General features: G+C 36.4%; 40 protein-coding genes, 3 tRNA genes and 1 pseudogene. 24 read left to right on the forward strand and 20 right to left on the reverse strand.

What is annotated here, in order from left to right:
• Positions 1 to 56 precede the first annotated feature (56 nt).
• A protein-coding gene (locus AC4ME5_RS09410) for an IS3 family transposase (RefSeq protein WP_491800577.1) occupies positions 57 to 1,408 on the forward strand; the annotation gives its coding sequence in 2 pieces (ribosomal slippage) (positions 57 to 498 and positions 498 to 1,408; 1,353 coding nt in all).
• A gap of 122 nt (positions 1,409 to 1,530) precedes the next feature.
• Here the strand turns inward: AC4ME5_RS09410 and ftsH are convergent.
• From ftsH to htrA, 15 genes are all read right to left on the reverse strand, one after another.
• Positions 1,531 to 3,489, reverse strand: coding sequence for an ATP-dependent zinc metalloprotease FtsH (gene ftsH, locus AC4ME5_RS09415; RefSeq protein WP_007520986.1), 1,959 nt, complete (start codon positions 3,487 to 3,489; stop codon positions 1,531 to 1,533).
• 15 nt (positions 3,490 to 3,504) lie between these two features.
• Positions 3,505 to 4,047 carry a hypoxanthine phosphoribosyltransferase gene (hpt, locus tag AC4ME5_RS09420; RefSeq protein ID WP_070534697.1) on the reverse strand — a complete coding sequence of 181 codons (543 nt, stop codon included), beginning with the start codon at positions 4,045 to 4,047 and terminating at the stop codon, positions 3,505 to 3,507.
• Positions 4,048 to 4,051: 4 nt separating this feature from the next.
• Positions 4,052 to 5,329, reverse strand: coding sequence for a tRNA lysidine(34) synthetase TilS (gene tilS / locus AC4ME5_RS09425; RefSeq protein WP_096422964.1), 1,278 nt, complete (start codon positions 5,327 to 5,329; stop codon positions 4,052 to 4,054).
• Entirely contained in the window at positions 5,326 to 6,594 is a 1,269-nt protein-coding gene (locus AC4ME5_RS09430) for a serine hydrolase (RefSeq protein WP_021164605.1), read from the reverse strand. The genes tilS and AC4ME5_RS09430 overlap by 4 nt, the downstream gene beginning before the upstream one ends.
• Positions 6,587 to 6,709: an SP_0009 family protein gene (locus tag AC4ME5_RS09435; RefSeq protein WP_007520981.1), complete on the reverse strand. Its 123-nt coding sequence runs from the start codon at positions 6,707 to 6,709 to the stop codon at positions 6,587 to 6,589. Before AC4ME5_RS09435 ends, AC4ME5_RS09430 begins: the two co-directional genes overlap by 8 nt.
• Before the next feature lie 4 nt (positions 6,710 to 6,713).
• Positions 6,714 to 7,082, reverse strand: coding sequence for a septum formation initiator family protein (locus AC4ME5_RS09440; protein ID WP_000041922.1), 369 nt, complete (start codon positions 7,080 to 7,082; stop codon positions 6,714 to 6,716).
• Positions 7,075 to 7,341, reverse strand: coding sequence for an RNA-binding S4 domain-containing protein (locus AC4ME5_RS09445; RefSeq protein WP_001234975.1), 267 nt, complete (start codon positions 7,339 to 7,341; stop codon positions 7,075 to 7,077). The genes AC4ME5_RS09440 and AC4ME5_RS09445 overlap by 8 nt, the downstream gene beginning before the upstream one ends.
• Positions 7,342 to 7,398: 57 nt before the next feature.
• Positions 7,399 to 10,902: a transcription-repair coupling factor gene (gene mfd / locus AC4ME5_RS09450; RefSeq protein ID WP_491800578.1), complete on the reverse strand. Its 3,504-nt coding sequence runs from the start codon at positions 10,900 to 10,902 to the stop codon at positions 7,399 to 7,401.
• Positions 10,903 to 11,472 (reverse strand): aminoacyl-tRNA hydrolase, encoded by a 570-nt coding sequence (gene pth, locus AC4ME5_RS09455; RefSeq protein WP_007520977.1) that lies wholly within the window; start codon positions 11,470 to 11,472, stop codon positions 10,903 to 10,905.
• A gap of 73 nt (positions 11,473 to 11,545) precedes the next feature.
• Positions 11,546 to 12,661: a redox-regulated ATPase YchF gene (gene ychF / locus AC4ME5_RS09460; RefSeq protein ID WP_007520975.1), complete on the reverse strand. Its 1,116-nt coding sequence runs from the start codon at positions 12,659 to 12,661 to the stop codon at positions 11,546 to 11,548.
• An 84-nt stretch (positions 12,662 to 12,745) separates the two neighbouring features.
• Entirely contained in the window at positions 12,746 to 12,940 is a 195-nt protein-coding gene (locus tag AC4ME5_RS09465) for a DUF951 domain-containing protein (protein WP_000285183.1), read from the reverse strand.
• Positions 12,941 to 13,004: 64 nt separating this feature from the next.
• Entirely contained in the window at positions 13,005 to 14,141 is a 1,137-nt protein-coding gene (dnaN, locus tag AC4ME5_RS09470) for a DNA polymerase III subunit beta (protein ID WP_007520974.1), read from the reverse strand.
• Between the two features lie 153 nt (positions 14,142 to 14,294).
• Positions 14,295 to 15,656 carry a chromosomal replication initiator protein DnaA gene (gene dnaA / locus AC4ME5_RS09475; protein WP_007520973.1) on the reverse strand — a complete coding sequence of 454 codons (1,362 nt, stop codon included), beginning with the start codon at positions 15,654 to 15,656 and terminating at the stop codon, positions 14,295 to 14,297.
• Positions 15,657 to 15,872: 216 nt separating this feature from the next.
• Positions 15,873 to 16,631, reverse strand: coding sequence for a ParB/RepB/Spo0J family partition protein (locus tag AC4ME5_RS09480; protein WP_007520972.1), 759 nt, complete (start codon positions 16,629 to 16,631; stop codon positions 15,873 to 15,875).
• A 57-nt stretch (positions 16,632 to 16,688) separates the two neighbouring features.
• Positions 16,689 to 17,879 (reverse strand): serine protease HtrA, encoded by a 1,191-nt coding sequence (gene htrA, locus AC4ME5_RS09485; RefSeq protein WP_007520971.1) that lies wholly within the window; start codon positions 17,877 to 17,879, stop codon positions 16,689 to 16,691.
• 185 nt (positions 17,880 to 18,064) lie between these two features.
• On the opposite strand from htrA, the gene rlmH reads away from it, so the two are divergent.
• The 7 genes from rlmH (at position 18,065) to AC4ME5_RS09520 (ending at position 21,232) form a co-directional block, all read left to right on the forward strand.
• Positions 18,065 to 18,544, forward strand: coding sequence for a 23S rRNA (pseudouridine(1915)-N(3))-methyltransferase RlmH (gene rlmH, locus AC4ME5_RS09490; RefSeq protein ID WP_491800579.1), 480 nt, complete (start codon positions 18,065 to 18,067; stop codon positions 18,542 to 18,544).
• 43 nt (positions 18,545 to 18,587) lie between these two features.
• Positions 18,588 to 18,661: transfer RNA gene (locus AC4ME5_RS09495), tRNA-Arg, on the forward strand.
• A gap of 165 nt (positions 18,662 to 18,826) precedes the next feature.
• Entirely contained in the window at positions 18,827 to 18,949 is a 123-nt protein-coding gene (gene comC, locus AC4ME5_RS09500) for a competence-stimulating peptide ComC (protein ID WP_007520968.1), read from the forward strand.
• Between the two features lie 12 nt (positions 18,950 to 18,961).
• Positions 18,962 to 20,281 (forward strand): competence system sensor histidine kinase ComD, encoded by a 1,320-nt coding sequence (gene comD, locus AC4ME5_RS09505; RefSeq protein WP_491800580.1) that lies wholly within the window; start codon positions 18,962 to 18,964, stop codon positions 20,279 to 20,281.
• On the forward strand, positions 20,278 to 21,030 hold the full coding sequence (gene comE / locus AC4ME5_RS09510; protein ID WP_000866082.1) for a competence system response regulator transcription factor ComE: 753 nt from the start codon (positions 20,278 to 20,280) through the stop codon (positions 21,028 to 21,030). The genes comD and comE overlap by 4 nt, the downstream gene beginning before the upstream one ends.
• 51 nt (positions 21,031 to 21,081) lie before the next feature.
• A tRNA-Glu gene (locus AC4ME5_RS09515) sits at positions 21,082 to 21,153 on the forward strand.
• A gap of 5 nt (positions 21,154 to 21,158) precedes the next feature.
• Positions 21,159 to 21,232, forward strand: a tRNA-Asn gene (locus AC4ME5_RS09520).
• A gap of 38 nt (positions 21,233 to 21,270) precedes the next feature.
• Here AC4ME5_RS09520 and AC4ME5_RS09525 read toward each other — a convergent pair.
• Positions 21,271 to 21,813: a TetR/AcrR family transcriptional regulator gene (locus AC4ME5_RS09525; protein WP_491800581.1), complete on the reverse strand. Its 543-nt coding sequence runs from the start codon at positions 21,811 to 21,813 to the stop codon at positions 21,271 to 21,273.
• A gap of 127 nt (positions 21,814 to 21,940) precedes the next feature.
• Here AC4ME5_RS09525 and AC4ME5_RS09530 point away from each other — a divergent pair, with 127 nt between their 5' ends.
• Positions 21,941 to 24,595 carry a YhgE/Pip family protein gene (locus tag AC4ME5_RS09530; RefSeq protein ID WP_491800582.1) on the forward strand — a complete coding sequence of 885 codons (2,655 nt, stop codon included), beginning with the start codon at positions 21,941 to 21,943 and terminating at the stop codon, positions 24,593 to 24,595.
• A 21-nt stretch (positions 24,596 to 24,616) separates the two neighbouring features.
• Here AC4ME5_RS09530 and AC4ME5_RS09535 read toward each other — a convergent pair whose 3' ends face one another.
• A complete protein-coding gene (locus AC4ME5_RS09535) occupies positions 24,617 to 27,169 on the reverse strand; it encodes a YfhO family protein (RefSeq protein ID WP_491800583.1) in 2,553 nt (850 codons plus the stop codon).
• A gap of 61 nt (positions 27,170 to 27,230) precedes the next feature.
• Positions 27,231 to 28,853: an ATP-binding cassette domain-containing protein gene (locus tag AC4ME5_RS09540; protein ID WP_491800584.1), complete on the reverse strand. Its 1,623-nt coding sequence runs from the start codon at positions 28,851 to 28,853 to the stop codon at positions 27,231 to 27,233.
• A gap of 196 nt (positions 28,854 to 29,049) precedes the next feature.
• On the opposite strand from AC4ME5_RS09540, the gene trpS reads away from it, so the two are divergent.
• Both trpS and guaB read left to right on the forward strand, forming a co-directional pair.
• Positions 29,050 to 30,075, forward strand: coding sequence for a tryptophan--tRNA ligase (trpS, locus tag AC4ME5_RS09545; protein WP_491800585.1), 1,026 nt, complete (start codon positions 29,050 to 29,052; stop codon positions 30,073 to 30,075).
• Positions 30,076 to 30,237: 162 nt separating this feature from the next.
• Positions 30,238 to 31,716, forward strand: coding sequence for an IMP dehydrogenase (guaB, locus tag AC4ME5_RS09550; protein WP_000073418.1), 1,479 nt, complete (start codon positions 30,238 to 30,240; stop codon positions 31,714 to 31,716).
• Positions 31,717 to 31,771: 55 nt separating this feature from the next.
• Here guaB and recF read toward each other — a convergent pair whose 3' ends face one another.
• The gene (gene recF, locus AC4ME5_RS09555) at positions 31,772 to 32,863 is read right to left on the reverse strand and encodes a DNA replication/repair protein RecF (protein WP_491800586.1); all 1,092 of its coding nucleotides are present in this window, start codon (positions 32,861 to 32,863) and stop codon (positions 31,772 to 31,774) included.
• 2 nt (positions 32,864 to 32,865) lie between these two features.
• Entirely contained in the window at positions 32,866 to 33,234 is a 369-nt protein-coding gene (gene yaaA / locus AC4ME5_RS09560) for a S4 domain-containing protein YaaA (RefSeq protein ID WP_061588637.1), read from the reverse strand.
• Positions 33,235 to 33,392: 158 nt separating this feature from the next.
• Between yaaA and yfmF the strand changes: the two genes are divergently transcribed.
• The 13 genes and pseudogenes from yfmF to AC4ME5_RS09625 form a co-directional block, all read left to right on the forward strand.
• Positions 33,393 to 34,643 carry an EF-P 5-aminopentanol modification-associated protein YfmF gene (yfmF, locus tag AC4ME5_RS09565; protein ID WP_061588638.1) on the forward strand — a complete coding sequence of 417 codons (1,251 nt, stop codon included), beginning with the start codon at positions 33,393 to 33,395 and terminating at the stop codon, positions 34,641 to 34,643.
• The gene (gene yfmH / locus AC4ME5_RS09570; protein WP_491800587.1) at positions 34,640 to 35,923 is read left to right on the forward strand and encodes an EF-P 5-aminopentanol modification-associated protein YfmH; all 1,284 of its coding nucleotides are present in this window, start codon (positions 34,640 to 34,642) and stop codon (positions 35,921 to 35,923) included. The genes yfmF and yfmH overlap by 4 nt, the downstream gene beginning before the upstream one ends.
• A gap of 35 nt (positions 35,924 to 35,958) precedes the next feature.
• The gene (gene rodZ / locus AC4ME5_RS09575; protein ID WP_045618152.1) at positions 35,959 to 36,780 is read left to right on the forward strand and encodes a cytoskeleton protein RodZ; all 822 of its coding nucleotides are present in this window, start codon (positions 35,959 to 35,961) and stop codon (positions 36,778 to 36,780) included.
• 10 nt (positions 36,781 to 36,790) lie between these two features.
• Positions 36,791 to 37,336, forward strand: coding sequence for a CDP-diacylglycerol--glycerol-3-phosphate 3-phosphatidyltransferase (gene pgsA / locus AC4ME5_RS09580; protein ID WP_042903077.1), 546 nt, complete (start codon positions 36,791 to 36,793; stop codon positions 37,334 to 37,336).
• Positions 37,333 to 38,160, forward strand: coding sequence for an energy-coupling factor ABC transporter ATP-binding protein (locus tag AC4ME5_RS09585; protein ID WP_045618151.1), 828 nt, complete (start codon positions 37,333 to 37,335; stop codon positions 38,158 to 38,160). The genes pgsA and AC4ME5_RS09585 overlap by 4 nt, the downstream gene beginning before the upstream one ends.
• Positions 38,145 to 38,984, forward strand: coding sequence for an energy-coupling factor transporter ATPase (locus tag AC4ME5_RS09590; protein WP_045618150.1), 840 nt, complete (start codon positions 38,145 to 38,147; stop codon positions 38,982 to 38,984). The genes AC4ME5_RS09585 and AC4ME5_RS09590 overlap by 16 nt, the downstream gene beginning before the upstream one ends.
• Complete coding sequence (locus AC4ME5_RS09595) at positions 38,977 to 39,771, forward strand: energy-coupling factor transporter transmembrane component T family protein (RefSeq protein ID WP_045618149.1); 795 nt, start codon at positions 38,977 to 38,979, stop codon at positions 39,769 to 39,771. The genes AC4ME5_RS09590 and AC4ME5_RS09595 overlap by 8 nt, the downstream gene beginning before the upstream one ends.
• 60 nt (positions 39,772 to 39,831) lie before the next feature.
• Positions 39,832 to 40,647: a rod shape-determining protein MreC gene (gene mreC, locus AC4ME5_RS09600; RefSeq protein ID WP_061588640.1), complete on the forward strand. Its 816-nt coding sequence runs from the start codon at positions 39,832 to 39,834 to the stop codon at positions 40,645 to 40,647.
• A gap of 2 nt (positions 40,648 to 40,649) precedes the next feature.
• Positions 40,650 to 41,144: a rod shape-determining protein MreD gene (gene mreD / locus AC4ME5_RS09605; RefSeq protein WP_045618147.1), complete on the forward strand. Its 495-nt coding sequence runs from the start codon at positions 40,650 to 40,652 to the stop codon at positions 41,142 to 41,144.
• 93 nt (positions 41,145 to 41,237) lie between these two features.
• Entirely contained in the window at positions 41,238 to 42,455 is a 1,218-nt protein-coding gene (pcsB, locus tag AC4ME5_RS09610; protein ID WP_045618146.1) for a peptidoglycan hydrolase PcsB, read from the forward strand.
• A 223-nt stretch (positions 42,456 to 42,678) separates the two neighbouring features.
• A complete protein-coding gene (gene rpsB / locus AC4ME5_RS09615) occupies positions 42,679 to 43,458 on the forward strand; it encodes a 30S ribosomal protein S2 (protein ID WP_000268477.1) in 780 nt (259 codons plus the stop codon).
• A gap of 77 nt (positions 43,459 to 43,535) precedes the next feature.
• On the forward strand, positions 43,536 to 44,576 hold the full coding sequence (tsf, locus tag AC4ME5_RS09620; protein WP_045618145.1) for a translation elongation factor Ts: 1,041 nt from the start codon (positions 43,536 to 43,538) through the stop codon (positions 44,574 to 44,576).
• 116 nt (positions 44,577 to 44,692) lie between these two features.
• Positions 44,693 to 45,431, forward strand: a pseudogene (locus AC4ME5_RS09625) (IS3 family transposase); the annotation flags it as partial.

Genomic DNA, 45,431 nt, shown 5'->3' on the forward strand with positions numbered 1-45,431 from the left:
TGAACTGCACCCCAAAAGTTAGACAGAAAAAATCTAACTTTTGGGGTGTTTTTACTATGAAATTAACTTATGATGATAAAGTTCAGATCTATGAACTTAGAAAACAAGGATATAGCTTAGAGCAGCTTTCAAATAAATTTGGGATAAACAATTCTAATCTTAGGTACATGATTAAATTGATTGATTGTTACGGAATAGAATTCGTCAAAAAAGGAAAAAATCGTTACTATTCCCCAGAATTAAAACAAGAAATGATTGATAAAGTTTTACATGAAAACTGGTCTCAAGATAGAGTTTCTCTCAAATATGCTCTCCCAAATCGTGGTATGCTTCCAAATTGGCTGGCGCAATACAAGAAAAACGGGTATACTATTGTTGAGAAAATAAGAGGGAGACCAGCTAAAATGGGACGTAAACGAAAGAAAACTTGGGAAGAAATGACAGAATTAGAACGACTCCAGGAGGAGAATGAACGCTTACGGACTGAGGTGGCCTACCTAAAAAAGTTAAAAGAGTTAGAGGAAAGGGACGAAGCCCTAGAGCGAGAAAGGCAGAAACAGTTAGAGAAATGGCTTCAGGAGGATTTCGACTAGATTTACTTCTTGAAACAGCACGTTTAGCTCGCCCAACTTACTATTATCAGTTGAAACAACTGGATGGGGTTGATAAAGATAAAGAGCTTAAAACCGAAATTCAGACTATTTATAATGACCATAAAGGAAATTATGGCTATCGCCGAGTTACTCTCGAACTCAGAAATCGTGGTTTTGTAGTGAATCATAAGAAAGTTCAACGTCTGATGACGGTCCTTGGTCTAACGGCTCGAATTCGTCGTAAACGGAAGTATTCTTCCTACCGAGGAGAGATTGGCAAGAAAGCAGATAATCTCATTCAACGCAAATTTGAAGCAACCAAACCAATGGAAAAGTGCTATACAGATGTAACGGAGTTTGCCATTCCAAATAGCACACAGAAACTCTATTTATCCCCTGTTTTAGATGGCTTTAACAGTGAAATTATTGCTTATCATCTTTCTACTTCGCCCAACTTAGAACAAGTGAAGAGTATGTTAGAACAGGCATTCACAGAGAAATACTATGAAAATACCATTTTACACAGCGACCAGGGCTGGCAATACCAACATGATTCTTATCATCGGTTCCTAGAGAGTAAGGGAATTCAAGCCTCCATGTCACGCAAGGGCAACAGCCCAGACAACGGCATGATGGAGTCGTTCTTTGGTATTTTGAAGTCGGAGATGTTTTACAGTTATGAGGAGTCGTTTCAGTCGCTTAAGCAATTGGAACAAGCCATTGTAGACTATATTGATTATTACAACAACAAACGAATTAAGGTAAAACTAAAAGGACTTAGTCCTGTGCAGTACAGAACTAAATCCTTTCAATAATTATTTGTCCAACTTTTTGGGGCCAGTACAATCCGTTGCTTTTTTTGGAGATAAGGGACTATTGTCCCAGTTTCAGGTTGTAACTTTTTATCAACCCACTACAGTTGACAAAGAGCCTAAATTTATTTTTCTTCACTCATCTTTGATTTTACTTCATCATAAGATAGGGCGTGAGATTCCTCTTCTACAGTCTCAGGCATTTTTCCTGTTTCGTAAAGAGATTTAATTTGAGTACTATCCAATGTTTCGTATTTCAACAATGCTTCTGCAATCAACTTATGAGTTTCACGATTTGATTGAATAATTTCAGCTGCTTTATTCCGTGCTTCATTTAATAATGAACGAACTTCCTCATCAATCTCATAAGCTGTTTGTTCTGAAATTGATTTTTGAGGACTTTGTGCACCAAACATAGCATGATTACCCTCATACTGAACTGGGCCTAGTTTTTCACTCATACCGTATTCAGTGACCATTGCACGCGCCATCTGAGTAGCCTGTTCAAAGTCATTTGAAGCTCCTGTCGTTTGGACATTAAAGATAATTTCCTCAGCAACACGACCACCCATCAATCCTGCTAATTGCTCTTTCATATCTTCTTTAGATAGAAGCATTTGATCTTCCTTAGGAAGTGCAATCATGTAACCACCTGCACGGCCACGTGGTACGATAGTCACTTTATGAACAACACGGGCATTCGATAAAACTAGACCAACAATGGTATGTCCAGCCTCATGGTAGGCAACCAATTCACGTTCTTTTTGTGAAACTGTCTTATCTTTCTTAGAAGGTCCAGCAATAACCCTATCTTCTGCTTCATCAATATCTGAAGCATCAATAACTGACTTGTTGCGACGGGCTGCAACCAAGGCTGCCTCGTTTAGAACGTTTTCCAAGTCAGCACCAACAAAACCTGGAGTTTGTTGGGCAACTAATTTCAAATCAACATCTTCTGCTAGAGGTTTGTTTTTAGCGTGAACTTTCAAGATTGCTTCACGACCTTTAACATCAGGGCGACCAACCAAGACTTTTCTATCAAAACGTCCTGGGCGGAGAAGAGCTGGATCAAGAACATCTGAACGGTTTGTCGCAGCGATAACGATAATTCCTTCATTACCCTCAAAACCATCCATTTCAATTAAGAGCTGGTTCAAGGTTTGCTCACGTTCATCATTTCCTCCACCGAGACCAACTCCACGTTGGCGACCAACAGCATCAATTTCATCGATAAAGATAATGGCTGGTGCTGCTTTTTTAGCATCCTCAAAAAGAGAACGAACACGACTTGCGCCAACTCCGACAAACATTTCTACAAAGTCAGATCCTGAAATGCTAAAGAATGGAACGCCTGCTTCTCCGGCAACCGCCTTAGCAAGCAAAGTCTTACCTGTTCCCGGAGGTCCCTCTAAAAGAACACCCGCAGGAATACGCGCACCAAGTTTGGTAAATCTTTTTGGATCTTTTAGGAATTCAACAACTTCTACTAATTCTTGTTTTTCTTCCTCAGCACCTGCAACATCTGAGAATCGTACCTTGATATCTTCTTTGTTAGCAGCCTTGGCCTTGCTACGTCCAAAACTCATTGGATTTCGGCCACTATTTCCTCCCATATTTCCCATCATAGAGAATAGGAAGAATAAGAGAATAGCAAACGGCACAACAGAGACAAGGATATTGATCCACATACCGCTTGAACTCTCATGTTTGACTGTTACTTCTGCCTGATGTTCAGAAGCAAGTTTTTGCAATTCTGAAACTGTTGAATCAGACGGAAGAATAGTACTTGAGAATCTTTCTACTGTTGTAGCAGTAGGAGTGAAAAATTGAATTCCTGTTTCTTCCTTACTAGTCTTAGGATTTTTATAAACACCAGACACTTCAATGATGCTACCATTTGGCTGATAGGTTAATTCTTTTACATTGTCTGCAGTAATTTCTTTTACCAGTTCTGTATAGTTAATTTTTTCGCTTCGCCCAGCAGTATTTCCAGAGTAAAAATACTGGAATCCTGTCACTAGGAAGAAGATAATTAACAAGTAGAGAAATGGGTTTCTAACTAAACCATTATTTTGTTTTTTCATTAAAGATAAATCTTTCTAATTTGAATAAACTTCTTCTTTCAATACTCCAACATAAGGAAGGTTACGATAATTTTCTTTATAATCTAGACCATAACCTACCACAAACTCATTTGGAATAGTAAAGCAAGTATAATCCGCTTCAATTTCAACAACACGTCCCTCTGGTTTGTCCAACAAAGTCGCGATTTTAACAGAAGCTGCTTCTCTTGCAATAAACATATCTCGCAGATTTTTCAAAGTTTGACCTGTATCGATGATATCTTCTACAAATAGAATATGTCTTCCTTTGATATCTTGAGTTACGTCTTGCTTGATATTGATGACACCACTACTTGCAGTTCCACCATGGTAGCTAGATACCATCATAAAGTCCATCTCAATATGTGTATCAATATGTTTGACCAACTCAGCCATAAAAGGAATCGATCCTTTCAAAATTCCAACAAGAATTGGATTTTTTCCATCATAGTCTTTGGTTAATTGTTTACCTAGCTTTTTAGCTGCTTCTATAATTTCATCATGTGAAATGAGGATTTTTTTAATATCGTGTTCTAACATCTTTTTACCTATCTATTTTTTCTATATAAAGTACAGTGTTCATTATATCATTTTTCGTGTTTTTACTCAAATCACTGGTCGCAATTCCCAAAATTGAGACAATTTCTCCAAATTGCTCAATAATAGGAGTTGTTTTTCGTTTTTCAATAGGGATTTTCAAATCTATATACAAACGCCTCAGTTTCTTTCGATGACCATTCAGCCTAATAACATCACCAGGTTTTCGATATCTAATGTGTACAGATGTTTCTCGTGAAACCGTTACTCTTTGAACAGACTTCCCTTCAATAGGAATACCAAAAGAAAATAGATACCCCATATATCGAACTTGATTTTGATAGTGTAACACAAGTTCATCTTCCTTTTCATCAGCCTGAGGACTGATTTTGCAAACTCTAAACTTTTGATACTCTTTTATCAATTCATAACCATTTTTCAATGGATGACGATACTGGCTTTTCCTTGCTAAAATCTGTCGAACTTCATCAAACTGAGACTTCGTAAGATTTAAGTCTGGGAATTGATTGAGATAGTTCTGGAGCAAGACCCCTTGAGTTTGTTCTGAGTATGAAAAGAGCTCATTCAAATCTTCTACATCAATCTGTTCAGAAAGCTCCGTTATGGTTGCTTGGTAATCTGAAACTTCCATTCCAAAATCTAAAAGGGCGGATTTAAGACGAGGATTTTCTTTTTCAAGTTCTGGTAAATACCTATTCCGAATACGATTGCGAAAATAGCTGTTCTCACGATTTGTTTGATCTTCGAAATGAAAAATTGGTGGGAAGTCTGTTTTATGAAAATGCAACAAGGGACGGATGATTTCAATATCATCAACTACTTGACTTTCTTTTATCCCTGTTAAATGGCGTAACCGACTTCCTCGAATCAAGCGCATCAAAATCGTTTCAACTTGATCATCTGCATGGTGGGCAGTGACCAAGGCAGTTGCTCCAACCTCTTTCATGATTTTCCTAAAAAAATCATAACGAAACTCTCGAGCACGCGCTTCTGAAAAGTCTCCTGAAAAGCTTGTGATATAAATAGGAAGTTCAGCTGCATCAGCTAACTTCCTTAGTTCATTTTCCTCCCAGTCAGACTCACTTCTCTGCTTGTGATTGACATGTGCTACAATCAGCTCAATTTCCAACTCTTTTTGGTAAGTAGACAATAGATGAAATAAAAACATTGAATCCAGTCCGCCAGATAAAGCTAACACGACTTTAGAATGTTTTTTGAAATACTCTTTTCGGAGAAAATGATTTAAAAAATCCCGTTTCCTCATTTTAGAACCTCATAGACATCCTTGGCTATCTTAGCAATAGTGTCATAATCAGAATTTTTGGTGAAAATAGAAAGAACGAAAGGAGAATCAGTATAGACAATGGCAGTGTCATGTTTAAACTCATCCGCATCTCCGATTTTATGAGCCACCTTAACCGAAACACCTTTTGCAATTCTTTGATTGTCAAAATCAGTCTTACTGAGAGATTCTAAGACAAAACCATTCTGATTATAAATAGCTTCCATAACTTTTCCAGCCATTTTTGAAGAAGTCAATTTATCATTCACATCCCAATCTTCACCCATAATAGTAGACATTTTTTCTTTAAAAACGCCGTCAGATTGATTGGTCACATAATAACCTAAAATATTATGAGCAACATTATCAGACTCTTTTGTTATTTTGGTAATTAACTGTTGGAGACTGTAATCTTTGTTGTCTTCTTTTTTAGGTAAACTACCACTACCTTCTGGTTTATAGGATCCAGGGAAGCTATTTACTTCTGGGATATACTTGAAACTGCTGTCCAGCGTATAGTCGCCTTGATTTATCTTATCTTGAGCATAATAAAGGTAGGCCAATTTCAAGATGCTAGCTGCATAGAGTTTGTTGTCTTCATTCACCCCAGCCTCTTTACCTGTACTCAGCTGTTTAACATAAATAGAGTAATTTTCATTCTGATAGTTGTTTGATAAGATTTCTTGAACCTTCTGGATGCGATTGTCCTCTTCTGAGACGAACTCTTTTGATACCCACCCAACTTGATCAATATGAAGAAATTCTTGTCCCTCAGCAAAGAGGGTTCTATCCACTGTTACGTGTTGATAAGGAGAGAGGATAGAAGAAATTTCTTTAACGTCATAAGGGCTGCTATAAATAACAAACCCTGGTTCCAACCATACTTGTCTATTTTGAGTTTGAACATGACTTTGATCATAGACTAAACGCTTATCTGCAAGGATAAACTGATGATTGTCTAATTTAAAAACAGGAATACCTTGTTTATTCAAACGCCATTCTACTATTTTAAAGGCGATTTCAGGAGTTAATTTACCAGACTCCTTGACAAGGTCCTCATTAGCATAGAGAGTTGTTTCTCCATATACCTTAGGGGATTCCAAAATTTCTTTATAGTAGAATCCATAGTTAGACTCAGTTAGATAATAAATTTCTTGTGAAGAGTAAGGAAGCTGTTTTTCTGTGCTAACTACTCTTGAAATGATAATAAAAGCAGGTAGCAATAGAACTACTAAGAACTTACGCATTCTTTCCTTCCCTTTCTTCTTGTAATCGTAATAAATGATTTTTAGTTGCTAATTCCTCTAGTTTTTCATCTGATAAACTTAAAAACTGCTCAACAACTTTTAATATATTTTCCATGACATTACCTCGGAAGCAAATCAGGAATTGTGTAAATCGCTTCTCGTTTCTTTGAGTAATAGTACTTGGCGCGTGCATATTTTGCTACATAGTCTTCATCTTTCAACTTTGCAGCAAAAGCAGATTCCTTATCCTTTTCGTCACTAAGAGTTTGGTACTGCTCTTTCAACTCTGTCAATTGCTGACGGCGTTGCAGTAACTGATCATAGCTTTGGGCCAAGTTATAAGTTGGTAAAATAAACAACAAGATCATCAAAATAAGGACCCAACCCATAAAACGATTCCTCTTTTGTCTCTCCTTCATCAGGTAACGACGACGTTGATGTTCATTTTGAATAAAAGAATTATTCATCTGTACAATATTTTTAGACATTTTCTTCTACCCGTGTTTCACTGAGAATTTCATACATGCCTGCTGCATCTTCTTTTTTTGTACTATCTTTCATCTCTAGTACTTTAACAAGCAACAACTTATTTCCAAAGCGAATTTCAACTTGGTCATCAACTTTCAAATCCGTTGAACTTTTGGCCAAGATTCCGTTCACCTTGATTCTACCTTTATCTGCTACTTCTTTTGCGACTGTGCGACGCTTAATAATTCGTGATACTTTTAAATACTTGTCTAATCTCATTTTTATTACCTCAAATTATTATTGTACCATTTTTATCCTTTTTATAGAAGAAAAATGTTAAATGGGATTTGCTTCCTTTGATTCTTTTATCTCTAATAAGCTTTCTCCAAAAATCAGCAAACCTTCTAAAATTTCATAATCCTTCTTGTTTTGGACATCGAATACAACTTCCATTAATCCCTTATTCTCAGCTATGGCTGCTTTTAAGTTCGTTGCGGATAAGGCTTTAAAATAATCTTGAGCCAAGAATAGTCGTTGAGTGACTTTTTCAAATTGAACTGTAATCTTATTTTCTTTTTTCTCTACACGTTCTACAAAGACCTTGTCAAAATATGCCTTGACCAAACCAATCTCTAAAAGATAGGCTACTACATCTGGGTATTCTCCAAAGCGATCCATCAATTCTTCTTGTAGTTCTTCATAGTTGACACGATTGTCAATTTGACGAATTTTCTTGTAAATTTCAATCTTATGTCGTTGGTCAGAAATATAAGTATCAGGAAGATAAGCATCAATTTGTAAAATCAACTCAGCATTTCCTTTGATTCTTTTATTCCCATTACCGTTCCGTTTAGCAATAGCTTCTTCTAGTAACTGAGAATACAATTCAAAACCAACAGAATCAATGAAACCAGACTGCGATTTTCCTAGGAGATTTCCTGCTCCACGAATCGAAAGATCTCGCATCGCAATCTTAAATCCTGAGCCTAATTCTGTAAATCCCTTAATCGCTTCTAATCTCTTCTCAGAGACTTCACTAATTGATTTTTCTGGACGATACATGAGATAGGCATAGGCAATGCGATTGCTCCGACCAACTCTTCCTCTTAATTGATACAAGGTTGACAAACCCATATGGTCTGCATTTTCAATAAATAAGGTATTGGCGTTTGGAATGTCAACGCCTGTTTCAATTATGGTAGTTGTCACCAAAATATCATATTGGCCTTCAATAAAATCCAATAGAGTGTTTTCTAACTGAATTTCACTCATTTGTCCATGAACAAACCCAATCGAAGCTTCTGGAATCAACTCCTGTAATTCTGAAACCTTCCGATCAATAGTGTCAACTTTGTTGTAAAGATAGTAAACTTGACCTCCACGCTCCATTTCACGCAAGACAGCATCACGAATGACACTAGGATTCTTCTCCAATACATAGGTTTGCACTGGATAACGATTGGTCGGAGGTGTTTCAATAACAGACAAATCTCGGATTCCTAGCATAGACATGTGGAGAGTACGAGGGATTGGTGTTGCTGTCAAGGTTAGAACATCTACTTGTTTTTTTAGTTCTTTCAAAGTTTCCTTATGCTTAACACCAAATCGCTGTTCCTCATCAATAATCATCAAGCCCAAATCAGCAAACACAACATCTTTTGACAAAACACGATGCGTTCCAATCAAAATATCAACTTGACCATTCTTTAATTTTTCAAGTGTCTCTGCCTGCTCTTTTTTACTTCTAAAGCGACTCAATACATCAATATTAACAGCAAAATTTTGGAATCTTTCCTTAAAATTCGTATAGTGTTGTTGCGCTAAAACCGTCGTCGGAACTAGAACGACAACTTGTTTATGATCATTGACCGCCTTAAAGGCTGCACGCATTGCAACTTCAGTCTTCCCAAAACCAACATCTCCAACCAAAAGTCGATCCATGGGGTGAGAATCCTGCATATCTTTCTTGATTTCCTCAATACTGCGAAGTTGATCATCCGTTTCAACATAAGGAAAAGCATCATCAAAAGCATGTTGCTCATCATCATCAGCTGAGAAAGCAAAACCCTTCAACTGACTACGCTCAGAATAAAGTTTGATTAAATAGTCAGCTATATCCTCTACCTGGTTCTTAACTTTTTGCTTGGCCTTTTTGAAATGACCATCATTTAATTTATTAAGTTTTGGAGCTTTCCCATCACTTGAAACATATTTGGACAGTAATTGAATCTGCTCAACTGGGATGGAGATTTGATCCCCATTTTGATATTGAACACTGACATAATCCCGGTGAATCCCTTTGATTTCAATTGTTTCAATGCCTAGATATTGACCAATTCCATGAATATGGTGAACAACGTAGTCCCCTTTTTCAAGTTCATTATAATCTTTTAATCGCTCTGCATTTGACGCATGTTGTCTTCTAAAACGACGTTTTAATTTCTTTTGAAAAATCTCATGTTCAGTAATCAAAAGAATTTTTTCATCTACAAAATGAAAACCATGTCTTAGATTACCCTCAATTAAGTTTACATATTCTTTACAGATACTTGACTTATCTCTTGAATCCAGTTTAATCTGATATTTCTCTAAAATATCCTCCAATGTTTTACTCCCCATTGAATTGCTAGACTGCAGAACAATGGTGTAGTTCATTTTTTTATATCGCTCAATTTCTTCTTTAAGAAAAGAAAATTGATTGAAAAACTCTTGCATAGGATATTGATTAAATTGATAAATGTGATCAAACTTGAGATTTCCTAATCCTTTTTGTAGATTGGAGAAAAAGGTAACTGGACTTTGTTTTTTATAGGTTTGCTCTGTATCTGCAAAATACTGCATATCAGAAAATGCTTTACCGTTCTGTAAATCTTCTGTAAAGTATTGAGCTAATTCTCTTTCAAAGACTTCATACTGATTCATCAATTTCTGGTAATCATCAAAGAATACTGGTGTATCTTTTTCAATATAATCAAATATTGTCCATGTTTTATCGTAACATAAAGATAAAAACTTCCGACTATCTGAATGCACCTGTCTTTGATGAAAACTTGACAAAATCTCTTCCAAGTATGATTTTAAAATCGGTGATAAGGTCTTTGAAATTTGCTTTTCTAAAGCTGACTGACCTCGTGTATAATCCCTTTCTCTTAAAAGTATATCACTAGCTGGAAAGATGGTGAGTTCTGTTTGATTTTCTTTTGATAATTGTGTTTCTACTTCAAAAGTTCGAATTCCATCTACTTCATCCCCAAAAAACTCAATTCGGAAAGGTTCTAACTGAGACATCTCAAAAATATCTAAAATATCCCCTCGAATACTAAACTCACCTTGAGTTTGTACTTGCGTAACTTTGCAATAGCCTATTTCCTTTAATTTGTGAAGAAGGCCATGTTGGTCATATTCTTCACCAACTGAGATTTTTACAATACTATCTTTGAATATATTGGGAGAAGGTAAAATCAATCGACTTGCTGCGATATTACAAACTAAAATCCCTTTCTTAGATGAATCAGTTAAAAAACTCAAGGCTTCAACCCGCGAAATGATTTTTTCTTGTGAAGACATCAAAAACTCTACCATAGGAGAATCATCTACCAAAAATGGATAGACAAGTTCCTCTCCTAAGATAGAAAGAAGATCACTGATAATTCGTTCTGCTTCTCCATAAGTCGATGTCAGTAACACAATCTTTTTTTCTTTTTTTAGACTACTTGCAATTGCAAGAGCCTTGGTAGAAGTTGACAGACCTAACATTAGTTGCCTTTTCTTATCTATCAGATTTTGATGCCATTTTTTTATCTGATCATTTTCTGAGAATAAATCTAATAAAGTCACCATTTAGCCGTTATACCTCTGCATTGTTTTCTCAAAGTTTTTCTCTTGTAAATAGTAATTTACAGCATCGTCAACCTTGTCAACTGACTGTAAAATACCTACATAGTCATCCTGATCAAATTTACTTAAAACATGATGAACAACAGACATGCCTTTTTTAGGTCTGCCAATACCTATTTTAACACGGTTAAAAACCTGAGTACCTATATGTTTAATAATAGATTTAATCCCATTATGGCCACCTGCTGAGCCCTTTGCTCTTAAACGAATTCTTCCAACTTCCATGTCAAGGTCGTCGTAAATAACGAGTAAATCTTCAATATCCAAACCATAGTAGGTTAATAAAGCATGAACTGCTTTTCCACTTTCATTCATAAAAGTCGTTGGTTTAACAAGATAAATTTTTTCGCCATTAAGAAAAAAAGATGCTAGGTCAGCTTGAAATATCTTATCGTGTGTAAAAGTGACATTTTGTTTTTTAGCTAATTGGTCAATCAACATAAAACCAACATTGTGCTTGGTTTCAAAATATTTATCCCCTGGATTTCCTAATCCTACAAGTAATTTGGTCATTTATTTTTCCTTTCAAAAGCCAAAAGGGTTGGAATTTTTTTCCAACCTAGTTGACACTATTTGTTAAATGTTATTAGACATTAAAGCGGAATTCCATGATATCGCCATCTTGAACGACATATTCTTTTCCTTCTTCACGCAAACGCCCAGCTTCTTTTACAGCCTTTTCAGATCCATATTTCACTAGATCCTCATATGACATTGTTACTGCACGAATAAACCCTTTTTCAAAGTCTGAGTGGATAATACCAGCTGCTTGAGGAGCTTTCATCCCTCGCTTAAAGGTCCAAGCACGGACTTCTTTTTCACCAGCTGTGAAGTAAGTTCCAAGCCCAAGCAAGTGATAAGCTGCACGAGTCAACTTGTCAACGCCTGATTCAGTCAAACCAAGTGCTTCAAGAAACTCTTGCTTATCTTCCTCATCTAACTCAGAAATTTCTTCCTCAGCACGCGCGGAAATAACTACTACTTCAGCATTCTCTGTCGCTGCGAATTCACGAATTTGCTTCACATATTCGATAGAATCTGGATCTGAAACTACATCCTCATCCACATTAGCAACATAAAGAACTGGTTTAGTGGTCAAAAGGAAGAGACCTTTGACAACTTTTTGTTCTTCATCTGTAAATTCGATGGTGCGAGCTGATTTTCCATCTTCAAGGACTGGTTTAATCTTTTGAAGAACATTAAACTCTGCCACGGATTCCTTATCTTTTTGCGTACGTGCCATCTTTTCTACACGCGCATAGCGTTTATTAACTGATTCTAAGTCAGCAAGAATCAACTCCAGGTTAATAGTATCAATATCTGCGAGTGGATCCACAAAGGCATCTTCACGTCCTTGTTCACGCATGACATTTTCATCATCAAATGCACGCACAACATGAACAATCGCATCTACTTCACGGATGTTGGCTAAAAATTTATTCCCTAGACCTTCTCCTTTTGATGCACCTTTTACAATCCCTGCAATATCTGTAAATTCAAATGTTGTTGGGACTGTCTTTTTAGGAGTAATCATTTCAGTTAGTTTTTGTAGGCGTTCATCTGGAACTTCTACCATCCCAACATTTGGATCAATAGTCGCAAATGGGTAGTTTGCGGCCTCTGCTCCTGCTTTTGTAATTGCATTAAAAAGGGTTGATTTTCCAACGTTTGGCAAACCAACGATACCTGCTGTTAAAGCCATAGTTTCTCATTCTCCGTTCTCATTTCAATCCCTAACATTATAACACAAAAAGGGAAAACTTGCTAACTCTCTAACTAAAGGTTCTTAGTCAATAATCTTATTCATTTTTCGTTCAAAATCATGGCGACTCATCATGACAAGGTGGTCGCAATTGCTACATTTGATTTTGATATCTGCCCCTACACGTGTAATTTCCCAACGATTGGCTTTTTTTCCTGTTGACTTTATTGTGCAAGCATGTGGTTTTTTCATCTCAACAAAATTTCCAACTTGATACATACTACTCTCCTTTTCTTTTTCGATTATATCATAAAAGAGGCGAGCTAGGCTCAACCTCTTTCACTTAATTTGTACGAACTGGTGTGATGAGTTGCATGAAGTCTTCGTCAGTATCTGCTGGCACAAGAGTAAATGGACGAACTGCTGAGATAAAGCTAATAGTCACTTTTTCGCTATTTAAAGCCTTGAGGGAATCAATCAAGTAAGTCGGGTTGAAACTAATGGTCAAATCATCACCAGTCACCTGATCAGTATCGATTTCTTCGTTTACTTTACCAACTTCAGGAGAATGAACATGGGCGCTAACAACACCACCTCTAATTTCAAGCTTCACAGTACCATTTTGAGTCGCACTTGATAAGAGACGTGCGCGTTCCATTGATTGACGCAAATTAACAACATCAAAAGTAATTATCGTGTTAAAGTCAGTTGGAATCAAACGATCTGTATCAGGATAGTTTCCTTCTAGGAGACGAGTGTAGAAGCTTATATTTTCGCTTCTAAAGAGGATTTGATTGTTGGAAAAGAAAATCTCCACTGTTTCAATATCATCCGTAAATACAGCTGAAAATTCACGTAGAGAGCGACTAGGAATCACCACATCGAAATCATCACCATTTTTTTCAAGAGTCAATTTTTTCTGGCTAAGGCGATGAGAATCTGTCGCAACTGTTTTTAGTTCTTTATTTTGGCTCAATACGAAGTGGACACCTGTTAAGATTGGGCGACTTTCTTGCGTACTTGCAGCAAAAGCTGTTTCATTGATAATTTTCTTGAGTAGTTTGGTTTCAAGGACCAAAGGAGTACTTGCTGAAATTTCTTGGATTCGTGGGTACTGTTCGCTATCTTTTCCTTTTAGGGTGATTTCTGATTTGCCACTTGTTAAGACAATTTGTTTTTGTTCAGTCTCTTTGAAATCAAGCGTTACATCTGGAAGACTGGAGACAACATTGATAAAGAAAGAGGCTTCAAGAAGAATCGAACCTAAGGAAGTTATCAAAAGACCAGCATCTTCATTTTTTTGAGAAATGAAATTTTCAATGGAAATTTGTCCATTTGATCCAACTAAAGTAATTCCTTCGTTGGTAACATCAATTTTGATTGTTGATAAAATTGGAATAGCATTTTTGGAGCTAATTGCTCGTTTTGTGGTATTTAAGGCTTGTAAAAATAAATTTTTATTAATTGAAAAATGAATCATGGATTCTCCTTTATTTTAGTATTAGAAAGTTAATAGTAATAATAGAGTGTGTGAATTCTGTGGAAAACTGAGTGCTATTTAGTAAACTTAAGCTTCTAAGCTTGTTTAAAAAATGTGGATAAAAAAGATAAGAAAGGAAAACTTATCCACAAGCTACTTAATTTTCTTTTTGATTGCTTCTATTTCTAAACGTAAATTATCGTCTTCGTCAATCAATGATTTGATTTTAGCATGGGCATGAATCACGGTGGTGTGATCCTTTCCGCCAAATTCTTTTCCGATTTTTGGAAGACTGTTATCTGTCAGTTCTCTAGCTAGATACATAGCAACTTGACGCGCTAAAACGATATTTTGAACTCGTCTCGTACCCTTCATTTCTTTGACACTCACTCCATAAAAATTACCAACTTCAGTTTGGATTTTCTCAATTGGAATAACAAGTATCTGGCGGGCGTCTTGCTTACGTGCTCTAATAGCTTCCGCAGCAATATCAATAGTGATATCCTTAATCTTCTTCACTCTGGCAATTAAAGTGATATCGTTGATTGCTCCTTCCAGTTCTCGAACATTTGAGTCAAATTGGCCAGCCAAGTATTCCAGAGTATCACTTTGGAAATGGTAATCCAAATGCTCTGTTTTACTTTGAAGAATGGCGATACGTGTCTCAAAGTCAGGAGGGGTGATATTTTGCGTCAATCCCCAGCTAAAGCGCGTGACAAGCCTCTCCTCAAGGCCTTCTAGGTGTTTAGGACTTCGATCACTGGTTAGGACAATCTGTTTCTGCTTATCATGAAGAGCATTGAAGGTATTGAAAAATTCTTCCTGGGTTGCGACTTTTTTACCGCTGAGAGATTGGATATCATCAATCAATAAGAGATCAAGACTACGGTAAGTCTTTTTGAACTTTTCCATTTCCCCAAGTCGCAAGTGTTCAAGAAAGTCGTTGATAAAGCTTTCGGCAGGAATGTATTTGACACGCGCATCAGGAATATTTTTCAAAATCTCATTTCCAATCGCATTGAGCAAATGAGTCTTTCCAAGACCAGGTCCTCCATAGATGAAAAGAGGATTATAGGTCAGAGCTAAATCTTCAGATACAGCTAGTGCAGCTGACACCGCCCAAACATTCCCATCACCTTGAATAAAGTTATCAAAGGTATATTTTTCTTTTAATCCCGTTTCAGAATAGGGAATCGTTGGTAGTGTAGGTGTATAATCGTAAGTAGAGACACTATTTGTATCATTTACTTGAGGAGATTCTGTACTCTGAGGTTTAGTGAAAATATAGTGAGGTTTGATTTCAGAATCATAAATTTCAAAACCAGCAGCAATGATAATATCTTTTAATTGCTTTTCCCACACCATTTCCATCTCTGATCTCGGTAGAAATATAGTAGCTGTATTTTCTTCTACTTTGATAAGTTCAGCAGGTGTAGCATAGAAATCATACATAGATCGCGTCAATCTTTCTTGAGCAAATTCTAAAATACGATTCCAAAATTGCTTTTCTTTCAACTATTTTTCCTCCTTTACTATGATTTTAGTAGTTTAGTGCTAGACTTATTTTACCATAGATAGTAGGAATTTTCCACAGATTGTGGAAAAGAATCCACAATGTTAGTAGTATTTATCCACAGGTTGGGGATAAATAGATATTTCCTTGATTCAATAGGCTTTTTGATAAAAAAATTGGTGGATAAATTTGTGGGTTGAGAAAATAAAAGAACAGCCTCATTTCAGGCTGTTAATAATTCTATCGTATTCTTCTTGACTTGAAAAAGAGATGACAATCTTTCCAGTATCTTTTTTAGAAAGTTTAATTTCTACACTTAAACCTAGTAGTTTTTTTAATTTATCTTCTTCATCTTTGATGAAAGAATCGCTTTTTTTCTGCTTCTTGTTTTTTTTTTCTGTCAGTAGTGCTTCCAACCTTCTCACAGAAATATCTTCATTTTTGATTAGTTGGAAGAAATAGTCTTGCTGCTCTTTGTCCAAACCAACTAGTGAACGTGCATGTGCTTGAGAAATGTTCCCATTTTCTACTTCAGCTAAGATATATTCTGGTAGGGAAAGTAAACGAATAAAATTAGTGATATAAGGTCGAGATTTCCCCATTTTATCGGCTATCTCAGTGTGAGTAAATCCTTTTTCTACTAGAGATTCATAGGCGCGTGCTTCTTCAACAGGATTTAAGTTTTCTCTCTGCAAATTTTCAATGATTGATTGAACCATCATTTCCTGATCTGATAGGTGTTTCACAACGGCTGGAATAGAGGTCAGACCAGCCAAGAGAGAAGCTCGATATCGTCTCTCTCCTGCAAGGATTTCATAACCAATTACAGGAGATTGACGAACGATGATTGGTTGGATGAGCCCATTTTCTTTGATTGACTGAGCCAATTCTTTTAATTTTTCTACATCAAATTCTTTCCGAGGTTGGTAAGGATTTTTTTGTATTTCAGAGATAGAAATCATTTCAAATTTTTCCATGATTCTACACTAACATATCTTTTACTTTCTGTAAAGTTTTCTTTACACTGATGTCAATTAACGTTCCAAATCACCAGAATTCTTATCTAGTTTTATAGAGGTTGTTTCCTCCTTACCATTACGGTAGTAGGTTATTTTTATAGTGTCTCCAATAGCATGGTTGTAAAGAGCATATTGTAAGTCTGTTGATGAAGTAATCTCTTTGTCGTCAACTTTAGTAATGACATCGTATTTTTGAAGATGTCCATTTGCAGGCATATTACTTTGAACAGATCGAACAACTACCCCTGAAGTGAGGCCACTTGGAATGTTTAGTTTTCTAAGATCATTAGCTCCAACGTTAGATAGATTGACCATTTGGATTCCAAGAGCAGGACGAGTCACTTTACCATCACTTTCAAGCTGTTTAATAATATTTTGTACATCGTTTGAAGGAATTGCAAAACCAAGACCTTCCACAGATGTTCCACCATTACTTGCAATCTTACTTGATGTAATACCAATTACTTGTCCTTGAATATTTACAAGCGGACCACCAGAGTTACCAGGGTTAATGGCCGTATCTGTTTGAATGGCTTTTGTTGAAATAGCTTGACCATCTTCAGATTTTAGAGAAACATTTCGATTAAGACTTGAGATGATTCCCTGTGTAACTGTATTAGCATATTCTGAACCTAAAGGACTACCAATAGCAATCGCTGTTTCTCCAACATTAAGTTGGCTTGAATCACCAAATTCTGCCACTGTTGTAACTTTTTCTGAAGAAATTTTTACGACAGCAATATCAGAGAAGGTATCCGATCCGATAATTTCACCAGGAACTTTTGTACCATCAGCTAAGCGGATATCAACTTTTGAAGCTCCGTTAATAACGTGAGTATTTGTTACAATATAAGCATCATTTTCGTTCTTTCTATAGATGACACCTGATCCTTCACTTGCAATCTGTTGATTATCCGTATCAGAATTTGATTCTTCGGTTCCAAATACACTACTTTGTTTATTAGCAGAGTAAGTAATGACTGATACAACAGCATCCTTAATTTTATTCACTGCTTGAGTAGTTGAGTTTTCATTCTTGTATGATGTTTGAGTTACAGTGCCAGAATTATTATTTGTAGCTTGATTTCCTTGTTTTTGATAAAGTTGTAATGTTACGAAACTTCCTAAGGCACCACTTAAAAATCCTATTAGAATGATTACAAGAACTTTAACTCCCTTTTTGTAAAATTTTTGTAAGTGTTTCATAAACGCCTCCGTTTGTTATTTATTTACTCAGATTATAAACCTATTAACTTAATCCAAACTTAAAAGCTTAAAGTTTTACACAAGTTGTGGATAACTCACCTTATTCTGTGAATTTAATAGTATTTTTGGATGATTTTTTTGTGTATAAGATGTGAAATGAAGTGTGTATATGATAGAATAGAAGAATGAAAATAAAAATTGTAACAGTAGGAAAACTGAAAGAGAAATACTTAAAAGATGGTATTGCTGAGTATACCAAACGAATTTTACGTTTCGCCAAATTAGAAATGATTGAGCTCGCTGATGAGAAGACACCTGACAAAGCCAGTGAATTAGAAAATCAAAAAATTTTGGAAACAGAAGGCGCAAGAATTCTTTCTAAGGTTGGAGAAAGAGACTTTGTCGTTGTACTAGCCATTGAAGGAAAAACACTCTCCTCAGAGGAATTTAGTAAGCAACTAGAGCAGGCTTCTATAAAAGGATATTCAATTCTTACTTTTATCATTGGAGGAAGTTTAGGTCTAGCTCCTGTTGTAAAAAATAGGGCTAATCTTTCTGTCAGTTTCGGACGTCTAACCTTACCACATCAGTTAATGAGATTGGTTTTAATTGAACAAATTTACCGAGCTTTTACAATTCAGCAGGGATCTCCTTATCACAAATAGAAGATTGACTTAGCTCTTGTTTTTTGATAGAATGTTCATGTTAGGTCTCATAGCTCAGCTGGATAGAGCATTCGCCTTCTAAGCGAACGGTCGCAGGTTCGAATCCTGCTGGGATCAATTTTAGATGCAAAGCTGGGAGTTTTCCCAGCTTTTTTCTTAAAAAAGTGCGTTTCAGGTGCAAAAATGTACAGTTGAGAAAAATTTTTTCTTACATGGTCTTCATTTTGTATAATAGATTTGTAAGTTAACTTACAAGAAAAAAATAATACAGGAGATTTCATTATGAAAAATACAGTAAAATTGGAACAATTTAAAGAGGTAACAGAGGCAGAATTGCAGGAGATTCGAGGTGGAGAAATTAGAAAGGAAAATAATTTTTTATTTTATTTTTTTAAAAGAAAGTAAAGGGAGAAAAGAATGGATTTTTTCGCAATAATAAGCGTTATATTACATATTTTTATTACTAGTAAAAGTTATAATTTGATTTGTAATACAACTAGAAAAGAACAATACTTCTTTATTTTTTACACAGTAATAGTAGAATTTGTAATTGAATTTTTCTTCTATTCTATATATTTAAGTGGACTAGGGATTGAAAAATTTTTATATCCATTTATTTTATACGCTTATTTTATATGGTTTAAAAAGTTTGATAAGTATAGGGGAGTATTCCTAAGTTTCTTGCTTTCTCTCTTATATCATAGTACTCATACTTTTATAGCTGTAACCCTATCCTCGATAACAGGTGATGAGCTTGCATTACACTATGAAAGTATATTCTTTCTAGTAGTATTGTTGTTGACTTATTTTGTTATTTTAAAAACAATTCGTTATTTTCATTTGGAAATAAAATATTTTGATAAAGATTATCTGTACCCTTTTTTAAAAAAAGTAATAGTTGCTTTCTTTGGTTTGCATATCTTATTGTTTGTTTCAGATATAGTAAGTACGATTCATCACTTAAATAGTTTTGGAAGTATTTTATCAACCATTGTTTTTATCTGTCTGCTATTAGTTTTCTTTGCAATGAATTCTTATAAGGTTCAAATTGAAAAAGAGATTGCCCTAAAGCAGAAGAAATTTGAACAAAAGTATTTACAAACTTATACAGATGAGATTGTGGGTTTGTATAATGAGATTCGAGGTTTTCGTCATGACTATGCAGGGATGCTTGTCAGCATGCAAATGGCGATTGACAGCGGAAATTTACACGAAATTGACAGGATTTACAACGAAGTCCTAGTAAAAGCAAATCAGAAATTGAGGTCAGACAAATATACTTACTTTGATTTAAATAACATAGAAGATTCGGCTTTACGAAGTTTAATTGCTCAATCGATTGTATATGCACGAAATAATGATGTAGAGTTTACATTGGAAGTAAAAGATGTCATTACTAGATTGTCAATGGATTTACTTGATCTTGTTCGCATCATGAGTATTTTATTAAATAATGCTGTTGAAGGTGCCGCAGATAGTTACTTGAAACAAATGGAAGTTGCAGTCATTAAAATAGATTTTGAAACAGTTATAGTTATCCAGAATTCATGTAAAATCACTATGACGCCTTCAGAAGATTTATTTGCCTTAGGTTTCTCTACCAAGGGAAGAAACAGAGGTCTAGGACTTAATAATGTCAAGGAGATCTTAGATAAGTATGACAACATTATTTTAGAAACAGAAATGGAAGACAACACATTTAGACAAATTATTAGATTTAAGAGAGAATTTGAATGAAAGTATTAATTTTAGAAGATGTTATTGAACATCAAGTGAGACTAGAGAGAATATTAAATGAAATCTCGGAAGAATCGAATATTCCTATTTCATATAAGACAACAGGAAAAGTTCGTGAGTTTAAGGAATATATCGAAAATGATGAAGTAAACCAGCTTTATTTCCTAGATATCGATATTTATGGAATTGAGAAAAAGGGATTTGAAGTGGCTCAGTTTATTCGTCATCACAATCCTTATGCTATTATTGTCTTTATTACCAGTCGATCTGAATTCGCTACTTTAACTTATAAGTATCAGGTATCAGCTTTAGATTTTGTAGATAAGGACATCAATGATGAATTGTTCAAAAAACGTATCGAGCAGAGTATTTTTTACACTAAGAGCATGCTGCTTGAAAACGAAGATGTTGTAGACTATTTTGATTACAACTATAAGGGAAATGATTTGAAAATTCCTTACCATGATATTCTGTATATCGAAACAACAGGTGTTTCTCATAAATTGCGAATTATTGGTAAGAATTTTGCCAAAGAGTTTTATGGAACTATGACAGATATTCAGGAGAAGGACAAACATACTCAGCGATTTTATTGCTCCCATAAATCTTTCCTTGTCAATGTAGGAAATGTGAGAGAAATTGATCGAAAAAATTTAGAAGTTGTCTTTTATGAAGATCATCGTTGTCCTATTACCCGTTTGAAAGTTCGTAAACTAAAAGATATTCTAGAGAAAAAATCTAAAAAGTGATTGACAATAAGTAAGAAATTGATATAATGGTTATATCTGCTACAGATAGATGGTCCGTTGGTCAAGGGGTTAAGACACCGCCTTTTCACGGCGGTAACACGGGTTCGAATCCCGTACGGACTATTTTATCCGCCATAGCTCAGTTGGTAGTAGCGCATGACTGTTAATCATGATGTCGTAGGTTCGAGTCCTACTGGCGGAGTTAGATAAAAAGAACACCATCTGGTGTTCTTTTTATTCTTAGTTTATATCACCTAACATTTTCATAAGGAAGTCTGTCATTTCTTGCGGACTTTCTTTTTTCCCATGAGCAATCCAAGTCTGACAAACACCAAATAGGGCATTTGTTAGATAAATACTGCTATATTCTAACTCAATTGAATTTAGTTGTAGTTGCATAAAACGTTTCTGAAGATCAGTACTAAGCATAATATGCAGTTTATTTCTCAAAAAATTTTGGATTTCTTTGGTTCCATTTTCAGAAAGAAGAGCAGCCAGAAGTGGTTCTGATTCTAGATATTCAAATACTTCTAGAATAGCATCTCTTTTATGATGAACATGTTTTTGGAAGATATATTCAAATGTATGAAATAACTTACTTTGATAGTGTTCAATCATATCATACTTATCCTTGTAATGAGTATAGAAGCTAGAACGACTAATTCCAGCTTTTTCTGCTAATTTAATTGTAGTAATTTGATCGAAGGGGTGATCTATCAATAATTGAACCATGGCATTTTCAATATTTCTCTTTGTCTTTAATCGTTTGTTACTTTCTTTCATAGTTTCTCCTTATGAACAATTTAGACTATATGTCTAAAAAATATTTTTTTATCTTGTAATTTAGATTTTTTAATGTATAATCTATTATATCAAAAATTTAGACAATATGTTTAAAAAAGGAGGAAATATGTTTAAAGAATGGAAAGCAATTTTTAAAAAACCGACATTCATTATTGTAATGATAGGAATTTCTCTTATTCCAGCTTTATACAATATCATATTTTTATCGTCAATGTGGGATCCATATGGTAAAGTATCGGAGTTACCTGTAGCAGTTGTTAATAATGATAAGGAAGCTTCTTATAATGGACAGACAATGACAATAGGTGAAGACATGGTGTCTAATTTAAAAGAAAATAAGACTTTAGATTTTCATTTTGTCAATGAAGAAGAGGGGAAAAAGGGGCTAGATGATGGCGAATACTATATGGTAGTAACTTTACCAAGTGACTTATCTGAAAAAGCTACTTCAATCCTAACAAATCACCCTGAACAGATGCAAATTGATTATCAAACTTCAAGTGGCCGTAGCTTTATTGCAAGTAAGATGAGTGATTCTGCAATGACACAATTAAAACAAACCGTCTCTACGAATGTAACTGAAACATATACTAAGGCACTATTTCAAAAAATGAGTGACTTGAAGTCTGGGATAAATAAAGCAGCTGATGGAAGTGAACAACTGGCTGATGGGACTAATCAGTTAGCAAAAGGAAGTCAAACATTGACGGCAAATCTTAATACTCTAGCTAACTCAAGTGTAACTTTTTCAAATGGAGCTGATCAATTTACAAAAGGCATGTCTGCTTATGTATTTGCCATAGAGCAATTACATCTTGGTTTAGGGGCTTTTAATAGTGGTTTACAAAGTTATACAAATGCCGTTTCACAAGTTGACACTGGACTTAGTCAATTATCTTCAAAAACTCCTGAGTTGGTGACAGGTATAAATCAGCTAAATACGGGCATAAAATCTTACACAGGTGGCGTTTCACAACTGGATGCAGGTCTCAGTCAATTTTCAGTTGGTGTAAATGCTTATGCAAGTAGTGTAGAAAAACTTTCCAGCGGAACGAGTCAATTATCTAACCAATCAGATACACTAAGAGATGGAATAGAGCAATTAAATACTGGTATTAAAGAAATTTCAAGTCAATTGGAGTCCTCATCTCAACAGAATGAACAAATAACTCAATTGGCGACTAGTCTAGGGGAACTGAATAAAATACTACAAGCTCTTACGATATCAGATACTACTCAACTGAAAAGTACATTATCAGAAGCTTTGCCAAATCTAACAACTCTTGCACAGGATATTGTGACTAATAGTCAAGCAGAGCAAGAGAAAACTCTTACAAATCTTCAAGCAACAGCAACTTATCAATCTCTCACTGAAACTCAGAAAAAAGAATTGACTGAAGCTGTTTCAAATAATTCTAATTCTACGATAGAGTCAGCAAAAGCAATTTTAACGACGGCAGGAGATTTAAAAGAAAATTTAGAAAGTATAAACCAACCAGTCTCTAATCTTTCTACTTTACAGACTAAAGCAAATCAACTTTTACCTATAGCGTCTAGTTCCTTGACATCTATGTCAAGTGGATTTACACAGTTGCAAAATGCTGTAGATAATCAGTTAGTTCCCGGAAGTCAATCAATTGAAAATGGAGTTAATGCGTATACTAAAGGATTAGATACTATTTCTTTAGGTGTAAATCAACTAAGTGAAAAGAATACAACTTTAACAACAAGTTTGGATCAATTGGTTTCTGGCTCAACCAAGTTGACAGAAAACTCTTCAAAATTGACAACTGGTTTGGATACTCTAGCTGGGAAAACTCCAGAATTAGTAACAGGTATTGAAAAACTATCATCTGGTTCTGCTCAATTGAATAATAAGAGTCCAGAGCTAATAGCAGGTCTTACTAAATTACAATTTGGCTCTGGTCAATTAACAGATAAATCAACACAGTTACTTTCTGCAGCATCCCAACTAGGAAGTGGCGCTATGAAGATTGCAGATGGTGCTGGAAAACTAGCAGATGGTGGAACAACTTTAACCTCTAGTCTTGAAGATTTACAAACAGGAGTTGATTCATTAGGACAAGGATTAGGCAATGCTAATAATCAACTCAAATCAGCTTCGACAGAATCTAAAAATGCAGAAACATTATCTGAACCTCTAGTTCTCTCAAAAACAGACAATGACCAAGTTCCTGTAAATGGGATTGCCATGGCTCCTTATATGATATCAGTTGCTCTTTTTGTTGCTGCTATATCTACCAATATGATTTTTGCGAAGTTGCCTTCTGGACGTCATCCAGAGAGCCGTTGGGCTTGGTTGAAGTCTCGCTCTGAAATAAATGGGATTATAGCTGTCTTAGCAGGTGTTTTAGTTTATGGAGGTGTCCATCTTATCGGATTGACTGCGAACCATGAGATGAGGACCTTGATTCTAATTATAATCACAAGTTTAGCTTTCATGTCTATGGTTACAGCTTTAACAACTTGGAATAGCCGTATAGGAGCTTTCTTCTCTCTTATTTTACTTTTATTACAGTTAGCATCAAGTGCAGGGACTTATCCACTTGCTTTGACAAATGATTTCTTTAAAACTGTCAATCCATGGTTACCAATGAGTTACTCAGTATCAGGCTTACGACAAACAATCTCTATGACAGGAAATATTCATCATCAAGTAATTTTCCTTATTATAACTCTAGCCTTCTTTACTGTTTTAGGTATGCTGGCTTATCAACCTAAGAAGATGCAAGAGGATTAAAAAGATTGACCAAGAAATTGGTCAATCTTTTTCTGTCTTAGATAAATTTCGTCTGTGATTATAGATCCCAAAAAGAAGAAGGGCAGTTACTGAGCAGACTGCTCCAATAACAAAACCATTGGGAATAAAGGAAAGTGTAATGGTGCCTTTTCCCTTTGGGACATCAACTTTCATAAAACCAGTTTGAGCCTGCTTGATTTCAAGTTTTTCCCCATCTTGGTATGCAGACCAACCTTTGTCATAAGGTATAGTGAAGAAAATAGAAGTATCTTGTTTGACTTCATATGTAGCAAAGACTTTATTTTTAGAGGTGGATACTTCTATAGGTTGTTCTTTAATTTTTTGGATTGCTTCAGTAAGAGCCTGAGTATCTAAACGATAGAAGGTTGGAGATTCAAATGACACCTGAGAATTTCCAGGGAAACTAACACTGATATTGAAAGTTTTTTGTTCTTCAGTATAACCCAAATTAAAGAAATTAAATGCATTGTCAGTTGTAAAAGTCTTTTTTTCACCGTTGACAATGATGTCAACTTTCTTTTGCTTGTCGTTTGTAAAATGAAGATTTGAAAAAGAGAGATAGACTTGGCTATTTTGAGGAACCTCAATTTGATAATCAATCTTTGCATCTTCATTCGCAGAACCTGTGATGCTCGATAAACCTTCAGAATTATCTGTTTTATCATATGCTATTTGGGAGAAGTAATCTAAGTTGAGATTAGCAAGCTGGTTTATAAATAAAGCCTGATTATCTAGAGTATGATTATTAAAGTTTACATCGGTGTAAATAGATTGAGTGGCAAAGGCAATGGGTAAAGAGAGTTGATTTTTATATAAGGTTAAATGATCCTTTTGATAAATCTCTTGAAAGCCATACTTATCAAGTGAAGTTTCAGAAATATTGTACTGGATTCCAAATAAACTGTCTGCTAAAAGACTGTTATTTGCATAACGGAGATTGAGGTTGGTTCCAGAGGATTTGAATCCAAGTTTATCTAAACTAGTGCTAGCTGAACGATTTCGTACAGACGAGAATTGAGAGATTCCATTGTAATTAAATTTCATACTGTCATTTCCTGTCTGGATTTGCAGTTTTTCAGTACGTGTAAATGGATTGTCAATTTGGTTTATAATGGATTCCATAGCGGTGATATCTCTATTATAGGCGCTACGAGAAGCAAAGGCCCATTCTTTAGCTATTCCTTCCATTTGAGATGAAGCATTTAAGCTTATCTCAAATGTTATAAATAAAGACAAAAGAATTGCAAATAGATTTACAGAGATAAATTTTCTAATGACTGCAAGAAGTAAAAGAGCATAAACTAGTAGAAATTCAAGGGTGAGTAGGATATTCAAATCTGTTAAAAAAGAATAGTGTGATTTAAAGTATACAGTAGCCAAAAATCCTGCTAGTACAAGAAACAGTGAGAGAAATAGATTCCATAGCTTCAGTTCTTTCAGACGATTTAAGACCTCTGCTGCAGTATAAATTAACAGAGTAGAAAAAATCCAAGCATAGCGATGTAAAAACATATTTGGAGTATGCATCCCCTGCCAAAATAAATCAAGTGCCTCTATGTAAAAGCTTGTTATTAAAAAAGTGAAGAAGATTGCATAGATAAGTTTCACGTGAAACCTTATGGATTTTATTGTGAAAAATAGAATGGTTAAAATAAAAGGAAGCAATCCAACAAAAATCATTGGGATAGATCCATACTTAGTTGTATCAAAAGATCCAATGAATTGTTTTGCGAAAATATCCAGATACCAACTACTATCTGTCTTTAATTTTGTGATGGCAGTTAACTTCTCCCCATGAGTTTGTAAATCAAACAGTGTAGGAAGAGTCATAATCAAACTAGCCATTCCTGCTAAAAAGGAGGTAACAACAAAATCAAGAAAAGATGATTTTCGAGTTTTAAAGTCCCAAGAAATTTGGCAGATATACCAGAAAATTAGAAACAATGCTGTCATATATCCAAAATAATAATTTTGAATAAATAAGATTGACAAACTTGTAAAGTATAGTAGGCGCTTCTTTTGTGTTATAAGTAGGTGTAAACCAGTTATAATTAAAGGAATCAAGATAAAAACATCTAGCCAGGTTTTAATCTCTAACTGACTGACAGTGAAGCTCATTAAAGCATAGGAAGTAGATAAAGCCAGTTTTAAAAATTTTGGGATATCTTTAAATAATCTATTTAGACTAAAGAAAGTTGACAGACCAATCAATCCAAATTTTAAGAGAGTCGTTAGATAAACAGCATCTGGCATATTCGACAGATTAAAAAAGTAAACCAGAGGTGAAAGAAAGCTACCCAAGTAATAACTAGATAGAGCATAGAAATTCAGTCCGAGGCCACTTGTAAAGGTGTAAAACAGACTACCATTTCCATGTAGGATGTTTCGTAAAGCCACATCGAAAATAACGTATTGATGGAAACCATCTCCTAATAGTGGAGATGTATCACTATTCCAATAGATACCTTGAGTTAGGTATACTCCTGTCATAATCACTACAGGAATGATAAAAGAAACAAAATAGGCCCAATATGTTTTAAAAAATGATTTCATGTTACCTCGTAGAATGATAGAAAACTCAGTTGGCTATCCCAACTGAGTTTTGAAGTCTTATTTAGTCTTTCCAAAGTTCTTTAACTTTTGCTTGTACTTCTGCATTTTCTAGGAATTCATCGTAGGTTTCATCAATACGATCGATGACGCCATTCTTAGACAAAACAATGATGTGGTTTGCCAAAGTTTGGATAAACTCGTGGTCATGACTGGCAAAGATGATTGATTCTTTAAAGTTTTTCAATCCATCGTTCAAGCTTGAAATAGATTCCAAGTCCAAGTGATTTGTTGGATCATCAAGTACAAGGACATTTGATTTCAAGAGCATGAGTTTTGAAAGCATGACACGTACTTTTTCTCCCCCTGACAAGACGTTTACAGGTTTGTTAACCTCATCTCCAGAAAAGAGCATACGACCAAGGAAACCACGTAGGAAGGTATTGTCATCTTCTTCTTTACTTGCAAATTGACGCAACCAGTCAAGGATTGACTCTCCTCCTGCAAAATCAGCCGAGTTGTCTTTTGGCAAGTAAGAACGGCTAGTAGTAACTCCCCACTTGATGGTTCCTTCATAGTCGATGTCACCCATAATTGCACGAATTAATGCAGTCGTTTGGATGTCATTTTGTCCAATAAGAGCTGTCTTATCACCTGGACGCAAGATGAAACTAATATTGTTTAGGATAGTTTCGCCATCAATCTTTACAGTTAAATTTTCTACTGTCAAGAGATCATTACCAATCTCACGTTCTGCTTTAAAGTTGATAAATGGATATTTACGACTAGATGGCACAATCTCTTCTAATTCAATCTTGTCAAGCATTTTTTTACGAGACGTTGCTTGTCTTGACTTAGAAGCGTTGGCAGAGAAGCGAGCAACGAATTCTTGCAATTGCTTAATTTTTTCTTCTGCCTTGGCATTACGGTCTGCTAGCAATTTAGCAGCAAGCTCAGAAGATTCCTTCCAGAAGTCGTAGTTTCCGACATAGAGTTTGATTTTTCCAAAGTCAAGGTCGGCCATATGAGTACATACTTTGTTTAAGAAGTGGCGGTCATGGGATACAACGATAACGGTGTTATCAAAGTCAATCAAGAAGTCTTCTAGCCAAGTAATAGACTGGATATCCAAACCGTTGGTTGGCTCGTCCAAAAGAAGGACGTCTGGTTTACCAAATAGAGCTTTAGCAAGGAGAACCTTCACCTTGTCACCATTGGCCAATTCGCTCATGTTTTGATAGTGCAATTCTTCTGGAATGTTTAGGTTTTGAAGTAATTGAGACGCTTCACTTTCTGCCTCCCAACCTCCAAGTTCGGCAAATTCACCTTCGAGTTCGGCTGCACGAACACCATCTTCATCGGAAAAATCTTCCTTCATATAAATAGCATCTTTCTCCTTCATGATGCTATAAAGTTTTTCATTTCCCATAATGACGACATCAATGACACGCTCATCTTCATAGTCAAAATGATTTTGACGGAGAACAGAGAGACGTTCATCTGGACCAAGAGAGATGTGACCAGTTGTTGGCTCAATATCACCAGCCAAGATTTTTAAGAATGTAGACTTCCCAGCACCATTAGCACCAATTAATCCGTATGTATTTCCTTCTGTAAATTTGATATTGACATCATCAAAAAGTTTGCGATCACTAAAACGTAGTGAAACATCAGATACTGTAAGCAATGTTTTTCTCCTATAATATGTAATACATTTATTCTACTAGAAAAGAGAGAAATATTCAAATTTTTGTTTGTCAATTTTATGTCAATTAAATTTACAACTTTGTTTACAGCGTATTGGCTATTTGATTTAAAAAATTTTCTGTTATTTTAACAAAAAAATGCTATAATTGAAGGGACCATTTCGAAGGAGAAAAAAAATGACGAAACCCATTATTTTAACAGGAGATCGCCCAACAGGGAAATTGCATATTGGACATTATGTTGGAAGTCTCAAAAATAGAGTATTACTGCAGGAAGAAGACAAGTATGAGATGTTTGTTTTTTTGGCGGACCAACAAGCATTGACAGATCACGCCAAAGATCCTCAAACGATTGTAGAATCAATTGGGAATGTTGCCTTGGATTATCTAGCAGTTGGATTGGATCCAAGCAAATCAACTATCTTTATTCAAAGCCAGATTCCAGAGTTGGCTGAACTATCTATGTACTATATGAATTTGGTTTCACTAGCTCGTTTGGAGCGCAATCCTACGGTGAAAACAGAGATTGCTCAGAAAGGGTTTGGAGAAAGTATTCCGACAGGATTTTTGGTTTATCCAATTGCGCAAGCAGCAGATATTACTGCCTTCAAGGCTAATTATGTTCCTGTAGGGACAGATCAGAAACCAATGATTGAACAAACTCGTGAGATTGTTCGTTCCTTTAAAAATGCATATAACTGTGATGTCTTAGTGGAGCCAGAAGGGATATATCCAGAAAATGAGAGAGCAGGACGCTTGCCTGGTCTAGATGGAAATGCTAAAATGTCTAAATCCCTTAATAATGGTATTTATCTAGCAGATGATGCGGATACGTTGCGTAAAAAAGTCATGAGTATGTATACTGATCCGGACCATATTCGAGTAGAGGATCCAGGTAAGATTGAAGGAAACATGGTTTTCCATTATCTAGATGTGTTTGGTCGTCCAGAAGATGCTCAAGAAATTGCGGATATGAAAGAACATTATCAACGTGGTGGTCTTGGTGACGTGAAGACGAAACGTTATCTACTTGAAATATTAGAACGCGAACTTGGTCCTATTCGTAAGCGCCGTATCGAATTTGCTCAGGATATGGGAGAAGTGTATAATATGCTTCAAAAAGGAAGCGAAAAAGCTCGTGAGGTTGCAGGGCAAACTCTATCTGAAGTTAAGGGAGCAATGGGACTAAATTATTTTAAATAATAGATAAAATATGAATCGTAAAACTATCTCTTCCATAGAATAACAGGGATAGTTTTTTTATGTTTTCTGCTATAAATATAATTGACAAATTTCCATAGAATGGTATGATAGATACAATACAAAAAGAGCCAAGCTCAAAAAGAAAGAAAAGAGGAAACTTCAATGTCTAATTGGGACACTAAATTTTTGAAAAAAGGTTTTACCTTTGATGATGTATTGCTCATTCCAGCAGAAAGTCATGTGTTGCCTAATGATGCAGATTTAACAACAAAATTGGCAGATAATCTGACTTTAAATATCCCAATTATAACAGCCGCCATGGATACAGTCACAGAGAGTCAAATGGCTATTGCCATTGCTCGTGCAGGTGGTCTTGGAGTAATCCATAAAAATATGTCTATTGCGCAACAGGCAGATGAAGTTCGCAAGGTAAAACGTTCTGAAAATGGTGTCATTATTGATCCATTCTTTTTGACTCCAGAACACACGATTGCTGAAGCAGATGAGCTTATGGGGCGTTACCGTATCAGTGGTGTTCCAGTTGTTGAGACACTTGAAAATCGTAAATTAGTTGGTATTTTAACAAATCGAGATCTTCGTTTTATTTCAGATTATAACCAACCAATCTCAAACCATATGACTAGTGAAAATCTTGTGACTGCTCCTGTGGGTACAGATCTTGCAACAGCTGAGAGCATTCTTCAAGAACACCGTATTGAAAAACTTCCTTTAGTAGATGAAGAAGGTCGTCTTTCTGGTTTGATTACTATCAAAGATATTGAAAAGGTTATTGAGTTTCCAAATGCTGCTAAAGATGAGTTTGGTCGTCTTCTAGTTGCAGGTGCAGTAGGTGTTACTTCAGATACATTTGAACGTGCAGAGGCACTTTTTGAGGCAGGGGCGGATGCGATTGTTATTGATACTGCACATGGTCATTCTGCAGGTGTCTTGCGTAAAATTGCTGAGATTCGTGCTCACTTCCCAGATCGTACTTTGATTGCTGGAAATATTGCTACTGCTGAGGGAGCGCGTGCTCTTTACGAAGCAGGTGTAGATGTTGTCAAAGTTGGAATTGGACCAGGTTCTATCTGTACCACTCGTGTGATTGCAGGTGTTGGTGTACCACAAGTGACAGCAATCTATGATGCTGCAGCTGTTGCGCGTGAATATGGAAAAACGATCATTGCTGACGGTGGAATCAAGTATTCTGGAGATATTGTAAAAGCCCTTGCTGCAGGTGGAAATGCTGTTATGCTTGGATCAATGTTTGCTGGAACAGACGAAGCACCAGGTGAAACTGAAATCTTCCAAGGACGTAAATTCAAGACTTATCGTGGTATGGGATCAATCGCAGCAATGAAGAAAGGTTCAAGCGATCGTTACTTCCAAGGTTCTGTCAATGAAGCAAACAAACTTGTTCCAGAAGGAATTGAAGGTCGTGTTGCTTATAAAGGAGCGGCAGCTGATATTGTCTTCCAAATGATTGGTGGTATCCGCTCTGGTATGGGTTACTGTGGTGCAGCTAACCTTAAAGAACTACACGATAATGCTCAATTTATTGAAATGTCTGGTGCTGGTTTGAAAGAAAGCCACCCTCATGATGTACAAATTACTAATGAGGCACCAAATTATTCTATGTAAAAGAGATAAAAAGAGCTCCCGTGAAAATAGGAGTTCTTTTACAATATTGTCAATTTTAGTTTACAGCAACTTTACCATCCTGAATAGTGAAGATACTTAGATTTTCTGGTAGGTTTTGAAGATGGTCTAAGCTTGTTGTTGTGATAAAGGTTTGGATTGACTGAGAAATCGTTTCTAATAATTTTAGTTGTCTAGTGTTGTCAAGCTCGCTCATAACATCGTCAAGCAATAATATCGGGGATTCTGTAGTAATACTTTCCATTAGTTCGATTTCTGCTAATTTTATAGACAGGACGAGACTACGATGTTGGCCTTGACTTCCAAAACTAGCATCCATCCCATTTATATAAAAAGAAATATCATCTCGATGAGGACCAACACCAGTATTCTTTTTAAATAAATCTCTGGATCTACTTTTTTCTAAAGCGATTTTAAAAGAATTCGTTAGCTGTTCTTCATCAGTGAAGTTGACAGATGATTGATAAAATATTGACAACTCTTCTAATTGATTTGAAATTTCTAAGTGTTTTTTTTGACCAAATTTCTCTAAGTCTTTAATGAATTTTATCCGATGCTTTATGACGCGACAACCGTATTCTACTAACTGATCATCTAAGACTGACAGAAATGTTTCGTCAATCTTTTGGCTGGATTTTAGGTAAGTATTTCTTTGCTTGAGTATATGGTTATAGTTTGACAAGTCTGACAAGTAGATTGGTTTAATTTGTCCCAGTTCAATGTCTATAAATTTTCGACGAACAGAGGGCGCTCCTTTAATTAACTGGAGATCTTCAGGTGCAAAGAGGACCACATTCATATGTCCGATATAGTCTGAGAGGCGAGCTTGCTTTAAGTGATTGACTTTAGTTACGCGCCCTTTTGGTGTTAAATCAATTTCTAGAGGAATAGAGCTCGTTTTTTTCTGTAGCAAGCCAGAAAGATGGAGTTGCTCGTTATCAAAATGAATGAGATTTTTATCTGTACGAGTCCGATGACTACGTGTCAAGGCTAAGAAATAGATTGCTTCTAGAATATTGGTTTTTCCTTGTGCATTTTGACCTAGAAAGACATTTAATTTTGGATTGAAATCAATTTTTGCCTCTTTATAGTTTCGAAAGGTTTTAATTGTTAAATGTTGGAGCCACATGGTTATCTTCCTGGAAAACGTGGAGCTTGTTTGGTTTTAGGTGATAAAGTAGTTTTTTGTTTTTCTTTCTTTACACCTTTATTCATATCTTTGACAAGTTTAGCAATCCGCTCTTTTTCAATTTTATCTGCTTGGTATTCTTCTTGCTCTTTTAAACTTGGTTGTGTTAATGTGATGTCAATCTTTAAATCAGGGATGTCAATTATATCTCCTATACGGATCTTTTTCCCACGTCTAGTTTCTAATTCACCATTAAAGTAAACTTGATGTTCCATCAAAAAGGATTTAATAGCACCACCGCTTTGTATAATTCCAAGCTCTTTTAGGAGCGCTTGGAGCGTAATAAATTCTTCAAATAATTTGTATTCCATAATTCACCTCAATCTATGGTATTATACCATATTTCTTAGAATTAAGTGAGCGAAATCACTGAAAATGAAAACGATTTTTCTTTTAAAAGCGATAAAGAGAATAAGAAATATTTTCCTTTTCGTGATATAATAGAACTCTATATGTAAGGAGGTAAGGTATGGAGTTAGTGCCTGGAATTTCAGCACATTTTGTTCAATCCAAAAAGTTTAAAACAAATAAAATCACTGTTCGTTTTACTGCTCCCTTATCTCTTGAGACAGTAGCAGGACGCATGTTAAGTGTGAGTATGTTGGAGACTGCCAATAAAGCTTACCCAACTTCTCAAGCTTTTCGTAGATATTTAGCAAGTTTGTATGGGGCAGATATTTCTACGAGTGCTTATCGTAGGGGACAGGCACATGTTCTTGACTTAACCTTTACCTATGTACGAGATGAGTTTTTGAGTAAAAAAAATGTCTTGACTTCTCGAATTTTGGAATTGGTGAAACAGACTTTATTTGCCCCCTTAGCTCTAGATGGAGCTTTTGAGCCAACCTTGTTTGAAATTGAAAAAAAGCAATTATTGGCTAACTTAGCTACTGATATGGATGATTCATTTTATTTTGCTCATAAGGAGTTGGATAGCTTGTTCTTTCATGATGAGCGTCTTCAATTGAGATACAGTGATTTACGAAATAGCATTTCAAATGAGTCTCCTGAAAGTAGCTATACTTGCTTTCAAGATGCTTTGAAAAATGATCGAATTGATTTCTTTTTCTTAGGTGATTTTAATGAAGTAGAAATTACAGAATCGCTGAAGTCATTGTCCTTTACAGCTAGAAAGAGCGATATTTCCATCCAGTACTATCAGTCTTATTCGAATGTTCTACAAGAAGGAATGGTTCAGAGGAATGTAGGACAATCTGTTTTGGAAATGGGCTATCATTCTCCTGTAAAATATGGTGATGATCAGCATCTGCCTATGCTTATTATGAATGGTTTGTTGGGTGAATTTGCACATTCGAAACTCTTTACAAACGTTCGTGAGAACGCTGGGATAGCCTATACTGTCTCTAGTCAATTGGATTTGTTTAGTGGTTTGTTAAGGATGTATGCAGGTATCGATAGAGAAAATCGGAATCAAGCTAGAAAAATGATGAATCATCAGTTGATGGATTTGAAAAAGGGCAACTTTACAGATTTTGAGCTTGATCAAACCAAGGAGATGATTCGAAGATCTTTATTGATTGCTCAAGATAGTCAGCATACCCTAGTTGAAAGACTCTATTTATCTGTACTATTTGGAAAAGCGACTTTTGATATTGATCGGATGTTGGAAAGATTAGAGAGTGTCGATAAAGAAGCTGTATGTAAAGCTGCCAACAGTTTGAAGTTACAAGCGATTTACTTTATGGAAGGAGTAGAATGACGAGGGTTACTTTTGAAGAAAAATACTATCCTGCTGTAAAGGAAACAGTCTACAAAACACAATTGTCAAATGGATTGACAGTTTCTTTACTCCCTAAACAAGATTTCAATGAGGTTTATGGGATTGTAACGGTTCAATTTGGTTCCGTAGATGCAACTTATACAAGTTTAGACAAAGGTTTACGTCATCACCCAGCAGGAATTGCCCATTTTCTTGAACATAAATTGTTTGAAAGAGAAAATTCTGAGGATATGATGGCAGCTTTTACTCGATTAGGTGCAGACAGTAATGCCTTTACAAGCTTTACTAAGACCAGCTATCTTTTTTCAACAATTGACCATCTATTAGAGAATTTAGATTTGCTAAATGAGTTAGTCGGAGATGTTCATTTTACAGAAGAGTCTGTTTTGAGAGAACAGGATATTATCCAGCAAGAACGAGAAATGTATCAAGACGATCCAGACTCACGCTTGTTTTTTGCAACATTAGCCAACCTTTATCCTGATACTCCTCTAGCAACAGATATTGTTGGAAGTGAAAAATCAATTTCTAAGATTCAAGTTTCAAATTTAAAAGAGAATTTTACAGACTTTTACAAACCTGTCAACATGTCACTGTTTTTAGTTGGGAATATTGATGTAAAAGTTGTTGAGGAATACTTTTCGAAAAGGGAAAATAAGATTTTAGAACAGTATACAGTTTCAAAAGAGCAACTACCTTTGCAACCTGTAAAGCAAACAGATAGCCTTCGGATGGAAGTTTCTTTACCAAAACTTGCTGTTGCTATTAGAGGTAATGGTAAAATAACAGAAGTGGAGTCTTATCGTTACAATATTTTATTGAAATTGCTATTTACGATGATGTTTGGTTGGACCTCGGATCGTTTTCAAAAGTTATACGAGACAGGGAAGTTAGATGCGTCATTGTCACTAGAGGTTGAGGTAAATAGTCGCTTTCATTTTGTGATATTGACGATGGATACCAAAGAACCTGTTTCTTTGTCGCACCAATTTCGGAAAGCGATTCGTCAGTTTAGTAGTGATGCAGATATTACAGAGGAGCATCTCGATCTTGTTAAGAGTGAGATGTTTGGAGAATTTTTCAGTAGTATGAATTCTTTGGAATTTATTGCAACTCAATACGATCCTATGGATCGAGGAGAAACAATTTTTGATTTTCCGAAAATTTTACAGGAAATTACTTTGGAAGATGTTCTTGAAGCTGGGCATCGTTTGATTGATGATGGCGATCTAGTTGATTTTACAATTTTTCCGGCTTAAAAGATGACTAACACTAGAAAGAAGGAATGGTACGTATGAGAAAAAAAACAATTGGTGAGGTTCTGCGTTTAGCTAGAATTAACCAAGGATTGAGTTTAGAAGAATTGCAGGAAAAAACTGAAATTCAGTTGAATTTTCTAGAAGCAATGGAGGCGGATGATTTCGATCAACTTCCTAGCACTTTTTACGCTCGTTCTTTTTTAAGAAAATATGCTTGGGCAGTAGAGTTAGATGAAAGAATTGTCTTGGATGCCTATGATTCAGGTAGTATGATCACCTATGAAGAGGTCGATGTTGATGAAGAAGCTCTGTCTGGTCGTAGACGGTCAAATAAGAAAAAAACGTCTTATCTCCCTTTGTTTTATTTTGTGCTATTTGCTTTATCAATTTTAATTTTTGTGACTTACTATGTTTGGAACTACATCCAAACTCAGCCAAGTCCTTCGTCAGCTAATTATAGTGTTGTGAGTTCAACTAGTTCCACAACCTCATCTAGTTCATCTTCTAGTAGTCAGACGTCTAGCTCGTCTTCTACTACGGAATCAACTATTACAGTGTCAGGCGAAGGAAACCGCATTGAAGCTCGGTATAAAACGAGTAAGGAAATCGCTACGGTTCAGCTGACTGTTTCGAATGCAACTAGCTGGGTAAGTGTTTCAGGAAGTGAACTTGAAGGTGGTGTGACCTTGTCATCAGACAATAAAAACGCAAAAACAACAGTTTCGACGAAAGAACCTGTGACGATTACTTTGGGTGTGGTAAAGGGAGTTACTGTGACTGTGGACAATCAAACGATTGATACTTCGAAGCTGACAACTCAGACTGGAACTGTAACACTTACATTTACTACAGATTAAGGAAAAATCAATGAAAAAAGAACAAATTCCTAATGTATTAACTATTGGTAGAATTCTCTTTATACCTCTCTTTATTCTTATTTTGACTTTGGGCCATTCACAAGGCAGTCATTTGCTAGCAGCTATCATCTTTGCAGTTGCTAGTGTAACGGATTATCTTGATGGCTACCTTGCTCGTAAATGGAATGTAGTCAGCAATTTTGGAAAATTTGCTGATCCGATGGCTGATAAGCTGTTGGTTATGTCAGCTTTTATCATGTTGATTGAGTTAGGTATGGCTCCAGCTTGGGTTGTTGCTATTATCATCTGTCGTGAACTTGCGGTGACAGGCTTGCGCTTGTTGCTTGTTGAGACGGGAGGGACAGTTCTAGCAGCAGCGATGCCAGGGAAAATCAAGACCTTTAGTCAGATGTTTGCCATTATCTTTTTGCTCTTACATTGGAATTTAATTGGTCAGCTGTTGCTTTATATCGCTTTGTTTTTCACTATCTACTCTGGTTATGATTATTTCAAGGGTAGCGCTCATGTATTCAAAGGGACATTTGGTTCGAAATGAAATCGATTATTGAAGTAAAAGATCTGTCTTTTCGTTATAAGGAAGACCAGGATCATTATGACGTTAATAATGTCTCGTTTCACGTGAAACGGGGAGAATGGCTTTCGATTGTAGGTCATAATGGGAGTGGAAAATCGACAACTATCCGTTTGATTGATGGTTTGCTTGAAGCAGAGTCTGGGGAAATCTGGATAGATGGCCAACTGCTGTCCTCTGAGAACGTTTGGGACTTACGCCGTCAAATTGGTATGGTTTTTCAAAATCCAGATAACCAATTTGTGGGGGCAACTGTTGAAGATGATGTCGCCTTTGGTTTAGAAAATCAGGGACTTCCTCGTGAAGAAATGAAGAAGAGAGTGACTGAATCTTTGGAGTTGGTGGGGATGCTGAACTTTAAGAAGAGAGAACCAGCTCGTTTATCTGGTGGCCAAAAACAACGTGTGGCCATTGCAGGAGTTGTTGCCCTGAGGCCAGCTATTTTAATTCTAGATGAGGCTACAAGTATGTTGGACCCCAAGGGACGAAGAGAACTGATTCAGACAGTTCAAGAGATTCGAAAAGACCATCAGATGACAGTCGTCTCCATTACACATGACTTGGAAGAAGTTGCGATGAGTGACCGTGTCTTGGTCATGAAAAAAGGCCAAGTGGAGTCAACCAGCAGCCCAAGAGAACTTTTTTCTCGGGATGACCTTGACCAGATAGGGTTGGATGAACCTTTTACTAATCAATTGAGAGAATCTTTGAGAGAGACTGGTTATCAGTTGCCGGATGGCTATTTGACAGAAGGAGAGCTAGAGGAAAAGTTATGGGAATTACTCTAGAAAATGTGAGCTTTACCTATCAAGAGGGAACTCCCCTATCTTCATCAGCCTTGACTGATGTTTCTTTGACGATTGAGGATGGTTCCTATACAGCTTTAGTAGGGCACACAGGTAGTGGAAAATCAACGATTTTACAGCTTTTAAATGGCCTATTGGTACCAAGTAAGGGTTCTGTTCAAGTTTTTGATACTGTCATTACCCCTACATCAACCAATAAAGAAATTCGCCAGATTCGAAAGCAAGTCGGTCTAGTGTTTCAATTTGCTGAAAATCAGATTTTCGAAGAGACTGTTTTAAAAGATGTTGCGTTTGGACCACAAAATTTTGGAGTTTCTGAGGAAGAAGCACAGAAAATTGCGCGTGAAAAGTTAGCCTTGGTGGGCATTGATGAGTCACTCTTTGAGAGGAGTCCATTTGAACTTTCGGGTGGTCAGATGAGACGTGTGGCCATTGCAGGGATACTAGCGATGGAGCCTACTGTCTTGGTTTTGGATGAGCCAACAGCTGGACTAGATCCTTTGGGCAGAAAAGAATTGATGACCCTGTTTAAAAAACTTCACCTTGCTGGAATGACAATCGTACTGGTAACGCATTTGATGGATGATGTAGCTGCATATGCTGATAAGGTCTATGTTATGGAGAAGGGGTGTTTGGTCAAAAGTGGCAAACCAAGTGATGTCTTCCAAGATGTTGCCTCTATGGAAAATGTACAGTTAGGTGTGCCTAAAATCACAGCCTTTTGTAAACGTTTGGCAGATAGAGGTGTAGCTTTTAAAAAACTGCCAATCAAGATAGAGGAGTTTAAGGAGTCGCTAAATGGATAGTATGATTTTAGGGCGTTATATACCGGGGGATTCCATCATTCATCGCTTGGATCCGCGTAGTAAATTGCTCGCTATGATTCTGTTGATTTTGATTGTATTTTGGGCTAATAATCCCCTCACCAATCTCATTCTTTTTGTAGCGACAGGTATATTTATCGCTTTGTCGGGCGTTTCCCTCTCATTTTTTGTTCAGGGATTGAAATCCATGTTTTTCTTAATTGCTTTTACGACTCTATTTCAACTCTTTTTCATTTCAAGTGGAAATGTCTTATTTGAGTTTTCTTTTATAAGAATAACGGATTATGCTTTGCAACAAGCTGGGATCATTTTCTGTCGTTTTGTGTTGATTATTTTCTTTTCAACTTTGCTAACGTTAACGACCATGCCTTTGAGTTTGGCAGCTGCAGTTGAATCTCTCTTAGCGCCTCTAAAACGCGTGAAAGTTCCTGTTCATGAAATTGGTCTCATGTTATCAATGAGTTTGCGTTTTGTTCCAACCTTGATGGATGACACGACGCGAATTATGAATGCTCAAAAAGCGCGTGGGGTTGACTTTGGCGAAGGTAGCATCGTTCAAAAAGTAAAGGCTATGATTCCGATTTTAATTCCTCTTTTTGCTACTAGTTTAAAACGTGCAGATTCATTGGCAATAGCCATGGAAGCGCGTGGTTATCAGGGAGGAAAGGGTAGAAGTCAGTATAGACAGTTGAGATGGAGTCAAAAGGATACACTGGCGATTCTTGTGATTCTGGTGCTGGGATGTTTCTTATTTTTCTTAAAATCTTAGCAGGTTTGTAGGATTGATAAGAAGCTCACAGTAGCAGATTTTTAGTATAAAGGTAGGAATATGAACCGTTTTAAAAAATCAAAATATCTAATCATCGTTTTTGTCACAGTTCTCGCAGTTTCTGTACTATTAGTGACAACTTATTCAAGTGCTATTGTGACGAAACTAGGAGATGGGATCTCTTTAGTGGATAGAATTGTCCAAAAACCCTTTCAGTGGTTTGACGATTTCAAATCGGATTTGGACCATTTGACGCAGACTTATAATGAAAATGAAAGCTTAAAAAAGCAACTCTACAAACTAGAAGTGGAGTCTAATCAATCAGAAAGTTTAAAAACTGAAAATGAACAACTACGTCAGTTGCTGGATATGAAGTCAAAATTGCAGGCTACAAAAAATTTAGCAGCAGATGTGATTACGCGCTCACCGGTATTTTGGAAGCAAGAGTTAACGATAGATGTAGGAAGTTCAAAGGGTGCTTCTGAAAATATGTTGGCCATTGCAAACGGGGGGTTGATTGGTAGTGTTTCAAAAGTAGAGGAGCATTCAACAACAATCAACTTGCTGACAAACACTGAAAATTCCGACAAAATTTCAGTTAAAATCTTGCATGGTTCTACTGAAATTTACGGAATCATCGTTGGTTATGACAAGGAAACCGAACTGCTTAAAATTAATCAATTAAATAGTAACAGCGACATTAGCACCGGAGACAAGGTGACTACAGGGGGACTCGGAAACTTCAATGTTAAGGATATTCCTATTGGGGAGGTTGTTGCCACAACTCATAGCAGTGATTATCTAACACGAGAGGTGACAGTAAAGTTAAGTGCTGATACTAAAGATCTTCATGTGGTAGAGTTAGTGGGGAATTAGCAATGAGACTGTTAAAACAAGTTGGTATTTTCTTTTTACTTCCTTTTCTTGTGCTAATTGATGCACATATTGGTCAATTAGTAGAATCCTTTTATCCACATTTTCACTTAGCCAGTCATTTTCTGTTTTTATTTCTCTTGTTTGAGACAATCGAAGTGTCAGAGTATCTCTATCTAGCTTATTGCTGTATAGTAGGTTTGGTGTACGATATCTATTTTTTCCACTTGATAGGAATTGCGACACTTTTATTTATCTTGATAGGTGCCTCACTTCACAAGTTTAATAGTGTGACTTTGTTGAACCGTTGGACGAGAATGTTAACAATAGTTGTGATGAGCTTCCTATTTGATATGGGTAGTTATCTCCTGGCCCTTGCTATGGGACTGACAGTAGAATCAATGCCAGTTTTCATTGTCTACAGTCTTGTCCCATCAATGATTTTAAACTTTTTGTGGATGGTGATTTTCCAGTATATTTTTGAAAAATATTATCTATAAGAAAGAAATAAAAATGTAACAAAGGCGTAATATTTATTATGTCTTTTTCTGGTATACTAGTAATGTCTTAAATAGAAGGAGTATCTACACAATATGAAGAAAAAAATCTTAGCGTCACTTTTATTAAGTACAGTATTGGTTTCACAAGCAGCGGTATTAACAACTGTTCACGCTGAAACAACTGATGAAAAAATTGCTGCTCAAGATAGTAAGATTAGTGACTTGACAGCTCAACAAAAAGAAGCTCAACAACAGGTAGATGAAATCCAAACGCAAGTTACAGCTATTCAAACACAGCAAGCAAACTTGCAAGCTGAAAATGAAACACTACAAGCGGAATCTAAAAAACTTGAAGGAGAAATTACAGAGCTCTCTAAGAATATTGTTGCTCGTAATGAATCTTTGGAAAAACAAGCACGTAGCGCACAAACAAACGGTGCTGCAACTAGCTATATCAACACAATTGTAAATTCAAAATCAATTACAGAAGCTATTTCCCGTGTTGCGGCTATGAGCGAGATTGTATCGGCTAACAACAAAATGTTAGAGCAACAAAAAGCTGATAAAAAATCAATCTCAGAAAAACAAGTCGCAAATAATGAAGCAATCAATACTGTCATTGCGAACCAACAAACGCTTGCTGACGATGCACAGACATTGACAACAAAACAGGCGGAATTAAAAGTTGCTGAGTTAAACCTTGCTGCAGAGAAAGCTACTGCAGAAGGCGAGAAAGCTACTTTGTTGGAACAAAAAGCAGCAGCTGAAGCAGAAGCAAAAGCAGCAGCTGAAGCAGAGGCAGCTTATAAAGCACGTCAAACAAGTCAACAAGAATCAGTTGTTGCTTCTGGAAACACAAGTTTCTCAGCTCAAGTGCAAGCAACATCAACGTCAGCATCAGCATCTGACGACGAGGACTCAAGCTACACTCCAGCACCTACTCCGACTCCTACTAGACAACGTCCAACATACAGCTCAAATGCATCAAGTTACCCAACTGGTGAATGTACTTGGGGAGCTAAAACATTGGCACCTTGGGCTGGAGACTATTGGGGTAACGGAGCTCAGTGGGCAACAAGTGCTGCAGCAGCAGGATTCCGTACAGGATCAACCCCACAAGTTGGTGCGATTGCATGTTGGAATGATGGTGGTTATGGGCACGTAGCGGTTGTTACAGCAGTTTCATCATCAACTCGTATTCAAGTGTCAGAATCAAACTACGGTGGAGATCGTACAATCGGAAACAAACGTGGATGGTTCAACCCAACTACAACTTCTGAAGGTTACGTAACATACATCTATCCAAACTAATAAACCAAATACAGAGGCTCGATTTTGAGTCTCTTTTCTTTTTTTAATTTTAAGTTAGACCAAAAACTAGCAAAAATACTTGAAAATATTGATAAAATGTGGTAGAATGAAACTTGTCGTGTAAACGATAATACTCATTCTTGATGAATTGTGAAACTGTTGCCCTTGGGTCGTTTTGCAAGTTGAAATCGAGGAGAGGAAAAAACAAAAAGGAGAAATACTCATGGCAGTAATTTCAATGAAACAACTTCTTGAGGCTGGTGTACACTTTGGTCACCAAACTCGTCGCTGGAACCCTAAGATGGCTAAGTACATCTTCACTGAGCGTAACGGAATCCACGTAATCGACTTGCAACAAACTGTAAAATACGCTGACCAAGCTTACGACTTTATGCGTGATGCGGCAGCTAACGATGCAGTTGTATTGTTCGTTGGTACTAAGAAACAAGCTGCTGACGCTGTTAAAGAAGAAGCAGAACGTTCAGGTCAATACTACATCAACCACCGTTGGTTGGGTGGAACTCTTACCAACTGGGGAACTATCCAAAAACGTATTGCTCGTTTGAAAGAAATTAAACGTATGGAAGAGGAAGGAATCTTTGACGTTCTTCCTAAGAAAGAAGTTGCACTTCTTAACAAACAACGTGCACGTCTTGAAAAATTCTTGGGTGGTATCGAAGACATGCCTCGTATCCCAGATGTAATGTACGTAGTTGACCCACATAAAGAACAAATCGCTGTTAAAGAAGCTAAAAAATTGGGAATCCCAGTTGTAGCGATGGTTGACACAAACACTGATCCAGACGATATCGATGTAATCATCCCAGCTAACGATGACGCTATCCGCGCGGTTAAATTGATCACAGCTAAATTGGCTGACGCTATCATCGAAGGTCGTCAAGGTGAAGACGCGACAGCAGTTGAAGCTGAATTTGCAGCTTCAGAAGCTCAAGCTGACTCAATCGAAGAAATCGTTGAAGTTGTAGAAGGCGACAACGCTTAATTCAAATAAGTAATCATTACCTAGGAGGGCAGGGCTTAGCCCGGCTCTCCTATTTTAAAAAATATAGGAGAATCAAAATGGCAGAAATTACAGCTAAACTTGTTAAAGAGTTGCGTGAAAAATCTGGTGCTGGTGTTATGGATGCTAAGAAAGCATTGGTTGAAGTTGAAGGTGATATCGAAAAAGCAATCGAATTGCTTCGCGAAAAAGGTATGGCTAAGGCAGCTAAGAAAGCTGACCGTGTTGCAGCTGAAGGTTTGACTGGTGTATTTGTTAACGGTAACGTTGCAGCAGTAGTTGAAGTAAATGCTGAAACGGACTTCGTTGCGAAAAATGCTCAATTCGTTGACTTGGTAAACGCTACAGCTAAAGTAATTGCTGAAGGAAAACCAGCTAACAATGAAGAAGCTCTTGCTTTGACAATGCCTTCAGGTGAAACTCTTGAAGCAGCATATGTATCTGCAACAGCGACTATCGGTGAAAAAATCTCATTCCGTCGTTTTGCTTTGCTTGAAAAAACAGATGCACAACACTTTGGAGCATACCAACACAATGGTGGACGTATCGGTGTTATTTCTGTCATCGAAGGTGGAGATGAAGCACTTGCTAAACAAATCTCAATGCATATCGCTGCGATGAAACCAACAGTTCTTTCTTACAAAGAATTGGATGAGCAGTTCGTTAAAGATGAATTGGCACAATTGAACCACGTGATTGACCAAGATAACGATAGCCGTGCAATGGTTGGTAAACCAGCTCTTCCACACTTGAAATATGGATCAAAAGCTCAATTGACTGATGAAGTGATTGCTCAAGCTGAGGAAGATATCAAAGCTGAATTGGTTGCAGAAGGCAAACCAGAAAAAATCTGGGACAAAATCATCCCAGGTAAAATGGATCGCTTCATGCTTGACAACACTAAAGTTGACCAAGCATACACACTTCTTGCACAAGTATACATCATGGATGACAGCAAGACGGTTGAAGCCTACCTTGATTCAGTTAACGCTTCAGTAGTTGAGTTCGCTCGCTTTGAAGTTGGTGAAGGTATCGAAAAAGCTGCAAATGATTTTGAAGCTGAAGTTGCAGCTACAATGGCAGCAGCTTTGAATAACTAAAGAATCTGAAACAAAATAGTTCTCAGCCACAAAAAAGCTAGAGGTTTCCAATTGAGAAACTGAACTGCACCCCAAAAGTTAGACAGAAAAAATCTAACTTTTGGGGTGTTTTTACTATGAAATTAACTTATGATGATAAAGTTCAGATCTATGAACTTAGAAAACAAGGATATAGCTTAGAGCAGCTTTCAAATAAATTTGGGATAAACAATTCTAATCTTAGGTACATGATTAAATTGATTGATTGTTACGGAATAGAATTCGTCAAAAAAGGAAAAAATCGTTACTATTCCCCAGAATTAAAACAAGAAATGATTGATAAAGTTTTACATGAAAACTGGTCTCAAGATAGAGTTTCTCTCAAATATGCTCTCCCAAATCGTGGTATGCTTCCAAATTGGCTGGCGCAATACAAGAAAAACGGGTATACTATTGTTGAGAAAATAAGAGGGAGACCAGCTAAAATGGGACGTAAACGAAAGAAAACTTGGGAAGAAATGACAGAATTAGAACGACTCCAGGAGGAGAATGAACGCTTACGGACTGAGGTGGCCTACCTAAAAAAGTTAAAAGAGTTAGAGGAAAGGGACGAAGCCCTAGAGCGAGAAAGGCAGAAACAGTTAGAGAAATGGCTTCAGGAGGATTTCGACTAGATTTACTTCTTGAAACAGCACGTTTAGCTCGCCCAACTTACTATTATCAGTTGAAACAACTGGATGGGGTTGATAAAGATAAAGAGCTTAAAACCGAAATTCAGACTATTTATAATGACCATAAAGGAAATTATGGCTATCGCCGAGTTACTCTCGAACTCAGAAATCGTGGTTTTGTAGTGAATCATAAGAAAGTTCAACG

The organism is Streptococcus sp. A69 (assembly GCF_058556195.1).

What these genes read in the sequence shown, in the direction of transcription:
- ftsH (WP_007520986.1), bottom strand. Translation starts at nt 3,489, where the DNA reads ATGAAAAAACAAAATAATGGTTTAGTTAGAAACCCATTTCTCTACTTG.
- hpt (WP_070534697.1), bottom strand. Translation starts at nt 4,047, where the DNA reads ATGTTAGAACACGATATTAAAAAAATCCTCATTTCACATGATGAAATT.
- tilS (WP_096422964.1), bottom strand. Translation starts at nt 5,329, where the DNA reads ATGAGGAAACGGGATTTTTTAAATCATTTTCTCCGAAAAGAGTATTTC.
- AC4ME5_RS09430 (WP_021164605.1), bottom strand. Translation starts at nt 6,594, where the DNA reads ATGCGTAAGTTCTTAGTAGTTCTATTGCTACCTGCTTTTATTATCATT.
- AC4ME5_RS09435 (WP_007520981.1), bottom strand. Translation starts at nt 6,709, where the DNA reads ATGGAAAATATATTAAAAGTTGTTGAGCAGTTTTTAAGTTTATCAGAT.
- AC4ME5_RS09440 (WP_000041922.1), bottom strand. Translation starts at nt 7,082, where the DNA reads ATGTCTAAAAATATTGTACAGATGAATAATTCTTTTATTCAAAATGAA.
- AC4ME5_RS09445 (WP_001234975.1), bottom strand. Translation starts at nt 7,341, where the DNA reads ATGAGATTAGACAAGTATTTAAAAGTATCACGAATTATTAAGCGTCGC.
- mfd (WP_491800578.1), bottom strand. Translation starts at nt 10,902, where the DNA reads ATGGTGACTTTATTAGATTTATTCTCAGAAAATGATCAGATAAAAAAA.
- pth (WP_007520977.1), bottom strand. Translation starts at nt 11,472, where the DNA reads ATGACCAAATTACTTGTAGGATTAGGAAATCCAGGGGATAAATATTTT.
- ychF (WP_007520975.1), bottom strand. Translation starts at nt 12,661, where the DNA reads ATGGCTTTAACAGCAGGTATCGTTGGTTTGCCAAACGTTGGAAAATCA.
- AC4ME5_RS09465 (WP_000285183.1), bottom strand. Translation starts at nt 12,940, where the DNA reads ATGTATCAAGTTGGAAATTTTGTTGAGATGAAAAAACCACATGCTTGC.
- dnaN (WP_007520974.1), bottom strand. Translation starts at nt 14,141, where the DNA reads ATGATTCATTTTTCAATTAATAAAAATTTATTTTTACAAGCCTTAAAT.
- AC4ME5_RS09480 (WP_007520972.1), bottom strand. Translation starts at nt 16,631, where the DNA reads ATGGAAAAATTTGAAATGATTTCTATCTCTGAAATACAAAAAAATCCT.
- htrA (WP_007520971.1), bottom strand. Translation starts at nt 17,879, where the DNA reads ATGAAACACTTACAAAAATTTTACAAAAAGGGAGTTAAAGTTCTTGTA.
- rlmH (WP_491800579.1), top strand. Translation starts at nt 18,065, where the DNA reads ATGAAAATAAAAATTGTAACAGTAGGAAAACTGAAAGAGAAATACTTA.
- comC (WP_007520968.1), top strand. Translation starts at nt 18,827, where the DNA reads ATGAAAAATACAGTAAAATTGGAACAATTTAAAGAGGTAACAGAGGCA.
- comD (WP_491800580.1), top strand. Translation starts at nt 18,962, where the DNA reads ATGGATTTTTTCGCAATAATAAGCGTTATATTACATATTTTTATTACT.
- comE (WP_000866082.1), top strand. Translation starts at nt 20,278, where the DNA reads ATGAAAGTATTAATTTTAGAAGATGTTATTGAACATCAAGTGAGACTA.
- AC4ME5_RS09525 (WP_491800581.1), bottom strand. Translation starts at nt 21,813, where the DNA reads ATGAAAGAAAGTAACAAACGATTAAAGACAAAGAGAAATATTGAAAAT.
- AC4ME5_RS09530 (WP_491800582.1), top strand. Translation starts at nt 21,941, where the DNA reads ATGTTTAAAGAATGGAAAGCAATTTTTAAAAAACCGACATTCATTATT.
- AC4ME5_RS09535 (WP_491800583.1), bottom strand. Translation starts at nt 27,169, where the DNA reads ATGAAATCATTTTTTAAAACATATTGGGCCTATTTTGTTTCTTTTATC.
- trpS (WP_491800585.1), top strand. Translation starts at nt 29,050, where the DNA reads ATGACGAAACCCATTATTTTAACAGGAGATCGCCCAACAGGGAAATTG.
- guaB (WP_000073418.1), top strand. Translation starts at nt 30,238, where the DNA reads ATGTCTAATTGGGACACTAAATTTTTGAAAAAAGGTTTTACCTTTGAT.
- recF (WP_491800586.1), bottom strand. Translation starts at nt 32,863, where the DNA reads ATGTGGCTCCAACATTTAACAATTAAAACCTTTCGAAACTATAAAGAG.
- yaaA (WP_061588637.1), bottom strand. Translation starts at nt 33,234, where the DNA reads ATGGAATACAAATTATTTGAAGAATTTATTACGCTCCAAGCGCTCCTA.
- yfmF (WP_061588638.1), top strand. Translation starts at nt 33,393, where the DNA reads ATGGAGTTAGTGCCTGGAATTTCAGCACATTTTGTTCAATCCAAAAAG.
- yfmH (WP_491800587.1), top strand. Translation starts at nt 34,640, where the DNA reads ATGACGAGGGTTACTTTTGAAGAAAAATACTATCCTGCTGTAAAGGAA.
- rodZ (WP_045618152.1), top strand. Translation starts at nt 35,959, where the DNA reads ATGAGAAAAAAAACAATTGGTGAGGTTCTGCGTTTAGCTAGAATTAAC.
- pgsA (WP_042903077.1), top strand. Translation starts at nt 36,791, where the DNA reads ATGAAAAAAGAACAAATTCCTAATGTATTAACTATTGGTAGAATTCTC.
- AC4ME5_RS09585 (WP_045618151.1), top strand. Translation starts at nt 37,333, where the DNA reads ATGAAATCGATTATTGAAGTAAAAGATCTGTCTTTTCGTTATAAGGAA.
- AC4ME5_RS09590 (WP_045618150.1), top strand. Translation starts at nt 38,145, where the DNA reads ATGGGAATTACTCTAGAAAATGTGAGCTTTACCTATCAAGAGGGAACT.
- AC4ME5_RS09595 (WP_045618149.1), top strand. Translation starts at nt 38,977, where the DNA reads ATGGATAGTATGATTTTAGGGCGTTATATACCGGGGGATTCCATCATT.
- mreC (WP_061588640.1), top strand. Translation starts at nt 39,832, where the DNA reads ATGAACCGTTTTAAAAAATCAAAATATCTAATCATCGTTTTTGTCACA.
- mreD (WP_045618147.1), top strand. Translation starts at nt 40,650, where the DNA reads ATGAGACTGTTAAAACAAGTTGGTATTTTCTTTTTACTTCCTTTTCTT.
- pcsB (WP_045618146.1), top strand. Translation starts at nt 41,238, where the DNA reads ATGAAGAAAAAAATCTTAGCGTCACTTTTATTAAGTACAGTATTGGTT.
- rpsB (WP_000268477.1), top strand. Translation starts at nt 42,679, where the DNA reads ATGGCAGTAATTTCAATGAAACAACTTCTTGAGGCTGGTGTACACTTT.
- tsf (WP_045618145.1), top strand. Translation starts at nt 43,536, where the DNA reads ATGGCAGAAATTACAGCTAAACTTGTTAAAGAGTTGCGTGAAAAATCT.